The following is a 56553-nucleotide window of genomic DNA, read 5'->3' as shown; positions in this document are numbered from 1 at the left end:
TCGCTGTTCATTGTCCGGATCTATGAGCACTTCTGCCGGAACGTATCGAGCCGGGACATCGCGGCTCCGCACTGGCCGAATTTCGTCAGAAGATGCGTGTACTATCGAGTAAGCCTGGATAGACAGAGGTGTGCTGCTCCGGCCTTGGACGTCGGATATGAATAAGACCGGATGGCCGACTTGCCATCCGGCTTGTTGACGACTGCCGGGGCTCACCGACTGCCCGGCAAGCTCTGCCTTTGGCGGAGGTCATCGATCGACTGACTTTGCGCCATGCCGTCCTCAGTAGGTCGGTCGCCTTCGGAAATGTCGCGCTGATGACCCGTCGGAAGAACGTCGTCAACGATATCGCGCGGCAATTCCTTCGCCATCTCGTATGCGCGAACCCGTGCCGATGTCGGTTCTCGGCTCCGAGTATACCGGCCGAACCCGGTCGCAGGCCCGGCCGACACGTCCGGTTGGAAGACGTCGTCCTGCGATGCGGTCGACTGCTGGTCGCGGGCGGCTGTCCAACCGTCCGTCCGCCAGACGTCGGCACGCTCATCCATATCGATTGCTCCTTCGTCGTCTAGGATCGCGTGCGCACTCTCGTAGGTCGCGTCGTCCACGCCGGCGGAAACCAGGAAACCGCCGCGACGCAGACCTTCGGCATAAACTGTCCGGTCGTCGTCCGGGAATAGCCAGTCTTCGAGCTTCGACCAGAAGCCCGCGCTTTGGGCTGCGGATTGCGAGCCTTCGCCATCGGCTTCGTAGCCGGGCATCAAACGGACGTCCTCGACCCCAACATGCTTCAGCTTGTCGATGGCCTTCTCGGCGTCGCCGCGGCTGTCAAAGAACGCGGTCAGCGTACTCTTGGCGCGGCTGCCGGAAAAGCCGGACGCGCCATCATTATAGAGATTGGTCATGGGATTCTCCTCCAGGTTCTTGTGGTCAGCCAACGAACAGAAGAGAGGATTGTTCCGGGACATGATTATCAACGAGGGGGCGGTTACAATCTAGGTCAATTAATTGGTCAGCCAGCTACCGCAACAGGCCGTCGCGATCAAATTCCTCCCAGCCGGTCAGCTCGGCGTAGTCCTTTCGCACCTTCGGTTTACGCGAAGCTTTTCAACCTTTCTTAAGCGCTGTGGGTGAGATACCGGACGATGTGACCGTAGCGGCCCGCGAGGCGATGAACCACACTCTCGAAATCACAGCGCGGTTGGTGCTATCTCCTACGCCATCCTGGCGGAGCGCAAGCGATGAGCAGAACTCGCAGACAAAGGAGGCGGAAGTCTACAAGTCCAACGGCTTTCCGCAAGCTGCGCTCGGGTGCGTCACGACCCGGAAGGCGATACTGGATGGACGGAACAGTTAGCCAGCCACCACGTTTCCCATTCAGAGCAACAGAGGAGTACCAGCAATGGATTGGAATCGCGTTGAAGGGAACTGGAAGCAGGTTAAAGGCAAGGTCAAGGAGCAGTGGGGAAAACTCACCGACGACGACCTCGATCAGATCGCCGGAAGGCGGGACCAGCTCGAAGGAAAAATCCAAGAGCGCTATGGTCTTGAAAAGGATCGCGCCAGGCAAGACATTGACGATTGGTATGGAGGCCAGACCTGGCATTAAGGGAAATAGCCGGCCAATTTCACTTCAGCCGCCGACGGACCTATTTGCTGGCTGAGTAGTTTTGGATTGGCAACGCACGCCGCAAAAGTCGTTGCGCGGGCGAACCTCTCAGGTCGCCATAAAGCCCGGTGCGCACTCGCACCGGGCGCGATGTTGCAGCGTTCTGACTAGGAGATCAAAGAGTTATACGATCACCCGCGATATCGGGAAATTTGCTCGGCTACCTCCGTTCGACCGATCAAGTTTGCTGGCGCTGCATGTGCGGCGTAAGTTGAAACGATCGTCGGGGGAGGTGCGGATGAAGACGCTGGTATGCTTTGCGCTAATTGTCCTAATGTCACAATCGCTCGTCTCGCCATCCTTTGCCGCGAATGTAAGCGGGAGCACCGCTGCGCCCAACAAAGACAATGCCACGAGGTGCCGGAAGCTTACCGGAAGTTGGAGGCAAGCCGGGGAAACAAGCCATATGCGGGCCGTCTTGAACAAACGCAGCAAAGTCGAGAAGAAGATGAAAAGGCTCGGCTGTCCTATACCGACCGCTTCGATGTCACTGCCCCGTGCCCCGGGAACGGTATTGAACAGCGCGGGGGTAGCCTACCGAGATAGTGTATAGTGTCTGGACGGATGACGGGAAGCTGCGGCACGCGTCGTACAAGGGTTTGCGTGGATCCAGGACAATGCGGCGGGTTTATGTGATGGGAAACGGTCCAGCTAAGAGAGCTGATCGTCTCTAGTCGTCCGATGGAGCGTCTATGGTACCGTTGTGTTGGCTACGATCAACGCCATTTTCAAGCTCTGTTCTTCCATAGAGCAAGGCTGGGCTAGTTCCCCTAGTTCAAGTACTCCGAGGTTCTCGACGGCATCTATTCGCGCGCCTCGGCCTCCGCAAGGATGCCTTCCCACTTGGATCTCGGAACGCCTTCGAACCCCCGTGAGTGTCGCGCAAAGTCTTGCCGCCGCGCGTTGTGCACAGCTTCGCGGATGAGCCCACGTTAGTCGGGACGTGGCGAGCGGCCCACGGGGTATCGCTTTGCCGTCATTCCCCAGAGAAGACACCCCGGCGCGGCGATCAGAACGGTCCATAGCCAGCCGGCCGGCCTTATAACCGCTACGGCATCTGCCGCGAACATGTTGTCGGAGAACCATTGAAGTGCGGCGAGGGCGAAGAAGCTTATCGCTGTCGTGCGAAGAAGAGCTTTTCGTACAGTCATTCGTTGCCACTCCGAATCTGTAGACTATGAGCGGAGATGAGAACACACTGCACGGATTTTGCACGGAGTATCTGCGCAATTCCCGTTCTGTTCCGCGCCTTCTTGTGGTTTCGCGCGTGGATTAGTTCCCTCGGCAGGCGATGAGCGCGTGCTATGCCTCCTGCAGCGGGGGCATCATCTGATGGCAAAGCTCCCAATACTCATCGACTTTCTACCGCTCGTGGCGGATATTGTTGAAAAGTCTGAAATCACGGTTGGCCGAAAAGTCCGCTATTTGACCTTCTATGCGATCATCGCCGAACCGCTACTCAGACGTCGCGTTTGGGGCCGCGAGCACTGCCTTTTTCTTGAGCAATGCGCAACAACACCACATCCCACAATGTCAAATACTGAGCGAGGCTGTCCTTGTCGATCAGCCGTATCCCACGGTCAAACTGTTAGCCGAATACAAGCTCCGGCAAAACCGCTTCCCAGACATCGCGGTGAAGGTGCACCCGGTACTCTTCCTGGTTGTCGGACTTGCGCCAGCACACGATGGCGCCGACCTCGCCGCGCAGGAAGCTGAGATCTTCGGGAGGCGACCAACTCCTGGCCATCCGTCCGAGTGTTTGTCCCAGCTTATCCAGAATCATCCAGGACGGGCCATTGCGCGAAATATAAATCGGATCTCCTACTTTCGCCGCCGAGATTGCGGCAAGTGAGAGATGACCCGTCCTGAGACGCCCCGCCCATGACAGGTCCACGGTCTTGAGGTTCGGCACCTGGTACAGCGCAGTCGGAAGAGCGACGGCATCGGTCACGGTTGGTGCGGCTCGCCGCAGCATATACTCTGCGGCCTCCGGGACGAATGGATGGTTCCCGTCGGCAATAATGGCGAGGCTGCGTCGCGCTCGGGTCATGGCGACATAGAACAGGCGGCGCGGCGCATTGGGGTCCTCGCCTTTGGAGGGCCTGTCCCACCCGCCATTCAGGATGACGACGTCATCGAATTCCATACCTTTCGAGCGATGCGCCGTCAGCAGCAGCAGCGCGCGCTGATCGCTGCGGGCATCATTTGCCCATTCAGCGAACCACTCGACAAGGTCCGGCACGGGCATGGTCTTGCTCGCGAGCTCTTTCGCCAGCACTGCGATGCCCTCTGCGATCAGGTCCGTCCAGCGGTTAGACCGTATCGCGTTGAGCACGTCCACCAGATCGCAGACGGACAGCAGACGGGTAGTATCGCGGCGCAGGTCGTCGATGAATTGCTGCATCTCCCGCAGACGCCAGATGCTGGGCAAGCTCTCGTTTGCCATCTCCACCGGAATGCCAAGCATTTCAGCATAGCCCCGCACCGGAGCCAGCCGCCGCCAGTCACGTGCGATGATCGCCGCACGTGACCAACTCCACTCCGGATCAAGGCGCGACAGCCGGACGAGTTCATCAATTGCGGTCATTGCCTGAGCCACATCGCCGGATGGGCAGTCCAGCACTTGCACCCGCCCGTGGGCAACCGGATCGAGCGCTGCCATCTCTCCGCCAGGCGGCGTCTTGCTGCGCTTGCGATCGATGGCAATGTCGTGACCGGCTTTCATGCGGGCAGCGGCTGGCGCAATGACGGCGTTGGCGGCCGCAATGATATGTCGCGTCGAGCGGTAGTTCTCGATCAGAAACTCCGGTCGTGCACTGTAGTCGGCTTCAAACTGGCGGATGAAGCGGATGGACGCCCCGGCGAAGGCGTAGATGTTCTGGTCGTCATCGCCCACCGCAAACAGGCTGAGCCGAAGCTCCTTATCGTCCATTGAGCGGCCTGCAACGGCGGAGATCAGTGCGTATTCCTCAGGGCCGATGTCCTGATACTCGTCTACCAGAATCCAGCGATAACCCTGGATCAGCGTTTCGCGTTGCGCCTCTGCCTCAGGCTTGCTGAGGCCTTCGCCGTGCAGTTGGCGGACTGCCTCCAAGACGATGCCGTCGAAGTCGTGCTTCGTCTCGTTATCTGCTCCAGCAAAGCTGGCTCCCACCAGTCGCATCGCGAGGGCGTGGCACGTGGAAATGGTCACCGAATTCGCCTCATCGCCAATTAGGTGCCGTAGCCGGATGCCTATCTCGGCGGCAGCATGACGGTTGTAGGTTAGCACGAGGATGCCGCGCGGGTCCTCGCGGCGGACACGGATCAGGTAAGCGATACGGTGCACGAGAACGCGCGTCTTGCCCGAACCCGGTCCTGCCAGGACCAACACGCTCGTCTCTTCACGATGATCCGAGACGATCTTCTGTTGGACTGGATTGTCCAGCGACTCGACGATGGCCTTCCACGAGGCTCCTGTCGTCTGACGCCGGAGCTCGACGCCCTTCCCAGGCATCCAGCGACGCAGGAAGGCGTCACGCTCCAGCACGAAATAGTCCTCGGATAGCCGCACCGCCTGATCCATCGTGGCAAGGCCCCTTTCGGCATACGCGGCCATCACATGGGTCTGGATGGTCTGTTCGGCGTAGTGTTCCTCGAGCGGAACAAAATCCTTCATGGTGAACTGGCCACCTGAGGGGTCTAGATGGATAGTCATCGCCGGCCGGAACACCGTCAGCCCTTTGCCGAGCGTGACCACCTCCTGCTCGTGCAGCCACAGAAGTGCGCGGTCCATCAGCTTCGTCATATCCTGGATGCCGCTGCTGCGAAGCAAGGCGTCTCCGGTCAGGGCGGCGAGCAGATCGCCCATTGTGGTTTCGACCTGGATGTCCTTGCCGCGGCTGCCCTTCGGCAGTCTGCCCAGGAGATGTGCTAACAACAGCGCGGCGCCCTGCTGCCGCAGGCTTGCCGTCTGTTCCAGCGCCTGCCAGGACCTTTGCAGAGTTACCATCAACGTGTTGCGTGAGGCCTTGCGCAGCCGCAGGTTGCTCATGCCGCCGTCTTGGTCGCGCCCGTCTCTGCCCATGCTGCGCAGCAGCTTTTCCACGATGTCGGGGCGAACTGCGCTATGCCCCTCATTGCGGAGCGCCTGGCAGGTCTCGGCCAGATGCAGGGGCACGCCCCCGGCACCATCAGAATCGGGGGCGGCTTCGCGCATCAGGGCGATTAGCGCGCGCTCAAGCTGCGCGGTCTGCGCCAGCCTCTGCTGCGAATGACCATCGGTGACGACATGGACAAAGACCGTGACCGCGACGTTGTTGTTGGCGACGCCGAGCGCCTCGAGATCGGCCATTGCCTTGATCAGCATACCCCCCGTCAAGCTGCTAATCCCGGCAAGCTCATCAGTGGAAATACCCTGGTCTGGGGGTGCGTTCATCAGATGGCGCACGATATCCAGAAGCTGTTTGCGGCGGGTGCCGGTGATCGCTGCCCTAGCCAGGATCGCCTCGGCTTCTTGTACGGTGCGGATCCTCAGCGAGGAGGGGAAGACCTGTACGCGGTTCTCCTCGCGGTTTAGCAACGTGGCCTCTTCTAGCCAAGACACCGCAGTTTTCACCCTGGTGTCATCCGTGGCACTGTCGCGCTCAAATTGCTGATCGCGTTCGGCTCGCATGATCTCGCCAGACGTGGCCACCACGGTGCCGGTCTTTTTCATTCGCTCGTCCAGCCGCCGCAGTGCCTTTAGAATGGCCCCGATTTCATGCCGGGCAAGGCGCGAGCGCGCCGATAGCGAGAACTGCCGCTCGACATCCTCGGCTGCAAATAGCAGGACGCAATTGGCATGCGCGCGGTCTCGGCCCGCTCTCCCGGCTTCCTGCAGGTAGTTCTCCAATGATCCGGGAATGTCGCCATGCACCACCAGCCGGATATCGGGTTTGTCGATTCCCATGCCGAAAGCGTTGGTCGCGGCGATGATCCGCAACTCGCCGATGCGAAATCGTTCCTGGATATCGCGCTTTTCCTCAGGCGTTAGCCCGGCGTGGAACCTTTCCGCCGCCAGACCGTGCTGCTTGAGGAAATCGGCGACTCGTTGCGTCTCGCTGCGGGTGGCGCAGTATACTACGGCACCCGAAGCGCCGTCCTGTGGCAGTTTGGCTTCGATCACGTCGAGGATATCGACCAGCTTGGTGCCCCGCTGCGTGGGCTGGACCTCAAAGCTGAGGTTAGTGCGCACCGCCCCACCGTCCAGCAACATCAGTTCGCGCTCCAGACGTGATTGGAAATGGTCGCGGATGTCGCGCACTACCTCGGGTTTGGCGGTAGCGGTCAGGCAGAGCACCGGGGCAGGCGCTTCACCGCCCGAGGATTCCTTGATGAAACGGCTGACATATCGGTAGTCGGGCCGGAAATCGTGCCCCCATTTCGACACGCAATGCGCCTCGTCCAGCACCCAGAGCCCTATCTCACGCTGTGCCAGCACCGACCGGACCGAGTTGCTGCGCAATTGCTCGGGCGAGATCAGAAGCATCGCCGCCTCTCCCAGGCGCACCCGGTCCAGCGCATCCTGCCGCTCAGGCATCGAGAGCATTCCATTAATGGTGACGGCCGAGGAAATTCCTGCCCGTGCCATACCCTGCACCTGATCGGCCATCAGCGCGACCAGCGGCGAGATCACCACAGTCAGTGCCCCGGTCTTGTCGAACTTCGACAGGGCGGGGATCTGGTAGCAGACCGATTTCCCGGTGCCGGTCGGCAGAATTCCGAGGACGCTCGCCCCACGCATCGCCTCATCGACGATCCGCTCCTGTAGGGGGCGGCCCATATCGTCCACCGGCTGCGCGCGGAAAGCATCAAACCCGAACCAGCGCGACAGCGCGCGGACCGGGTCGTTCTTCTCGCTGCACCAGTCGCAATCCGAGCTTTCGCAATTGTTGTCGCGCAAGTGCCGTACGATCAGTGCCGTCTCGCGGAACTGCGCCCGCACCCAGGGGGGCATAACCGAATCCCCGCCCGCGACGAGGATCCAGGACAAAGCGTAGGCCACAGGCCATCCGAGCTGCGGGCTCGAAAGGCGGCTCAGCGTCTGCTCGACCCGCCTTGCGCAGGCGCGCCCCGACAGTAGCCGGGAAATCGCTTCTCTCGCCGCAAGAGGACTGGGCGCAGGAGCTCCGCGAATCTCCTCAAACACTGCGTCGAACCCGCCTGAGTTTTCCATTGTAGTGGTTAGGAAATGAAAGGCTGCCACGGAATCTGGCTGGTCAGCGTTCTGCTGCGTCAAAGCCGTTAGTTGATTGCGCAGCACCTGAAACACCAGTCGCGCATCCATTTCCGCATCGTTGACATGGCCCGCTTGCAGGCGCCCGTCATGGTAATGCTTGACCAGGTGGTGGTAGGGATTGCGTGGAAATGCGAGCGGATTGAGCCATAGGGTGTCAATCGGCGATCGAAAAATATTCGTTAGCTTTGGCCGCACCGCAACCAGATGAGGCAAGTCATGCCGAATGATGTTGTGGCCAAGTAGATGCTCGGCCCCGGCTGATTCCGCTTCCAAGCGGTCGAGGGCCGCCATGAGATCGCGTTTCTTTGCCAAGATCGGGGGACAAGCATTATCGCGCACCGCCGCAAAAGCGAAGATGGTAGCGGTTGCAGGATCCACTTCCAGGTCGACAGAAACGCAACGCTGCAGGATGGGTTGGAAGGGCTCAGTCATACTGCATTGATGTCATTCACCTCATGAAAACGGTCAGCGATTATGTTCGCGCGCTCGACGGAAGGTCAACGTTCATTTGAGCCACAAGGACTTTGCCCATCTGCCACCTACCTGCTCGGTCTATAAGGGATCACTATACCCGCAGAAGGTTATTGAACTGATCATACGTCGCGCCGGAGTTCGTTGCGCGGCGGCAAAGCAATATCTCCAATGCCGAAACTACGGCCTACAGCAAACGGCACTTCGATGGTGCCGCAAGGGAGCTGAGGTTGGCGCTAATTCTCGTTTCGATCTCCGTGGCGGTTTTGCTGCTTGCGCTTGCCGCGTCTTATCTTCTTCCTTCGAAGGAGGGTGGCGAAATCCCCTCTGAGGCGATCGGAGGGGAATAGTTTGGAGTGTATTCAGTGGCGGGCTAATCAGTGCGGCTTCTAGGGAAATCCCGTCGTCCGGCCTTGATCCTGACCCAACGAGACGTCCTTAGCGCACATAGCCATGTTTTGACGAGAAGCCATACGGCGAGGTCGCAAATGGCGACCGACGAACCGTTGTCGTGCTATCCAGAAACTGGCACCTCTGACGGCTTGCTCGATGGTTGCCTTCGTCGGGCAATCCCGCCACCTCACGCAACCCCTTTGTCGGAGGCGTGGCGCAGTGCAGGACGTGCAGCGGTGAATGAGATCGCCTCGCGGTTACTGCGTTCCGCTGATGTGTACCTAGGCTCGATTGGCGTCTTGCGGCACGTCCGCTTCGTCTTGCGGGCTCAGCGCGGGATATCCGTTTATTTCCCGGCGGCCGGCAAGCGATCTGATGGAGAAAAGCGCATAGACGATCAGCGGCAGACAGACGAGATAGGCCATTCGAATGCCGGCGTGCTCGGCGATGAAGCCAAGCAGTGGTGGGGCCAGAAAGAAGACCACGAACGACATCTGGCCGAGGGCCGCGACATTGACGTGCGCCGGCCTGTCGGTGCGCTGGGCGGCGGCGGACACCGCCAGCGGGTATACGGCGCTGCAACCGGCGCCCATCAGCGCGAAACCGAATAGCGCGACATAGGGGTAGGGGGCTGCCCAGATCGCACACAGACCGGCGGCGGAAAGTATGAGGAGGACCGTCGCGACGGCGCGGGCGCCATAGCGATCCACTTGCGGATCGACGAACAGACGGGCGACTGCCATGAAGAAAGTGAAGAGAGTCAGGCCGAGCCCGCCAACGAAGGGCTCGGAGGAAAAGACATCGCGCATGTAGATCGCAGACCAGTCGATGCCCGCGCCTTCGACGAGGAAGGCCGCTATGCCGATGACGCAGAGCGGCATCAGGCCCCAGGTCGGAAGCGCGATCAGGGGCGTTTTTGTTTCCTCCTGCACCGTTCTCTCCGGTGCGTTTCGCATGCCTGATATCACCCAGGTGCCGATGCTGGCGACAAGGGTAAACGTCAGAGCAAGGTGAACCTCCATGGAGATGCCCGCCTGGCGGATCGCCGAAGCGACGAGTGCCGTCAGGAAGAACCCAAGGCTCCAGAAGCCGTGGGCGCGGTTCATGACCCCTCGACCCAGCTGCGCCTCGATGCGATCGATCTCGACATTGAGATTGATCTCCAATGCGCCTGCGAGAAGGCCCTCGCCGATCAGGATGAGGAACACCAGCGGAGCGCTTGCCATCCACGGAACCGTGGCGAGAAGGGCCGACGTTCCAAGCACGGTGACGAATGCCGTCGTGCGGGCGCCGAGACGAGTAATAATCGGGGAGGCGAACGTCAGCGACGTGAGGGCACCGATCGCAGCACCGATCAGCGTCAGTCCAAGTTCGGATCGGTCGACCCCGAGCGCCACCTGCAGGTCCGGCATGCGCGCCAGCAACGCGCCCATCGACACTGCGAAAAGGAAAAAACAGATGTAAATTCGGTGCTGCGGCGCAAGCTGCATGAAACGGGCTCCGGGGGTGCATGCGCGGGAAGTGCTGATAATGTTCTAGGTTTGCGATCCCGTGCGCACAACCCAGAATCGACACAACCGACGTCGGGACAGTGCCAGCTATCGCGGTGGTTTGTATTCAGTCGTGGAACCGTGCGTGCGGCGACCGACACTGGACGCGTTTCAGGAATACGCTTGCAATCTGGCGGCGATTGCTGATCGATTGCAGTCAGCTACCTGCGGAGAGGAAAACGAGAGCGCCATGAGACTGTCTGCCTGCATCGAGTGGCTGTTTGCAGCCGAAGCTGAGAATTTCGCCGATCGCATCCGGTTGGCGCACCGACATGGTGTGGAAGCTGTCGAGTTCTGGAGATGGACGGACAAGGATGTCGGCAGCATCGAGTGGGCACTCAACGAGACGGGCGTCGAACTGACGAGCTTTGTCGCCGAACCGATGATCGCCCTCACGGATGTTGCCAACAGGAGAGCCTTCATTGAGGGGCTGAAGCGATCGGTCGAGGTGGCGAGACGCCTTGGCACGCATACTCTGATTGCGCAGGCCGGCAACGACCTCGCGGGCAAGTCGCGCGAAGAACAAAAGGCAGCACTGATCGAGACGCTGACGAGGGCCGGCGAGGTGCTGGATGGCAGTGGAGTTCGCGTCGGGATCGAACCATTGAACACCCTGATCGACCACATCGGCTATTTCCTGCATTCGACCACCGAGGGTATCGAGATCGCCAGGGCGACGGGACGTGCCGAGATCGGCATCATCTACGACGTCTACCATTCAGCCGTCATGGGCGAAGATACGGCGGCGGTGATCGGCAGGGATATCGACCGGGTGTTCCATATTCATATCGCTGACCATCCGGGCCGCAACGAGCCGGGAACCGGTGCGATCGACCTGAAGAAGCGCGTAGATTGGCTCGTTTCGAATGGTTATGCAGGGGCGGTCGGACTGGAATATCGGCCACGCGTGGGAAGTGCTGAGACGATCGAGGCAACACGGCGGCTGCTTGGCTGATTTCGCCGATCGCCGGAAACTATCGGTCGCAGGCATTTCATTCCACGCAAAGGCTCCCCATCTAGCTGTGGTAGGAATGCTTTTCCATTCGGTGATAGAGGTCGCCATGACCTTTGTGGAGTGATGCCCATGCAATCGTTATCGAACCCGGCTTTGAGCGTACGTGATCAAAGCGCGGGAACCTGGCCGATACAGAGGAGAAGTATCCTCGACTGGCTGGTGAACGAAACGCGCGGCGAGCGCTTTATCGACAACATTCTGGTGCAGATGTGCGCGAAGCTGCGGGAGGAGGGGGTTCCGGTTGCGCGGGCTACGATGCATTTCCGGACGCACCATCCCCAATGGCTTGGCGCACGCATTCTCTGGAGCACAGGGATGGCGGAGGCCAGAATCGCGACGTTCGGCTACGGTATCGAAAGTACGCCGCAGTTTCTCAAGAGCCCGGTAAATGAGATCTTCAGCGGTGCGACGGAAGTACGCCAGAACCTCGAGACGATGCGGGAGGGCGACGGCCACTACGAGTTTTACGACGAGCTGCGGCACGAGGGCCTGACCGAGTATGTGGCATGGCCGATGGACCATACGCTGGGCAAGCGCCACATCGTGACATTTTCGAGCGATCGGCCGGGTGGCTTCTCTGAAGACCACATCGCGTTTCTTCAGGACCTGTTGCCGGCTCTGACGCTTGTGACCGAGATCCGCCTCAAGAATATTTTAGCGCGCACGCTGCTTCAGACCTATGTCGGCCCGCATGCCAGTGAACAGATACTCGCCGGAGCAACGACACGCGGCAGCGGTGCGACCGTGGGCGCGGCGATTTTGATCTGCGATCTCAGGGACTTCACGACCATATCGGACCACTGGCCGCGTGATAACGTGATCGAGCTCCTGAATGACTATTTCGACGCCATGTCGGAGCCGATCGAGAAGCATGGCGGCGAAATCCTGAAGTTCATGGGCGACGGGATGCTGGCGATCTTCCCGCTGAGCGATCCAAAGGCCTGCAGCAACCTGCTGGCGGCAATTCAGGAGGCCGGGGTTGCGATGGAGGCGCTAAATGCACAGAACGAGCGGGATGGTCGCGAGGTGCTTCGGTACGGCATTGGCGTGCACGTCGGTGATGTCATGTATGGCAATATCGGCTCACGCAGACGGCTCGACTTTACGGTGATCGGACCGGCCGTCAACGTCGCATCGCGTCTGGAGAGCCTGACCAAGGAGATCAAACGCCCGGTGCTTTTCTCGAAGGCATTTGTGGACATGGCGGAATGCAAAGCGGGAATGGACAGCCTTGGATCGTTTCCGTTGCGAGGGCTCGGCGAGCCGGTGGACGTTTTCGCGTTTCCCTTGGGCCAAGTCTGATGCGCTGTCGAGGTCGATCATACGCGACGCATCGCCGAGCATTGGGCTGACGTTTGACCACCGGTGAACTCCGGCGGTTGCCCCTCGTGCCGACAGGTCATCAATCTGCCGCAGCGAAATGTGCCATCTGGTCCGCGCGCGCTTGTTCTCCCAGGTGAAGCAGGATTGCGCCGCTTTCAAAAATCGAGATGTCACCGTCCGTCACATCGCTGAAAGGCTGGTGCGCGAAATGCTCGGCCCTCGGTCACGGACCGAGGTGCTTTCGACGCGATGGGCCAAACCCGCCTCTTCGAGAGCCCCCCGCACGCCTAGGTCACGCACGTATCCTCGTGGCGTCTCCGAATCCAATCGTAGGTCGTCAGGATCAAGTCTCCCGTTCGGCAAATCCCTTTGCGTCGTTTGCCTCAGAGGACGTCCCATGGGTTTCCTTCAGACAACTCTAAATATGGAGCCCCGATAGTCCTTCACCCCAGTTCGAAACGGAACGGCTTGCCGTGGAGAGCGTGGATAAGGAACGCTTAAAGAAATCCATCATGTCGGTAGCCCTTCTTACTCCGGCATGTCGCCAAGGCGACGTGACGCAGACAAGTCGAAATTAGAGTCGGGGCCTACTGTGACAGTGGACCGCAAAAGCCCAGCGTTAAAACCTGACTATAATCTCCTGCGTGTGACCGGACTCTCTTACGCGAACCGGATCGCCATTCTCGCGCGCGCCTTTGCGGCTACGTCCTCACGGTCGCGAGGGGGTTGAGAAGTCTCCAGCGAATCAAGCAGCTCGCGGGCGCATGTTGCGACCGACCTGACCGCACGCTCGAACGCGGCCTCATTGCGTTTTGATGGTTTTGTCGTCCCGCTCAGTTTGCGCACGAACTGAAGCGCCGCATCATGAACCTCCTCGTCTGTCGCCGGGGGATCAAAATTGAACAGGGGTTTAATATTTCGGCACATGACTTGCTCCCGGTCATCGTTCCCTGCCAAAGCGGAGGGTGGCGTAAGATAAAAAGTAGTCGTGCGGGGGCTGATTGCAACCGGGCCAGTCCGGCAGAATGACGCGGCCAAAGTTGCGTCCAGGGTTTTCACTGCCCTTCGATGGCAAGGCGCGCTAGCGGGTACGAAACGCTCTTTTTATAGGAACGCGCCGTTCTGTGGAAAGCTCTCCGGCGTCGATAGCAATCGCCTTGCAGACATGAAGTGCTCGCGCTCGTTCCAAATTTTGTCTGACACCATCCATGCGCCGCAGCCAATCCACGGACGGACGATTATTCCCTTATCGTACATCGACACGATGCTTTCCGACGTTTCCGCGAAGCGTTGTTTGCCCTGCCGCATGAGCCATAACAACGTTGCTACTTCATTTGCTGTCAACACAAGGCAAACGGTGGCTGCGTTCAAATGCAAGCAAACGTTGGAAAGCTCGTCGTCCGGCGCCTTCCCAAGCGTGATAAGCATCAAAGTAGCCACGAGTGTCGCGAGCGCAAGAACTGTTGCCGCTTCGTGCGATAAGTTGGAGTGAAAAAGAACAAGCCCGACTGTGCCGCAAAGAATTACGACAAGCAGCGAAACTCGAATATTACCGTTAATGTAATGCATGATGCTTACACCCCACATGACGACATGGTCGCTCACGAGAAACATAAGTCGAGAAACTTAATACATGGTATTAGTCATACCTAAATTAATAGATGCTTGTAGGATTCCGAGGTGGGGTAAGCCGTACGCACCAACAGCTGCACTCGCCGTCGAGCGCTTCGCCCGAGGCTATGCCTTCGAACCCCTTTTTGCCATTCGTGCCTCCGGCTGAAATACGATCGACCAAAGATAGGTCCGGGTCCAGCGAGGCGCCGACGCTTATGTCGAATGGAAGAAATCGGACGAATGAAAAGGCCCTGAGGGCAAGACGCTCGCAGGCATATCCGCCATGTGAAAGCGTTCCTTGAAGCGAGGTCGCAAAAGGATCACGCGCCACGGTTGCCGACGCCGAGATCGCCGTGGACCTGTTCGCTGCTCAGAAGGCAACGCGACACGAGAACCCTGAATGACCTGAACGCCGAGCCCGCAACGCGGCGCCGCTGCAAAGAAACGTTTTCATCGCAGATCAAGAAACCCGTCGGATCGCGAAAGAGCGGACCTCGCTTATTCCCTCAGATGTAAATTGGCGCCGCCGCCGCGCGCGTTGCTCTCACCCTCCCACGGTGAGCCTTATTCGGCCCGGAGCATTGGCGAGCGACGGCGGCTATCCCGACAAGCGCAGATGATCGCTCGCCGGGTGACTTCATGACCGATAGACGCCTTCGACCTCGAATTCATCCTTAGCGGTGCGTAGCCTCCGGTTTGTTTGCAGCGGCAGCGTTCGCGACGGCGGCCTGCCTCGACGTGACAAATAGCTTTCATTCCCACTTCGCCGCTTGTTCTTCCCAGCCAATTAGTTGCGGTTAGACGCCAGTTGGACCCGAGCAAACGCAGACCCTGACGCCAGCAATCGCGGAACAAGCTCGCCGGTTGGCACCGTCGCCAGTCACCGGCGCCATGTGGGCGACTATCACGTACCTTGCTACTTGCCAGTAGGTGACCGGCAAGCCGTGCGCCGACTACCCTGACGATATCGGTACGGATGTTGGCTATTCGACCTTGGTCGTGTGAAGCGGCAAAAGCGCTGTGCCGGCCGCTGGCTTCACTCGGTCACGATTGCGTCTGAGCTGGTCGCCGAAGCGGAAGCTGATTGGAACCGCAATCGTGCGGTTGGAGTGGATGCTCGCGTGGGTGAGAAAATACGCCAATAGGTCAACAATGCTGGCTTGATTGGCGGTTTCTTTAGTAGCAATATAACAGAAGGTCACTCGCGCTTTTTAGGCTCAAAGCCAAACGTCCAGTGAAAACGCGACCGAGGCGAAAGTCAAAACACGGGTGACCCCAACGATAGGCTCCGGGAAGTGAAATCCCTTGGAGCCTTTCGTTTGCGTCATGGCGCGAAAGTTTCTTAAGCCTTGTCCCCATGCGCTCCAGCGGGAGACCGATTGCGCGTCGACCACGTCCCAACTTCCGTCCGGGTTATCTCGAATGCTGAACTTTGGCGCTTGAGTCATGTTGGCCTGAACGTGCGGCCGGAAGGATTAGCTACGTTAAACGCCGAATCGGCGAAAAGTGTTTCGTTGCCCCATAAACGGGGGGTGGGGTGGGCTTAGGTCACTGTCGGAAACCACAGTGGAAACAATGAAGGCGAACGCTGTGTGTCGCCAAGGGATATCTCTAGTGACGGGCGGTTGTCCGGTATCCGCGACGCTTCCTATCACAGGCTAGGCGTGACCCTGGTCGGACGGGTTGTCCGGTATTCATGGCCGCAAATCACACAACGCGCGCCGTTGGCCGACTGTGGCCGAATGAAGGCGCATGGTCTCCTAGACAACTCTTGTCGATCTTCGGAGCTATTTAGCTTTGCATAGATCGTTCGCGCCTGGTTGTGTGCTTTCGAGAGTGAAAGAGGGATGCACGGGGTAGTTGTGCTCGGGCGGGGAGTCACTAAAGTCGGGCTGGGGTCGGTGTCGTGCGCCCCCTCCATATCGCGCAAACTTCCGCGAATAGAAAAGGGGTCCAAACTCCAAAAGGGCAGGAATCACTGGCCTTTCATCGTCTGTAACCGCAAGTTATCGCCAATTTAATTCAGGGGGAGGCATGATCAAATGCATGCCTCCTGCAATCCTTCGGAGCCGACACGTGCGACCGAAGCCAATCCAGACCCTCGAATGCCTCTTGCGAGACGTGGCGACCGAGTGCCGCGCCGATCCCGACCGGGGAAGGGCAAAAGCGCTCTTGGAAACGCTGCCTTTGGCGCTCTGACGGCGCTGAAAGGTCACTACGTCGGGACGTTCCCCAAAAGCGAAAGGCTCCGGACTGTGTGTTCCGAAGCCTTTCTGAGAAACACAGAGAGCAGTGGTCGGCCGACCTTCTTTGGTGTTGCACTTGGTCATTAAGCCCCAGAGCTTTGACCCTTTGGCGCTTTGCCGCTGGTGAAGGAAACCGGCTTGCGGCCGACCTGAAACGATATTGCCCTCTACATTGGCGCCGATCAAGCCAGCACCGTTGACCTATTCGCAAAGTTTGGCGACACTAAACGTTTTTTTTCAACGACTTGCTGTTATTTCGGAAAGGGCTAATAAACTGGCTTCACGGGGTGCGCTGTTTCGATACAGCACGGAGACTAAGCGGCGTTTCCCCATAATAAACCGGGGAACCATAATGGCCGACGACAGCCCTTCACTCGTCGACATCAGCCGGAAATTGACTTCGTCAAAAACCGCCTCGAAGGCACCAACCGGATGCTTTCCGCCAGCCGACCCCCGAAACCCAACCGCGGCGACGAACTGCACTGCCACGCCTACAGAAGGGGTAACGGCCAATGGAAAGGGATAAGCACGACGTTGTTGCCGGAATGCTGCAGCAGACTAGGGCGAAGTATCGGCAAGAGCAGGATGAGCAGGATTTAGCCAAGCTTCAAGCGCGTATCGGACGGATGGAGTGGCTCGATTTGACACGACGGAACCGCGGATGTCGCCGCATGAGGCGTCATTGAATTTGACGAAGTGATAAATGCCCCGCTCAAAGTACCGGCGTCTGCTGTCGGGCCCGAAGCATGCGTAATCGGGCGGTCCCACAAGAGGCGAGTGTCGATGGCCTTGGCGGATGACCCCCTCGATTTTCCGTTTATAGTAACCTGCGAATACAGGGGCCTTCACCACGCCTATTACCTGTCCAGCGTCGGAGCGGACGGCGTGGCGACCTACCATCACGCCGGACCGGCTTGCCGGAAAAATCACGATCGAGGGCCAGGCAAAGGCGCGTGGGGAAGACCAGGTTGGCACTTGTCTCGGCAAGACATTGACGGAACTGCGGGCGTTCGGCCAGGCGTTCGACGTCAAGCGATAGGAACGCGACCTCCTTCGGGTGGAACACATTGGGAGAGGTCCTTCGCAGAAGCGGTGTTGCCGTTCCACCTGCCGATTGTCGATGTGACACCCGACGCAGAGTTCGAGCTATAATGGGACGTTGCAGGTGAGGGGATCCGCGCACTGCTCTGCGCAGTTTAAACGATATCATGGTTCATAACCGCGGTCTCGGACGAGCCGGTATGATCGGAGCTCGACTTTTCATCGAACTCGGCATGGAGCCGGCGACCGCGACAAGGCAAGTGCGCGCCGTTCGTCCGGGGCAATCGAGACGCCGGATCAAGAAGACGACGTCTAGCGGCGCGGCTATCACGTCATCCACGGTGACCTGGAGTTGTCATATCAAGGCGATCCTGAGACCGGTGAACCGCTGGATGACGCACAAGCCGGGGCTTGGCGACTATCACAGACAATGCGTTCGCCTTCCTTTGCGCACGAGCACCACATTTGGGATGTAGACAACGTCAAATCCTGGCCGCCGATCAACGAAACCTGATCTCCTTCTTCTGCGGCGGTTCTCGAAATTTCTTCCACTTCATCGATCTGTTTGACGAGGTGTTCGTTCTCGACGTCGATGTGGTCACTTTGAAAATGCGGCTTGCGGAGCGACGAAAAGGTGACGTGCCGCCCGCCACATGCGTTGTGGTAATGTTGGGCAAAGTCATCCAGAAGATCTGCAAGGAGACGAGACAACCGCTGCGCCGCCGTCGTCGCGAGCGCGTGGTTATTCAGATGGTGAGATCAGGATCGAGCGGGTAAATTGGGCGAGGGACATTCCTGTAGGGACGTTTGTGTGCCTGCGGTGTCGAAAGCGCGCCGGAATCGCAGACGATAACTCGACCCGCGATCGGCTCAAAGGCAGCGCGGAAATGCTGCATCGACTTCAACGCCACGACGAATTTCTCTTCTGGAGTGATGCCGAATGCCTTGAACTGCTGCAGGTCCAGCATCTGGCCCCGCTCGGTCGTGACGAGAATGTCGATGTCGCCCACGCGAAAAACCACGGATTGGCCGAAGGAGAAATGCAGGCCACCGATCATCGGTCCGTCGCCGACGATGCTTCCGTCTGAAATCAGTCGGATCTCTCCAGTCAGCACGAGAGGGCCGCCGCCGAGCACTGGATCGCTTTTGCCGCCGATCGGCGCTGTGACGACGGACCCGACCGGATGGGCTGAAAGCGCATGAGCCGCCTCCGGATCGATGACCGGGCCGAACGTGGCGTTCTCCAGCGCCGCGTCGATCATCGCCTTGAGCAGGTTGGTCGCGTCGCCATAGGCTCCCGAACCCGGATTGTCTGCATAGTCGGCAATGATGAGCGGGCCGTTCGACGTATCGAAATCCTGTGCGATTTTTACCGCGTCTGCCACGTCCAGATAAACGTTTTCGGTCTGCATACGGACGTCCCAGATGACGTCGGCGATTCGTTCCGCAATCTCCCTTGCCCTCGTGGCCGCGCTGGGCTCGTCGGTATCGTAGGTAACGAGAACGGTCGGCCCGACGTCCCGAATGTCCGCTTCGCCGAAACCGGAATTGATCGATACAGCCAGAATGCCCGGCTCCGTTTCGTATTTCCGCGCCGCCTCGTAGAGCGGGACGATCGGCCCGGAATCGGAGCGTCCGCCGTTGACTTCATCCAGCATCGGTCGATGCGCGCGAAGTGTCGCCGGCCGAGTATTTCCGGCCATGGCGTTTTCCAAATGCCTTGCCGCCTGTTGGCCGGCGAGGCGCATATCGACATGCGGATAAGTTTTGTAGGAAACGATGATGTCCGCGTCGCGAACCATGTCGGGGGTCGCGTTGGCGTGCAGATCGAGCGTGATCGCGATAGGAATCTTGTCACCGACGAGGACACGGATACGCTTGAGCAGTTCGCCTTCGCCATCCTCGCAGAATTCGGTGACCATCGCGCCGTGCAGGCCCAGCAGGATGCCGTCGAGTGTGTCCCTCTTGGCTTCGACGGCTGCGCAGATGCGGTTCGCCACATAGTCGAAAGCCTCGCGGGAAACCTTGGAACCGGGCTCCGCATGCGCTGAGATCACGTGGCTGACTTGCCAGCCTGCCTCTCGTGCACCGTCGAGAAACCCAGCGAGTTCCGTGGGGGCGTCGCCTCGCTCGGCAATGGCGACATCACCTTCCTTGAGAAGATCCACCTCGAAGGCGCGAAGGTGCGTGAGGCCCTTCTTGAAGGTGTTGCTCTCATGGATGAATTCGGCGGTGAGAACGTGATGGCTCATGACGACCTCAAGGATCAAAGGGGATGAAAACAGGCGACACGGTGCCCATCCGGCCCGGTCTCCAACGTAGGGATTTCGCCGCCGCACCGTTCGGATGAACGGGGGCACCGCAAGGCGAACGCGCAGCCCTTCGGCAGGTTGAAGGGCGAGGCAATTTCGCCAACCAGGGGCACCACCTCCTTACGACGCACTGGATCGGGCACGAAATTGCTGTCCAGCAGGGCGCGGGTGTAGGGATGCCGCGGCTCGCTGGCTGGATCGGGCAGTTCTTCTACAATTGAGCCGAGATACATCACGACGATACGGTCGCAAAAATAGCGGACCAGCCCGAGGTCATGCGAAATGAAGATGTATGTGAGCCCGAACTCGGCCTTCAGGGCTTCCAGCAGCGAAATGATTTGCGCTTGGATTGAGACGTCCAGCGAGGCGGTCGGCTCGTCGAGAATGATCATCTGCGGGCTGAGCGCTAGCGCCCGGGCAATTCCAACCCGCTGGCGCTGTCCGCCGGATAGGTGGTGCGGATAGGCGTTCATCATTTGTAGTGGCAGGCCCACTTGCTGCAGCAGGGCTTCGATACGCCCTTCCGGCACCGCCAGCCCTTGTACTGCAAAGGGCTCGCGCAGGCATTCGGCGATGGTGAAACGTGGATCGAGGGAAGAATACGGATCCTGGAAAACCATCGCCATCCGCCGGCGCATCAGTCGCATTTCGCGGCGCGAAAGTTTGGGAAGTGCGGTACCGTCGAACCGTACCAAGCCACCGGTCGGTTCGATGAGGCGCAGCAGCAAGCGCGCAAGCGTGGATTTACCGCAGCCGCTTTCACCAACAATGCCGGTAACCGAGCCGCGCCTGACACTGAGATCGACCTCGCGGACGGCCATCATCCGGCTCGGTTTGGAAAACAGCCCGCCGCCTAGCTCGAAACTTTTGGAAAGCCCTTCCGTCGAGAGCAGGATTTCATCCATGGGCCGGTTCCTCCAGCGGATAGTGGCAGGCGACCGTTCCCCCTCCAGCAAGCAGAGACTGAACGGGCACGACGGTAGCGCAGCCCTTGCCCGCCCGTGCGCAGCGGGGATGGTAACGGCACCCGGCAGGATACTGGGCAACGCTAGGGACCGTTCCGGGTATACCGGTCAGACTGCCACGTGCCATGCCGGCTCGCGGAATGCAGTCAATCAGCGCCGCCGTATAGGGATGGGCCGGATGGGCGAAAAGCGGACCGACGGCGCGGGTTTCGGCCTGCCGCCCGGCATATAGCACTGCAACCCGATCGCAGACCTGCGCCACCACGCCCATGTCATGGGTGATCAGCATCAGCGCGACGTTCCGTTCTTTCACCAGCCGCGAAAGTATCGCGACGATCTGCGCCTGCACTGTGACGTCGAGCGCTGTGGTCGGCTCGTCGGCGACGATCAGATCGGGCTCGCCGGAAAGCGCCATGGCAATGACGATCCGCTGCTTCATGCCTCCCGAGAGCTGGTGCGGATAGGCATCGCAAAGCGCTGCGGCTTCCGGAATACGCAGTTGCGACAGTATGTCGATGGTGCGCCGCCGTGCATCCGCCGCCGAAAGCTTCAGGTGTAGCTTTGCCACGATGTCGATCTGGTTGCCGATCGTGTCGATGGGGTCCAGGGCAGTCATCGGATTCTGGGTGATGAACGCGATACGTTTGCCGCGTAGCGCCCGGAGCGACGGCTCCGGCATGCGGGCAAGATCGACGCCATCAAAGCGGATCGCGCCGCCCGACACCGTCCCGCCGATCCGAGCGAGAAGGCCCGTGACGGCCAGAGCTGTCAGGGACTTCCCGGAACCGCTTTCACCAACAAGGCCGAGGATTTCACCACGATCAACCGAAAAGCTCAGATCGGCGACCGGCGTGACTGCCGCAATGCGAATGGATAAGTTGTTTACTTCAAGCAGCATCGTCACACGTCCCGTATCCGGCTTCGGATATCGAGCGCGCGAACCAGCGCATCGCCGAAAAGGTTCACCGCGATAACGGTGCTGGCGACGGCAAGGCCTGGGAAGAGGATGATCCATGGCGCGCGGAAAAGTTGGGCAGTACCGGAGGACATCATCGCACCCCAACTCGGAGTTGGGGGCTGGGCACCGAGCCCGAAGAAGCCGAGCGTCGCTTCGAGAATGATGCCGTCTCCCGTGGCGAGCATGCCGGAAACGAGAACCGGCGCCAGCGAATTCGGCAGCAGATGGCGGAAGACGATGTGGCTGTCGCGCGCCCCCAGGCTGCGGGCTGCCTCGATATAGGTTTCGTTGCGGATGGCCATGATCTGTGCCCGGGTAAGCCGGGTGAACTGGGCGAGATAGGCGACGCCGATAGCTGCCATCGTGCCGGTTACCCCCGGTCCGATGATTGCGACCAGGAATAGGGCTACGAGGATCTCGGGAAACGACCAGGTGAGATCGACGACGACGGAGACGGCGCGATCCAGCCAGCCGCCGAAATATCCTGCCGTCGCGCCGAGAACCATGCCGGTGATCACTGAAATGCCGATGGCGATTGCCGAGACCGTCAGTGAAGTGCGGGCTCCGTAGAGGATGCGGGTTAGTAGGTCGCGGCCGAATTCATCGGTGCCGAGAAGGTGCGTACCGTCCGGCGCCCGAAATGCATCGGTGAGATTCTGGATGTCGTAGTGATAGCCGGTGAGCCATGGCGCGAGCACTGCCCCGGAGATGACCAGCAGCAGCCAGCCTCCCGATAGCGCGCCCTTCCGCGACCGAAGTGCGCGTTCGATTGCGCCCTGTTGCCGCGGTGCGGCCTGCGTTTGTGTGAAAAGGGTCATCTGAGGGCAGCTCTTACGCGAGGATCCATCATTGCCTGCAGCAAGTCGCCAATCAGCGTACCGAGCATGACGGCCATGGCCAGCATCAACAGGCAGGCCTGAACGACTGGATAATCATGTTGATTGATTGATTTGATCAGTAGTGTGCCGAGTCCAGGTCTTGCAAAGACCACCTCTACCGTGACTGCGCCGCCGAGGATCCAGCCGATGCGAAGCGCTAGAATAGTGATGACGGGCATCAGCGCGTGACGAAGCACGTGGCGGATCTGGATGCGCCACGGATGAAGACCCTTGGCATGCAGCAGGGTGATAAAATCCTTCTGCATCACGTCCAGCATCGCGACCCGGGTTACGCGGGCGACCAGCGCCGTTCCGCCGAGACCGACCGTCAGCACCGGCAGCACCAGCGAGCTCCAGCCGCGGGCTCCCGAAACGGGGAACCAACCAAGCTCCACCGAGAAGGCGAGGATCAGCAACAGCCCGAGCCAGAAACTCGGAAGCGTAGAGCCAAGCAGCACGCCGCCCATGATTGCCTGATCGACCACGGTGTCCCGCTTACTCGCGGCGATGAACCCAAGCGAGACGCCAACGATGGTAGAGAACGCGAGGGCCAGCGCGCCAAGCAGCAAGGAGTAGGGCAGGGCCTGCCCCACGAGATCGGAAACCGGCCGCCGGGCAACGATGGCGTCGCCGAGATCTCCGGTAAGGAGACGACCCAGCCATAGCGCGTACTGCTCGAAGAGCGGCTTATCGAGGCCATAGCGTTCCGCTATGACCTCTTTCTGGGCTGGGCTCGATCCCACCTTGACGAGATTGTCGATCGGGTCCCCCGGGATCAGATGGATGATCAGGAAGACCACCACCGACACCGCGAGAAACACGGGCACCAGCATAGCCAGCCGTTTGATGACGTAACCGAGCATAGTGCCCATTCCCCTAGCCTGCCGAAGCCTAGTTGATGACTTCGGTGTCCATGATCGCCGCTGCCTGATACTGCGGCGAATTGATGGTTTCTGGAACCTTCAGGCGGTCCTTGTTGTATCCGACATTCTGCACCGGCTGGTAGATTGGTGCCATCGGGAACTGTGACAGGACGTATTCATGGTAGGCCGTGAAGTTCTTCACGCGTTCTTCCATGTTTGCGGAGCCGGATATTGCCTTCTTGCGCAATTCCTCAGCCTTTGGGTCGTTGAACATCGAGACATTCGGGTAACCAAGGCGATCGCCGCCGAAGAACCAGTCGATGATATCGGCATTGTCCCAGAGATAGCCGCGAACAGCGATCTGCTGCTTGCCGCTCTTGTACTGGTCACGGATCGCCGAGCTGTCGAACGTGGTAATTTCGGCGTCCATTCCGACCGCCTTGAGTTGTGCCTGCACAACCTCGGTCAGGCGGCGGAAGCCGGTGTCGCTCTGGGTCCATAGAGTGACCTTGAGGGGCTTGCCGTCCTTGACGCGAATACCATCAGGGCCCATCTTCCAGCCGGCTTCATCGAGCGCCGCCTTGGCGCGATCCGGATTGTAGCTGATCTTGTACTGGTCAGCGACCTTCGATTCCGCCAGCGAGGAGATCAGGAACGTATCGGCCGCAGCGCCCTCGCCGCTATAGATCGATGCCAGGATTTCCTTCTGGTTGATCGCCTTCGCAGCGCCCTCGCGTACCTTGATATCATTGAAGGGCTCGGCCTTAACGTTCATCGGCATGTAGAGCACTTCCTGGCCCGGCAGGGTCAGAACGCCGACATTCTTCTCCTTGGCGAGTTCGCCGAGATAATCGGTGGGAACGCTGAGTAGCATATCGACGCCGCCGGTCTTCAATTCGAGGAATGCAGTGGAATCCTCTGCAATTTCACGGAAGGTGATCCTCGCGATCTTGCCTGGGCCGGTATTTTTCGAGAGTTCGGAGCCCCACTTATAGTCGTCGTTGCGGACGAGAACGGTTTCCTGGCCGACGGTGAAGCTTTCAAGCTTGTAGGGGCCGGTGCCGATGGCTTCGGTGACGCCGAATTTGTCGCCGAGAGCCGCGTAGGCCTTCGCCTCGACGACGCCCATGAACAGGCTCGACAAGTTGTAGAGAATGTTCGGATCCGGATGCTTCATCTCAAACTTGACGGTGTTCTCGTCCACCACATCGACCTTGTCGATCGCCTCGGTCAAATAGGCGTTGTCGGTGCCGGCAAAGAGCGCCAGCCAAGCCTTTACGGCTTCGGCGTTAAAGGGCTCGCCATTGTGGAACTTGACGTCCTTCCTTAGGTGGAACACCCAGGATTTGCCATCAGCGGCTTCTTCCCAGCTTTCTGCCAGGTGCGGATGGTATTTCGACTGGTTGTCCCGCTCGACCAAGCGGTCATAGATCAGCGATGTCGCGCCATTGAGGTTCGATGCCTTGGGCGGGTTGTATGTGGGAGCGCCGACATCCGCCGCCTTGATGACGAAAGTTGCCTCCTGCGCTTCGGCTTCGGCCCCGAAACCGGCGGCGAAAGGCGCCATAGTACACAGGCATACCCCGGCAGCCAGCAGGGCGGTACGAAAATTCAGTATCATTGCTGTTCCTCCTAGAGATTGTTTGTAGTCAGCTTTCAGGCCCGCTCCGGTCACCGGCATGACCGATCATGCGGTGATAAAGCGACGATACTTTCATCAGGCGATCCTCGACCTCGGCGCCAAGCGCCTGGAAAACGCCGTTGACCATCAGGGAAATCAGGCTCGACATGGCTGGGGTCGTGTCCCAGAACTGGTTGAGGTTGGTCTGGACGGTGAGCATCTCGTTCACGAGGCCTCGACCCCAGTCGCAATAGGGATCGGTAATCAACGTCACAGGTATGCCTATCTCGCTCGCCTCGACCGCGAGCCGCCATGTAAGCCGCGAGTAGCGGCGTCCATCAATCAAGACAAGGCAGGTGCTGGCTGGGTCGGACAGCAGGATTTCAGCGAAGTGTCCGCCTGCGAGATCAGCCATATGGACGCCATCGCGAAGATACTGCAAGTTATGCGCGAGGTCATAGGCGTGATGACGCTCGGTTTGGAAGCCCGCGACATAAACGTTTTTGCAATGGGCAATCCGCGCGACTGCACGCTCGAATTCTTCGGTGCCGGCGAGCTCGTAGACCGCCACAAGAGCCGCGATCTCGAGCTCGAGAGCCTTTGCAAGTTCCGCCTTGCCCATGGAGGATCTCTGGTGGAAGTCGCGAAGCCGGTCACCGATCAGCCAGGCGCGGTCGCCAAGATCAGACTGCAACAGGCTCTTCAGTTCGCGGAAGTGCGCAAGACCTATCGACTTGCAATAGCGGCCAATGCTGGCCTCGCTGACGCCAATTTTTTGGGCGATGGACGAAGCGGTCTCAAACGGCAAGCTATTGATATTGCTTAGGATATAGTTGGCGATGGCGTTTTCTGTGCGTGTTGCGCCCTCCAGGCTTGCAGAAACCTTGCGGTGCAATTCGCTTTCTGAAATCCCGGGTTCTTCCACGCCGCCCCTCCCTGAGCTGCGCCCCTTGCTGGGGGTCACCAAACACATCTGACATATATATTTCATTTAAGCAATAATGTAAAAAAAGTTTCATTTCTTGCTGGCCGGGGGTTGCGTTTGCTTTCCAACGGACATCAGATACGGCAAAAGGTAGCCATTCCGGGAGAACCGAATGCCATCAGTGGCCCAACACGCGCTCAAGATAGACGGTGCCGAGCTTCGCCTAGTGCGGCTCGAATTGCTGACGCCCTTCACAATCTCCACGGGAACAATGCACGAAAAGATCATTCCGCTGCTGATCCTGCGATCGGGAGGGCTTGAGGGTTATTCGGAAGGGGTGATGGATCCGCTGCCCGACTATCTCGATGAGCAGATCCCCGGCGCGATGGCGCTCCTGCGAGAGGTGCTGCTGCCGCAGGTGACCGGCGCGACATTTGAAAACCCGCAAGCGTTGGAGCCGTTGCTAGCACCGTGGCGCGGCCACCAGATGACCAAGGCGATGGTGGAGATGGCGTTCTGGGACCTCTGGGCGAAGTCACTTGGCCTGCCGATAAAGATCCTTCTCGGCGGATCCGGCGATGCCATTGATGTCGGCGTTTCCCTCGGGATCGGCCCCGTTGCCGAAACCCTCAGCCGGGTCGCCTCCCATGTCGAGCAGGGCTACAAGCGCATCAAGCTGAAGATCAAGCCGGGCCATGACGCAGCCTTGGTCGCTGCCGTCAGAGGCGAATTTCCCGATGTTGCGCTGAGCGTCGATGCCAACAGTGCCTATACGCTCGCCGATACCGGCAAGCTACAAAAGCTTGACGGCTACGGTCTCGACTATATCGAACAGCCGCTGGCCTGGAACGACATTCAGGATCATGCGACCCTGCAGCAGCGGATTTCGACGCCAGTTTGCCTTGATGAAAGCATTCGCAGTGTAAAGGATGCCCGCAAGGCGCTGCAGATCGATGCGGGACGAGTCATCAATATCAAGGTCGGCCGCCTCGGCGGCTATCTCGAAAGCCTGCGCGCCCATGATCTGTGCGCTGCCTTCGAGGTACCGGTCTGGTGTGGTGGGATGCTGGAATCCGGGATTGGCCGCGCCCACAACATTCACTTGTCGACGCTTCCAAATTTCACGAAACCGGGCGACACGTCCTCCGCCAGCCGCTATTTCGCTCGCGACCTTATTCAAGAAAAGCTCGAGGCGGTCGGGGGCCGCATGCCCGTTCCCGAAGGGCATGGCATAGGTGTGACCCCGGACTGGACCTTCATCGATAGCATCACCTTGTCCACGGAGAGCTTTTCGGGATGACGACAATTGAATATCGCCCTCTCGGAGGCCTTGTCGAATTCAAGGCGGCCGAAGCTTTGCAACGGGCAGTTTGGGGTGAAGGCGACAAGGAAGATCCCTTTGATCTGCTAATGGTCGTTCAGGGGCAGGGCGGGCTAGTCGGCGGGGCATTCGTCCATGGCCGTCTCATGGGCTTCGTATTCGGGTTCCCGACCCGTCATTCGGATGTTCAGTATTCCCATCGGCTCGCCGTGCTGCCGGAAGCGCGCGGCCTCGGTCTTGGGCTTGGGCTCAAGCGGTTTCAGAGGCAGTGGTGCATAGATAACGGCATCCGCTGCGTTCGCTGGACCTACGATCCACTGCGGGTCGCCAATGCCGCCCTGAACATTCGTGCGCTAGGCGCGGAGGCTTCGACCTATCACTGCGATTTCTACGGGGAGATGGAAGGCATTAACAAAGGCGCACCATCCGATCGCCTACAGGTGGACTGGATCCTTGACAATCCCGTCGCAGTTCGCCGTGTGGAGGGCGACCGCACTCCGCTTGAATACGCGCCCGACAACGCGCGGATGATTGAAATACCGGAGCATTTCGAACGCCTGCTTTCGAGCGATCCTGATCGGGCGACAGAGATCCGACTTGAAACTCGGTCCATCTTTTTACGAGCACTGTCCGATGGTTACGTGGTGAGGGATTTCGACCCGTCGAGGCGCTGCTATCTTCTCACGCCTACTGCATAACCACGAAAAAAGAGAATCTTGGGATCGCTTTCTTCGCCAGGCCTGCTTCTACTGGGTAATCCTAGACACGACGCCAGAAGATCCGTCGAGTCCTGCAATCGGCTGCCGTTGCAAAACTGCATTATATTTAAATTAAGTGAGCAATTTCAATATGGTGCGGACGACGGGGGTCGAACCCGTATGACAGAAGTCGAGGGATTTTAAGTCACAAGGCCGCACTGACCCAGTTATCCAATCCTGACTACGTTCTCATTTCGAAATATTGTCATTGCCCAAGAGAAAATGCCCGTCCGTTTCATCTGAAATGGGCTTATTTTCGGAATTAATTTAAAAGACGCTATAAATCAGATGGTTGAAGTGGCACGCCCTAGGGGAGTCGAACCCCTCTTCCCAGAATGAAAATCTGTTTTCAGCCATTGTCAGCGCGTGCCGCAGCAAGACAATACTGCCCCCGCTATTGATTTCATTAAAAAATTGGCTGACATCTTCTGTTAAGACGCGCAAGAACCTGCCGCGTTGAGTTGCCCCCGGCTTGCCCCCGAAAGCCCCCGCTTTGCCCGGAACAAGGAACTGGCCTCCGTGAAATTGACCCCCGACTTTTTGAAAACCGTTCAGCCACAACAAGGAAAGCGTCTTGAATTCCGCGACGACGAAGAGCGCGGGCTTATCTTCCGGGTGACGGAGAAGGGGTCTAAATCCTGGTCCATCCGTTACGCCGCTGCGACCGGCGAACAGCGCCGGGAAACCTATCAGTATCCCGAAATCGGCTTGTCCCGCGCCCGCGAGCTATGCCGCAAGTTGAAAGGGCAGGTGACTGAGGGTCGCGACGTTGCGGGCGAACGCCAGAAAGCGAAAGCCGAAGTCGAGCGGGCTCAGAAGGACCGGCTTACCCTTGTCGCTGAATCGTATTTCGCCGCTTGCCTGCTTGGTACCCAACGCATCGGTTCGAAGGTCAAGCCGAAGTCAGAAACGACGATGGCCGAAGAGAAGCGCGTATGGGCGACCGACCTTGAACCGAAATTCGGCAAGCGGCCGGTCACGTCTTTGACCAACCGAGAGATCGGCGACTATATCGGGGAGTTGACTGCCGCTGCGCCATCGAAGGGCCGCAACGCCCATAGGCTGCTTCGGCAACTTCTCAACTATGCGATCATTCGCGGGATCATTCAAAATAACCCCGCCGACCGGGTGGCAGTTGTTGCCATTGGCGAGAGAAAGCGGTTCCTTTCGGACCCCGAAATCAAGGCCATGTGGGATTTGCTTGGCGATATCGAGGCGCGCGAGGAAATTCAGATCGGCGACGAAATGGGGTTACTGCTGCAATTCCTCATGCTTTGCCCGCTGAGGGTGAAAGAGATTGCCGGGATGCGTTGGGAGGAAATCGACCGGGGGCAGAAAACCTTGACGGTTCCCGCCGCGAGAATGAAAGGCAAGCGCATTCATGTAGCGCCGCTGTCGCCCGGCGCCCTTGCCCTGTTGGACCGCGCCAAGCAGGTTATTGGCTGTGACACCTACGTATTCGCTTCCCCGATTACTGGCGCGCCCTTGGCGCGCCAAAGCATCGCCCATGCGTTCGCGCGAGCGGTAAAGCATTTGAAGTTTGCCGAGCGGGCAACCCCTCACGACCTAAGGCGGACAGCGACGACGAACTTGACGATGAAGGAGCGTATCGGCGTTCCCCGCGATATCGCCAAGCTTCTTTTGGCGCACGCCGATCACGACATGACGGGCAAGCACTATGACATGAACGACTACCTGCCGGAGAAACGCCATGCGGCAGACGCGTGGGGGAGGCTGGTCGCAACGATTGTTACGGGCGGCAAGATCATAAGATTTCCCGCCAGTAAGAGATTTTAGTAGCGCTCTAATTCTCGGGCCAGCTTATTGTAGCAGTACTATAACTTACTGAATTTGAACGGAAATATCTGAAGTTTTATAATTATTTCTCTTTACACAATCTACCGCCAAAGCCATCATTGGCGCTCCCTGACTTTACAAGACAATGTAAGGAGCAAGTGATGGTAGGCGAAAGAATACTCCGTCCCGTGGTAGCCGCCGAACGGCTTGGAATCAGCATTCGTACGCTCTACCGCGAGGTCGCAGCCGGAAACATTCCGCGCGGTATTCCCATTACAGACCATGCGCAAGGCTGGCGAGAGAGTGTCATCGATCGTGTCATTGCTGACCGGGAGGCGGGTCGTAGAGTGACGGCCGCCGAAGACATTGCCGACCCAACGGCAAGGCGCGGACCGGGAAGACCCCGCAAAATTCCGCATTCACAAGCCGCAGAATAGCAAATGCCGCCGGGGGAAACCGACAGCACCGAGCGTACGAAGTCTGATGAAACACTAAGCTGAACTCTAGCGGCGCTTAAAAAATAGCAGGCGATATTTATAGCGCAGCTTTAAGTTACTGATATATATCATAAAGTTGGAATGACGCTGTTGCGCTTATTGTAGCGCGGCGTAAATTGTCATGAGCGAATGGCAACGCGGCCCGCTGAAAGGAAAACCGGGCTTGCGTGAACAAACCCGGCCGGGAGAAAAATAGAAAACTTGCGTGAACAGCAAGGAAAATAAGCCCCCCGGCCGCGAAGCGCAAGCCCACTTTTTGTGAGGCTATTGCGCCATGCCGCTTTCGATTTCCAAACTGCCAGCGTTTCTGAGTCCCCCTTTCGAAGGGGAGGGGGCGCTATGAGCCGCCATCTTGGATTTCTAAGAGACTGGAATCCGCAACGGAAAACGCGGGCGCTGCTCGATCAGGTCAAAGACGTTATTGCCGAATACGAAACGTTCGGCCCGCTCACCATTCGGCAAATCTTCTATCGCCTGGTAGCAACATGCGACTTTCCGAAAACAGAACAGGGCTATGAGCGGCTGGTTTCCCTGCTTGGAAACGCCCGGCGGGCCGAGGTAATCCCTTTTTCGGCAATCCGCGACGACGGTAACGCGGAAGCTGGCGGCGGCGGCTATTGGTCGCTTCAAGGCTTCATTGGCAGCTTGTCCAGCAAGGTTGACTGCTTTCGATTGGCCCGCGATAGCGGCCAGCCTTTCCGGGTTATCGTTCAGTGCGAATCCGCCGGAATGGTTCCCATGGTTGCCGATATGGTCGCGCCGTTCGGGGCGCGGGTTCGCAGCGCCAGCGGCTTTGACAGCATTACATTCAAGCATGACTTGGCCCGCGAACTGGCCGATTGGCATATTTTCCGGCATGGCGTGATTTTGCATATTGGCGATTACGACCCATCCGGCGAACATATCTTTTCGTCGCTAAAAGCCGACGTTCTGGCATTCCTTGCCGACATGATAGACGGCGACCCGGCCAAGCTGGTGACAATCAATCGCATCGGAATAACGCCCGACCAGATACGCATTTTGAACCTGATAACTGCCCCGGCGAAAGCCAAGGACAACCGCGCCTTTAATGGCGTTGACGGCGACCCAACGGCAACCGTTCAGGCGGAATCCCTCTCACCCGACATTCTCGCCGCAATCGTGACTCAGGCGGTTCGCCGCTATTGGGACGACAGCCTGGGCGACAGCCTGGACAAACGCCAAGCGGCCGAACGCGCGCAACTGAAAAGCTGGTGGGCGTCTTGCCCGTTCTTGACGTTAGAGGAGTCCGATAATGGCAATGACTGAAACCACCCTTTGCCGGAGCCGCGACGAGATCAAGAAGGCGAGGCGGGTAGCCAAGCGGCGGTTCCCGCGCAAGGGCGATTCCACCGTCAAAGTGTTTGACGCCATAATTGGCCATCTGAATTACCAGACGTTCAATTGCTTTCCATCGGGCAAAACGCTGGCCGACGAAATCGGGGTTTCCGAAAAGACAGTAAAGCGGGCGCGGCTGAAACTGGCCGACGCCGAGCTACTGGAAACCGAATACCGGCATCTCAGGAATGGCAATCGAACGTCGTCAATGTATCGGATTCATAACCCGGAACGGAAAATAGAGGCGGTAGAGGCGGCAAGGGCGGAGCCGAAAACAACCGACGATACCCAATATCGGGCCGCCGATTGGTTCGCGGACGAAGCCCCGAAACAGCCCGAAAACGAAGCGAATTTGTCCCTTGGTCAAACGCGAATTTGTCCCTTGGTGACCCCCGATTTTGTCCCTTGGCGTCTCTATACAGCCTGTAACCCAGACTCTAACCAAGAGAAGATTAACCTTTCCCCCAAACCCCAAAAAGGTTCGGGACGCCGCAAGCGGCGCGGGGGGAGAGATGATTTCCGGCTTTCCAACGATTTTCAGATTTTCGAAAAACAGGTTGCAGCGGTTGCAGACGATATCGACGCCGAGGATATCGCGGCCGTCTTCCGGCATAGGCTTCGACAGCGCCGAAGCGTTTGCGAGGAAGCGGCGGGCCGGTTCGTTCGTTGCCTGGAATCGTGGCCAGACCCGGCGGGGCGACTTACCGACATGGCCGATAGGGGCTTTGGCGAACCGGGATTGCCGCCAGTTGCCCGGCCGCTTTCGGAATTCCGCCAGCGCCAGAACTACATGAAAGCCCAACTAGACGCCGAACTGAAAGGCCGGCCTCCTGGAACGCCCGGAACCTTCCACTGGCTCGAAGATTTTGGCGCCGACGACGATTTCATTTCTGACCCCGTCGCTGAACTTGAGGCGAGGGAGGCGCGCAAGTTCGCCCGCGACAACGGATTGCCCCCGCCGCCGCCAGCGCGGCGCGAACGGGTTTTCAATACCGGCGCCCGGCAGAGCTTTGACATCGAGATTCGCGCCGAAGCCGGCGCACTCGATCTCGATCGAACCGAATGGGGGAGGGCGTCATGAAGCCGTTGACCCTTCATTGCCGGATTACCGACGCCACCGGCGAGGCGTCATGCGGGCCTTGGCAAATCGGCCCCGGCGCCGAATGGCAGAGCGTTGACGGCAAGGAACTTGCCGGAGCTCTCAGGGCGGCGGCCGACCGGCTGGAATCGGTAATCGCTTACATCGAGGGGGAAGCGGCGGGCCATGCCGGTTTCAGCGCGGCGTCGGCTTCGCCAGCGTTTCGCGCAAAGTCTCAAGCGCCTTGACGGTTTGATAGGCCGGTTGCCGGCCGTCGCCTACCGCCAGCCGCCAGACTGTCATGCGCGATATTCCGGCCCGCTGCGCGATTTCGCTTCGCGTCAAGCCGGCGCTCTCGAGCCCGGTAATCAATGCCTGGTACATTTCGGGGTCGCTCATGGCGCCGAATATAGCAAATCCGCCGAGGAGGGCGACCAATGAGCAAGGGGCCGGGACGGATAGACCAACGCATTGCCGAGCTTTTCGCGGCAACCCGCGACCGCGCGCTTTCCATCGATGAAATCACTGATAACGCCTCTTGCGATTGGCCGAAGATCAGGGCTAACTTTAGAAGCCCTTCAAAAGGTCCGCTCCCGGCCGCGAACCAGAGGGTTTGGCACGGTATGGCATGGCGAGGCGAGGTTTCCGACCGGGGAAACTTCAACTCAAATCCCCTTCAAAGGAGGATAAGCCATGAAACAGAACGTTATTGATCTGAACCGAGTGTTTAACCAGTCGGTTTCCGCATTGCAGCAAAGGGCCAAAGCATTGGGTTATTCGATCCGACGCGCCCACCCTCAAAACTACTTGCGGAATGGACAACAGGCAGTTTGGATTGTGGTTGGCGATCAAGGCTTGCGCACAATATCTCCCCATCGTTCACTTGTGGACGTTGCGGAGTATCTGGCGCTAGTCGAGCGTCGTGACCTTCAATAGCGCGAATAAGGAAGCCGCTGGGAAACTGGCGGCTTTCCTTTTGGTGGGCGTCGATCACCTTCGTCCTCGAACGTGAGATGGGGGGCGGGTCAGGGCTAGATCCAGCCTTCGCCCATATCCGCAAGGCGTGACAGCAAGCGACCAAGGAATGGGCATCGATACCCGCAACAGCGCCCGCGCGCGCCTACGGCCCGCTATGGCCCGATACGAAACCATGCTTCCCAAACCCTACCCAACATGTCGAAGCCGTTGCGAATGGGTTGCAACGCGCAGACCGCCGCGCAAGGGAAATAAAACAGATATTCCGCCCGTTCCGAGGTGGGCCATGACGCTATGCGGAGACCGCATGCATTTGGTTCGAACGCCGGAAATCTCGCGTCGCCGCGAGGTTTTGATTTCATCGATGCGCGGGAGGGTTGCACCCTCCGGGGCGGGGAGGTCCAAAACCCGGACCCCGCCCTCGCTCTGACCGCCCCCTCTACCTCGCGCGCAATTTCGCGATAAATTTTTTGCCGGTCCATCGCCAAAAATGGCCCCTTTTTAAGGGGATGCAACCGCCAGTTAATCGGCTTTCTCAGGACATAAATCGGCGCGACCTATGCGTAAAATCATAGCTACGCTACAAGTTGCCCCTCTATTGCATATCTTCCAAGGCAAGCGCATGATTCCCAAGCCGTGGGTAAGTGGAAAGCGCGCTGACAGGCCAGCGACAGGTTGCAAGCCACTTGCCCCTAAAAATTTAGGGGAATTCTATGAGCGACTTGGCAAAAATCAGCGCCCAACTTCATTCCGTCAAAGAACTTTGCATCGGCCTATCCCGCGCCTTTCGCGACAGCAAGCAGCAACAGCGCCGCCCGCCAGACATGGGCAGCCGCGTTATTCGCGCCATGGCCGCCGAGGCTAGAGCCGTCGCGTTCCAGCAAGACCTCCAAACCTACGTTTTCAACGTCTACCCGGAAGCCCAAGCCGAACGCATTCTGGAAACCAGACGCGACCCGGCGGGCGCCATGAAGGCGGCGACAAACCCGGCAATGACGACCGTAGCCGGTTGGGCGTCCGAACTGGTTTCAATAGCAACCGTCGCCCCGCCGGTGGTTCTGGCGCCAACCGCCGCGCTTTCCCAAATTGCCGTTCGGCCGGCTGTCCTGGCTATCGATTTGGCGGCCGGCATTATCCGCCTTCCCGGCTTGACGCCCGGCGATTTCGCCGGCGGCTTCGTTGGCGAAAACGAGCCGATACCGGTTGCCAAAGGCGCAATCAGCGGCGCGACAATCACGCCGCACAAAGCGGCGGTAATCTCCACCTACAGCCGCGAACTGGCGAAATCGTCCAGCTTTGAAATGATCCTTCGCGCCGGTATCAACGCCGACCTTGGCCAGACAATCGACAAGGCGTTTCTAGGTTCGGGCGCCGCGACAGCCGCGCAACCGGCCGGCCTTCTGTTCGGGGTTGCTCCCTTGGCCGCAAGTACCGAAACCGGCGCCGCCGGGGTTGGCGAAGACCTGTCAGCGTTGGCAAGCGCCATTCCTGCGAGCGCCGATTTGATATTTATTTCCCGGCCGGAAACCCGGTTCCGGGCGCAACTATTTGCGCCTGGCGCGCTTGCCGGCAACTGGATTGATAGCGCCGCCGTAGCAGCCAACCAGATTATCGCGGTTGACGTCGCAAGCTTGGCGGTTGGCTTCGACGGCTTCGAATTTTCCGTTGTTGAATCGGCCGTCGAAGTCTTGGAGGATGGGACGGTTCCGGCCTTCGCGACCCAGCAGACCTATTCGTCTTGGCAAATGGCCCTAATCGGCATGCGTTGCCTTTGCGACGTAACTTGGGGGCTTCGGGCCGCCGGCCGCGTCGCGCATATCGACGCGATTGCATGGTAAACGCGCCATGGATCAGAAACACCCCGTCATCATGGTTCCGAAGGGCTTCAATGAAGCGCTGGAAGCGGTGTTGCCGCTGATCCTGCAGGACGAACGCGAAAAGACGGAAGCCAGAATCAAGAAGGTGGTTGCCGATATTAATATTTCCCTCAGACAGGCGGCCGAAATGTTTGACGAACAAGACGCGGCAATAAGCGAGCTTCGCGCCGAACTGGCGGCGGCGAAACCGAAGACAAAGAAGGTTTCAAAGGAGGCCGGGCAATGAGCCTTGCACGCTACTATCGCGACCTTGCCACGCTGGCGGCCGAAGCTTGCGACAAATTCGAAGCCAGCCAGCCAAAACCGAACGCTGACGTTCTCCTGGATTTCTACGACGAGGTGGCAACCTCGATGATTAACAGCCTTCGGCATGTGCTTGAGACTACCAGCGCCACCCGCAAGAAAATGGCGGCCGGGGACGTCGCCGCCGACCCGTTGCGCCTACACTGATGTAGTTCATGTGAATCTGCCATGCTGAGCGTCGCGGCAGGGCAATGGCAGATAGGCGGGCGGCGGCGCTGCTTGGGGCGGTGTCGCCCGTCGCCAATCATGCGGAGATTGAGAACCAGAGCGCAAGAAGCTGTTCGAAAGGGTGAGTGCGCGGTCGCAAGCCATGATCACCATTTTACGAGATAGGCGCTGATTGGCGGCCAGCCACCAGCGCTTTCCGGCCGAGGCGTTGTCGCCTATCGGCCCAAAAGCGGCAGATTCCTATTGGACCAATTCTATCTCGCTGGGCCGCCACTCTTTCGTGAAGAACGTCTCCAACGGGCTGTAGAGCCGCAGGATCGTGAACCAGCCCTTTGCGGGATCGGTCTGAATCCAGTTTCCCTCGCTGACCCCTTCCGGCTTCTTCGGGCCAAAATACACCACCGTCGAGCCGTCTGAGGCTGATACGGCGGCGGGTGTCGGGTAGCTCTGGCTGCCCGCGCGGGGATACCGCTGCGGCGTATCGAGCATCGAGCGCGACTGGTTGTCGTAGACGGTAAAGGACCAGAATTTCCCGGCAGGAATGTTTGCGGGCAAGGAGACCTTGTAGGTCTTGTTGCCGTCAAAGTACTCGCCCTTGGAATCCACGGTCTGGATAAGATACTGCGAGCCGATGTCGGTGAGCCGCATAATCATGGCTGGCGTGATGAAGGTGTATCCGAAGAACATGGCCGTGCGCACGTTCAATGTGCGAGCCCCGGTTGGTGGATTGACGGAAATCGCTCCTTCCGGGCTGACCTCTGGCGGCGGGGTCTCCATGTCATAGCCGCCAAGGAAAAGCGGGTTGAACCATGTCGAGTTCGGGTAATAGTAGCCGCCATCCGACGGACGCCACTTGAAGTTCAGGGTCCGCGCCGCAGCGTTTCCGATGGCCGCCGCATCGGTCAGGATTTTCTTCATCCGCGCGTCCGGAGCAAACGGCTTTCCCTTGACGATACCAATGGCCGCAAGCGACCCCATGATTTCCGGATCGAGCGCTCCCACCGGTTCCTTCTGAACAACGTCGTTCAGCATCTCGAAGTAGCTGAAGTCGCTTGGCGGTATCGTGTTGATGACCTTGCCCGTCCCTTCGGTGAACTTGACCGGCTCCTTGGGGCGAAGAAACTCCCAGTCGAGCTTGTAGTCCGGCGTTCGGGCCAGCGTCGCCTTTCCCTGCAGAGCCGAGCCGATGCTGGTGCCGTAGCCGCCAGGAAGATAGGGGTAGACCTTGAGGGTCTTCTTGATCTGCGCCGCAACTGGCTTTGGGTCGTCCTTTTCAAGGAACGACCGCCCAAGCAACGTGGCCCGGGTCGTGCGCATTTTCTGCACGAAGTAGCCGCTTTCAGGCAGCTCGCCCTTGTAGCCGGGCGGCACGAACAAATACCTGCCTCCCTCGCCACGGTCGGGACCGGGCAGACCGAAGTCGGTGATCCACTGGAACCACATGTCGTCGACCACGCCAAGCGAGAGCGGCGGCGTCTCAACGACAATCGGCCCGTCGGTGACATCAAGGTTTACCCAGAAGTAGATGGTGTCTGCGTTCGCCGTCAGGAAGCGGGACTTGGCATCCATCAACTCGGAGAAGATCAGGGCGGTGTTGTTGGCGACACCCACATCCTGCACACCCTTGAAGATGGCAGCCACGGAAGCGCCCTGGTAGGCATTCACGAAGGCTTCGACGCCGTGCATGAGGTCGAGGTAATCATAGGCCTTCTGCACCGTCTCCTTGCTCGGCGCACCGTCCTTGTAATTCAAGGTACCGATGCTGCTTTCAACGGTGTCGGGGGTCACGACTTCTTTCGGCAGCTTGCCGCCGTCTTGAGCGTACGAACTTGACACGGCAGTCGCACACAGCAGAGCCATGGCGATGAGGTTCTGTCGTCGGGCGATCTTCATGATATTCCCTCTCCATGCCAACTCAGTGGCTAATCTTCGCAATCGCACTCTCAGTGGATGGCAGCGACGCCACACCGGATCGCTAGTTCACCTTCTTGATCTCTGGCGGCTGCCATTTCCCATTGAGGACAGCAGCCTCGGGCCAATAAAGCCGAAGAATCAGGGAGAAGTGCCCATTGGGGGCCGGTAACCAGTTTGCCTCCATCTCCGCCCCCGGCGACTTCGCCCCGAGGTAGAGGGTCAACGATCCGTCGTCTGCGTATTTCAGGTCCTTGTTCTTAGTGCCGAGCGAGAAGCGGTCTAACGGATTGGCAAAGAAGAACTTCTCCTGATCGTATAGAGTTAGGGACCAGAACCCTTTTACCGGTGGAACCTGGCCCTTAGGGAAGGTAATGCTGTACTGCTTGGCGCCATCGAACGCGTTCCCGTCGCTGTCGAATTCACGCAGATTGTATTGCGTTTCCGCCGCGGTGTTCTGGTACATGCTCGATTTGCTGATGGCAGTGCGATTGAGGTAGTCCGTTCCCCATTCCGCCGCATTTGCCGGGACCGTCCAGCCTGTGTCAATTCGCTTGCCATTGTACTGGAACTGAAAAAGCGGGTCGATAAGTTCTTTCTCAGCGGCAACGAACGAGGCGTTCAATGCGTTCTTCGTCTCCGGGTTCTTCGATGCTGCATCCCAGATCGAGGCGATCCATTTGTACAGTGATTCCTCACCGGGAAGCGGCGGCACTTCCTTCATGACCACCGGCAGTTCGTCGTAGTAGGTTTCCGGATTCACCCACTTGCTCTCGCCCTTAGGAGCGTTTGATGCTGCTGCCGGAACGGGGAAATCTGGGGATTTGGCGTAATCCTTGATCTTCATCTTGCCGTCAAACTTGCTGAGCGGATACATGACGACTTGATTGATAACCGGTTGAACGGCTGCGCTATCTTCGGGCGTGGAATCCTTGAAAATGCGCGGAACAATGAAGACGAGATCTGTGGAGGACCGGATGACCCCGGCAATGCCCTTCGGCACCTTTCCCTTCCAGTTGCGTCCGACGATCATGTAGAAGCCGGGCTTGGTGCCGTATTGCTGGCCGATCCGCCCGATTTCGTCCGTGCGCTGATCGTACATAGCATAGACATAGAAACGCTTGCCGAAGTCGGGAACCTGGATGACGGTCGGCTCCTTGTCGAGCTCGGTGAAGCCCGCACCGTAGGCGACGTCCTGGTTGGGGCAGACGATGAAGGTCTGGTCCGGGTTTACGTAGCCGGTCAGCATCTGGTTGAAGCCGACGGGGGCAACAGGCACGACTCCTCCAAGAAGGCCGGGTTCAGGTGCTTCTCGAAATGCTTGGCGGCGGTTATGAGCGTTGACCAGCGGGTAGCCCCAGAAATAGGCCATACGACCAACGAGTTGGACATAGTCGTTGGTCATCGTGTTGCCGGGAACGGGCCCCGGAACATCTGCCGCAGTCTTCGGTATCGGCACTTGCAGGGACTCGGCGAAGACGGCGGTAGGCATGACGAATGCGGCGGTGGTGAGCATTGCGGCTGCGAATAGGCTAAGGTTCTTCATCATTCCCCCGTCGATTATCTAGCGATCCGTTCAAAAGAGCCGAGACGGTAACATGTAGGCGGTGACGCTGATATTGACCTAAAGGTCAACTGGCAGGAAGAAAATATACGACTTCAGATGGTCGATCCGTCCAGCCCGCACGACAGAGGTTACGCGAGACTACGACCACCAAATCCATCAAGGGTTTTTTCGAGGGACTGCTGCACAACGTCTGCTCATGGCGCAAAGCCGTCGTCTGCCAGGTCGTTCAATAGATCCCGCTGCGCGACGGTTGCTTCCGATAGCAATCGGTCCGCTTGCCGCTGCTATAGCAACGCGGCGACGGATAGCCGCCAAGGCGCGGGGAATAATGGTGAACGACCTTGCGGCCGTTCTTCTCCGAAGCAAAACCGTCCAGTGTCGGCCGCGTGCGGTAGTTGGACGACGCCGCGATTGCCGAAGTTGCCGCCAATGACAATGCGACCGCAGCAAGCGCAAGTTTCGTGGCGCTAAAGGTTCCGACCGCGGTCAATTCGTTTAAGGCTCCCAAGCGGTATTTTAGACGAAGCGCAAATAACAACGGTAAGCGCTTGTTACAACAGCCGGAATGCCCCCGTTAAAAATAATTATTCCGTTGCCCCCGGCTTGCCCCCGAAACTCAAATAATTAACGAATATTCGCCGACGGCGCATAAGATATTGATTATAAATGGGAAAAATGGCACGCCCTAGGGGAGTCGAACCCCTCTTCCCAGAATGAAAATCTGGTGTCCTAACCGATAGACGAAGGGCGCTTCCTTCGTGGTGGCGCCCTTATAATCAGGCCCTCCGAATCCCGCAAGCGGCAAATTCGATTTTATTACAAAAAAAGCGACAGGAATTTTTCTTGCTCGCAAGATCGCGATTATCACTAATGAATCAATTGGCTACGCGCAAATTCTCGCACGTCAAGGGTATTGCTGACGTTGCGTTGCTTCGGCGCAGTGGAGGACGTCAAGGCGCCCGCGCGGTCTCGGCAGCAGATGCCCTGTCACCGCAGCCCCAGTTCCAATCCCGGTTCTTTCCGGTATCGAGGTGAACGGAGTCGGTGTGGCAGTAGGTGCCGACACCACCGCGGTCCGGCAGCGATCGGATATAGCTGGCAATGTCCAACTTGGAGATGCCGTCGACCTGAATGTCGGCTGCATCGCAGCTCTTGTGCATCGATTCTTCGGCGCCGCCGACCATGCGATTGTGTTCCGGATCGCGATAGCCCGAGGTGACGACGACCGGCTTGCCGAAATGCCCCTCGACGGCCTTGATGACGTTCATCAGGTCGGGCTTGAAGCAGCCGACCTCGACCTTGTCGTTCTGCACATGCAATCCATTCGGCGCGATGCGTGTCATGCCAGGCATCGATGCTTTCTGAAGCAGGCCGGACAGGCTGCCGAGAAGGTTTTGCTTCGGCGCGCTGTAAAGCGCGTTCATCGTCTGCCCTGGAAGCGCGCCTGTTGCCAGCGATGCCGCCTTCACGGGCGCTGTTTGAGTGATGGTGTTGTGCGACGATTGCTGCGGGAGAACGACCTGGCCGTGGGGTGTTTGTTCAGGCGGCAACTGGCTACTGTAGACGCTGGATCGGGCAGGGCTCACGCCGACCGGCGCGTAGGCATTGCCGCCGGAATCGAGTAGGGTCGAGGTCGGGTTGTTCTGCGGCATCGTGCGGACCGAGAAGATGCTCATTGCCTGCGCGTTGATTCCCGTCGATTGCATCGCCAGACCGCCGATATTGGCTGGAGCCGAGGTGGCCGAACCGGCGCTCATCGGCTGTGCGCTCGACGGTTGGTCCGAACCGGCGGCCTGTGCGCCGGAGACGTTGGATATCATGGGATCCCGATATCCTGGCTTTGCGGCCGCATTTGAGGCAGCAGCTTTTTGTCCCAAGGCAGGATCGACCGGTCCCGCCAATGGTGCCGCGTCTGCTGTCTTCTTGTCAGACACGCAGCCGCTCAGCATCAGGGTCGATGTGGCGAGCAGAAGGGCAGCCCCAATGAGCGTGCGCTTTTCAACAGCGAGCAAGCGAGCATTCTCCAAAAGTGAAGACGAGCGGCGCTGACATCACACCATTCGTCTAGAGTCGGCTGGAGATTGCCCGCAGCTCCCGCGTGCGGCAAGCGCGATCCGGGCGCAGTTTCCCGAAATCGCAAAAGCCGCAAGCCTCGCAAAAGCCTCGACCTACCAGGCGCCCGTGTTGCCCATCGATGCCCAGGGTTCGGCTGCCGGCAGGCTGCCGCCCTTCTGCAGAATCTCGATCGAGATTCCATCCGGCGAGCGCACAAAGGCCATGTGGCCGTCGCGGGGCGGACGATTGATGGCGACGCCGCTGTCCATCAGTTTCTGGCAGGTTGCGTAGATATCGTCGACCTCGTAGGCGAGGTGGCCGAAGTTGCGGCCGCCCGTGTAGTCTTCTGTATCCCAATTATAGGTGAGTTCCAGGCACGGGGCGCCCTTGGCGCCAGCGTCGCCCTTGTCGCCGGGGGCAGCGAGAAAGACAAGGGTGAAGCGGCCTTTTTCGTTCTCCGAGCGGCGGATTTCCTCCAGGCCGAACAGGGTTGTGTAAAAGCGAAGGGAGGCATCCAGATCCTTCACGCGGACCATGGTGTGGAGATAACGCATACTGTTTCCTCTCTAAATGCGGCGACATTTGTTATGTGGCGGAACGTCAGCTTCGGGCAAGACACTGGGGTATGATTGGCACTTGGAAATAATCGAAAAGTAGGGCTTGCGCTAATCCGTTACCAACATGTTAATCTTGATCTCAAGAATCAGTTAACCGTAACAGTGTGACGCGTATTGAGGGGCTGGCGAAATGGCTGACAGAATTTCATCAAAGGAATTCACCGACCTCGATCAACTCGCGGGAGAAGCGGTCGAACTCATTGAAATTACTGGTATTGTCAAGTGGTTCGACGTCGCCAAGGGGTTTGGCTTCATCGTCCCTGACAATGGCATGCAGGATGTTCTCCTCCATGTGACCTGCCTGCGCCGCGACGGTTACCAGACCATCCTGGAGGGGACACGCATCGTCGCTCTCATCCAGCGCCGGGACCGTGGCTATCAGGCGTTCAAGATACTTTCGATGGATCAGTCAACAGCGGTACATCCCTCGCAGTTGCCCCCCGTTCGCACGCATGTGCAGGTCACGGCGACGAGCGGGCTGGAACGCGCTCTGGTCAAGTGGTTCAACCGGACGAAGGGGTTCGGTTTCCTGACGCGAGGCGAGGGGACCGAGGACATCTTCGTTCACATGGAAACGCTGCGTCGATTCGGTCTGACCGAGCTGCGCCCGGGACAAGTTGTTCTGGTGCGTTACGGCGATGGCGACAAGGGCCTGATGGCGGCGGAGATCCATCCGGACGTTCCAAGCCCGGTCAGCCGTGCGCACTGATGCGCGTGTTGTTCTCCCATAAGATCATAAGCGCCCTCGCGGCGCTTTTTTTCATCGTCGCGCTTCCGGTTGCTGCGCAGCAGCCCATGAAGTTCGACCGGGAGCCGCTGATCATCCAGACCGCGACCGGCAAGAAGCTGAATTTTACGGTCGAGATCGCCGATACCAACGAGTTACGCCAGCGCGGTCTGATGTATCGGAAGGAGATGGCGGAAGACGCCGGAATGATCTTCGATTTCGGTAGTTCGCGGCGCGTGCAGATGTGGATGGAAAACACCGTTCTACCGCTCGATATGCTTTTCGTCGATTCGACGGGGACAATCCGCGGCATCAAAGAGAACGCCGTGCCCTATTCCGAGGACATCATCGATTCGGTCGTAGAGGTAAAGTACGTCATCGAGCTCAATGCCGGCGCGACAGCGAAACTCGGCATCAAACCCGGTGACAAGGTCATGAGCGCGACGACCACGAAAAAGAGATAGCCACCGTTCAGAAATGGCCGCCCGAATGAGGGGCGGTGCCATCCACTGCTGCAGGTATTCAGAATTTGACGCCGATGCCGGCGGAAACGACGCTCTGGTCGAGATCGACCTCCGTTCCCCGAATGGTTTTGCTGCCGTAGTCGTTGTAGCGATATTCTCCGCGACCAAAGACGGTGTCGGTGAACGCGTAATCCAGTCCCGCGCCGACAGTCCAGCCGTTGATTGTATCGCTGTCCTTGTCATCGCCTGCAATCTCGGTATAGGCGCGCGTTGCCGTCCAGCCTGCGGTTGCAAACAGCAAGGCGCGATCCAGCGCATAACCGACGCGGCCGACCACCGATCCCGACATATCCGTCCCAACCCTGGAGCCGGTGCCGAGGAAATCCGAATCTCTCTCGTTCCAGTCGTAGGAGAGATCACCTTCGATACCGACGACGATGCTGTCCATCTGGTAGTTGGCACCGAGGAAGCCGCCTATCTGGCCCCCATCATAGTGTGCAGAAGCGTCATATAGTCCCTGGACTTTGAAATCGGCATTGGCAAAGCCTATCCCACCGCGCAGACCGCCGTAGCCGCCCGTCCAGCTAAAAAGCGGAGCGGGGGCGGCCAGTTCCACCGGCACTTCCGTCAGGTCGGCGCCATGGGCCGGAAGAGTGAACGCGAGCGCCGTCAGCGCGGCATATGCATGCAAGGACTTCATTGGCACTCCCAATAGGGTTAATCAAATGCGATCTGATATGGTAAATATAAGGTTGCATCCTTAATAAGTTGTTTCTACTGCACCTCGTTTTTACTGGAGATATCTCAGGCGAGATTGACCGGACGACCAGATGGCAGCCGTGAACGAAAAATGACCTGTCAGGCGCTTGGGAGGCGTCTGACAGGTCGATACAGTGCGGCGAGATGAATAGCTGGCGGCGCTGCGCCTAAGCCTTCTTGAGAAACTCGGTCTTCAGCACCAAGCCCTTGACCTGTTTGGTGTTGCATTCGATCTCGCCCGGATTTCCGGTGAGCCGTATATTTTTCACCATGGTGCCCCGTTTGATCGTTTCGGAGGTGCCCTTGACCTTCAGATCCTTGATCAGAGTGACGGAATCGCCATCGCTCAGTTGTGCACCGTTACTGTCTTTTACGATGGTGTCGTCGGTCATTGTTTTCCTCGTTGTGGGCTTTCAGCCAGGCAGTTGGGCGGCCCTCCTAAACTTCGCGGGCCCCGGATGCGCATTCTCCGCGCCGGGCCACAGCATCAACCCGGAGTCCGTTGCAGGCAAGGCTGAAATCTAATGCACGGCCACCCGTCCAGTTTTTGAAGGTCCAGCCTACAAATTCATGATCGTGTCGATTCGGGTCGCTTTGTCACCACGGCACAAGGGGAACCCGCGATTATCGGCAGCGGCAAAACCGCTTGCGTCTCCAAAGACTGCCGATGGGTGGTCGATCATCCTCGTAATCGCTGCCTTGGTCGGGATCTCGGCTACGGTGCAATTTTTGCTCTGACGGCAGAGCACGTAGGTCGGGCAGACGCCGATGAGACTGGTTCGCCGCGCTCTCACGCGGGCGTTCTCTACGATGTTTTGTGTGGGGTTTTTCTAGCTTTTTCAACTAGATGTCGGTGGTCGGAGTGGAGAGATTCGAACTCCCGACCCTCTGGTCCCAAACCAGATGCGCTACCAGACTGCGCTACACTCCGTGGCCGATGGATGAGGGCAATACACGGTTCGTTCCTAACCCGCAATAACAAAAATCGTCTGTCCACGCTTGGCGGTCCGCTTGGTGCTTCAGGTGCCTGTCAGGAAAGGATGACATTGCCGTCATGATTAATGTCGTTGTCCTTTCTGGACGCGCTCAGCTTTCACGTGGAGAGCATATTGGAAGATATCGTCGTATCGGCTCCTCGCCGGAGCCTGCGGCCGCGCATGGGTAGTGTTACCCTGTCGGTACTAACTGCGGTTTACATCCTCGTTGTCGCGAACCAAACCTTCTGGCTCCGGGCGTACGGATATCTCTCGTTGACGCCTGCCGCTTTTGTGGCATTTGTCATCGCTATCGCTGCGATCACGATCGCTGCGATGATAACATTCTCGGCAAAATACGTCATCAAGCCTGCCTTGATCTTCTTTATAATGGCTGCGGTTGTCTCATCGTGGTTCACCGATCAGTTCGGTGTGATCATCGACAAGGAGATGATTCGTAATGCTTCGGTGACCACGCAGGCCGAGTCGGCGCATCTGATGACGCCGGCGTTCCTGCTTCATATGTTTCTGTCGGGCATATTGCCGTCGCTTTTCATCCTCTGGGTAAAGGTGGCTCATAAACCGTTGGTCAAGAAATTCGTCTGGAACACTGCCGTCGTCATTCCGTGTCTTGCAGTCTTTGTTGCTGCGGGGCTCGGCTTTTCGCAGACCTATGCGTCGGTTGGCCGACTGCATAAGGACATCATGCTGACGCTCAATCCATTCCTTCCGATCAGCAGTGCCGCTCGTTTTGTCTTTGCGTCCGAGGAAGATCGCAACATCGTCCGCCGGCCACTAGGTACCGATGCCCACCAGCGCTCTGCAAGCGCGAACGGCAAGCCGCGGGTGACTGTCATCGTTGCCGGTGAGACCGGCCGCGCGCAGAACTTTTCCCTCGGCGGCTATCCACGCGAGACCAACCCGGAAATGAAGGCGAGGGGCGTCGTCTATTTCTCGAATGCGACGAGTTGCGGCACCGCGACCGCCGTATCGCTGCCGTGCATGTATTCCGTCTATCCCAGGCGCGAATACACCCATCGCAAGGGTCTGGAGACAGACAATCTCACGGATATTCTGGGTCATGCCAAGGTGCAGATCGAGTGGTGGGACAACGACACCGGCAGCTACGGTGTTGCCAACCGCATTCCCTATCGCTTCCTGCCCGATGCCGCCGATCCCCGCTTCTGCACCGACGGCGAGTGCCTGGATACTGTACTGCTCGACAAACTCGATGACTGGCTTTCGAACGTGAAGAGCGACAGCGTGCTTGTTCTGCATCAGCTCGGGAGCCATGGACCGGCATACTACCGGCGCTATCCCGATGACTACCGTCGCTTTACGCCGGATTGCCGGACAGCCGAATTCGGAGCCTGCGAGCCGGAGGAGATCGTCAATGCCTACGACAATACAATCCTCTTTACCGATCACGTCGTTGCAAAGGTCATCGACACGCTAAAGCAGCACGAAGGTGCGATTTCCGCAAGCATGCTCTACATATCGGATCACGGCGAATCGCTTGGCGAGAACGGCCTCTATCTTCACGGGGCGCCCTATATCATCGCCCCTGCCGAGCAGACGCGCATTCCGATTATCGCCTGGATTTCTCCCGATTTCAGCGCTGCCTCGGGCATCGACACGGCCTGCCTTGCCGCCAATGCCGCGGAGCCCGCCTCGCACGACAACTTCTTCCACAGCGTTCTCGGGCTGATGGACATCGCGACATCGGTCTACGATCCGAAACTCGATCTCTTCGCGCGGTGCCGGAAGCCAGGAGACACGGTCGCTCAGGCGACGCCGAGGGGCTGAAGCAAGCAGCATGACGGCCTCGGCTTTTTTCTTGAAAAGAAAGGGATTCGAGGCTAAGCAAAATTCATCTCCTGGTGCGAACATGCGCTGGAGACGCCCCCTGAGACGGGGCAAGATGAAATTGAATGCGAAAGCCCTAATTCGGAGGCGTTGCAGCAATGTCTGCCAAGATCTACCGTCCAGCCAAGACCGCCATGCAGTCCGGCAAGGCAAAGACCCATGTTTGGGTGCTCGAGTTCGATCAGGAGACGCCTCGTACGATCGATCCGATCATGGGCTACACCTCATCGTCGGACATGCGTCAGCAGGTGAAGCTGGCCTTCGAAACGCAGGAGCTCGCCGAAGCCTATGCCAAGCGCAACGGCGTCGAATACCGCGTGATCGCGCCGAAGGATCCGCAGCGACAGACGGTGGCCTATCCCGATAATTTCCGCTATACGCGGACCCAGCCTTGGACGCACTGATCCGCGTTCAGGCGAGATAGCTTATCCGATGTGCAAATTCGCATCGGTTATGCGGCCCCTTAGCTCAGCTGGATAGAGCACCTGCCTTCTAAGCAGGTTGTCGCAGGTTCGATTCCTGCAGGGGTCGCCAACAATTTCAAGCACTTATGTGGTGTTTTCGTCGCTGCTTTTGACTCCGCTTACAGCTTTTTTCTTGGCCGTTTACAAATCCATTCCCTCAGTGTTCTTTTCCATCCGCAGAATGACCGCATCCCAGGGGATCAGTGAGACAACATGCTCGATCTCCCATTTGTCACTAGGTCGGATCTCGCGGCCGGTTAGGTAGCACTTGTTCCCGTGGCGCTCGAAGACGCGAATGCGCACTCTGTCCGGTACTTTGGACTTGTCGGTGCGGCCGATCCATTCGATGACAGAGCGGCTCATGGCTCCCCTCCCAACTCCTCGACCGTGCATTCCAGCACATGGGCGTGGTGGTGCTCAAGGACCGTTCCAGCTTTCCCGGCGTGTTGGCAACTGCACGCATTGAAGCGCTGATCGCCCGAGCCTTCTTGATCCCGTCGTCGCTCAGCTTCTTGAACTCGTCCGCCGCGTACTGCTTCTCGATCGCGGCAAGCGATGCCGGCGGTGTGTGGGTATCAGCAGCCATCGGCAGCACATCGCGCGAGCACTGGATCAGAATTTCGCGCTCGGTGAGTGAGGAGGGATCAGAGGGGGACGGCTCTGATCCCTCGACAGACGAAGCAGCAGATGGCCGCGCCTCGTCTACGTCCGGCGGGAGAGATACGCCGGATTCGGCTGTCTCATGTTCGTTGATCTTGCTACTGTACGGATCAATCGTTCCTTCGTCTACGACTTGAGCGGTTTCCTTGCGGAGCGTGGCGACGTCTACGCCGGTCACATGGCTGACGAGCTCGGTCATCTGTTCGAGCGCTTCCTGGAGTTCAGGATCTCTGCCAGGGTTTTCGATAGGACATGAAGTGGCCGCCGACCGTCTCGGACAGATTGACAATGCCGAGTGCGAGCTTGATTGCCTCGTGCGCTTGATCCTGGTTCTTCCAAGGCGTGTCGCAGTTCTTCAGGACTAGACCGATGATCGCGAACCACTTGCGGACAAGCAGGCGGTCTTTCTGTTCGGTGTACCGCGGCGATAGCTGTCGAGGCGCTCGGCTTCGAATGGGCCGACCGCCAGATCCGCAACATCCCTTAGTGCACCATCGCCGCCACCTCTTGGCGTCCTGTCTATTTCGGCAAGGGCATCAAGCCACCTGAAGGCAACGACTGGAAAGACCTAGCCATCGAGTACGCCCAACGCGAGAACATCGTTCTTCCGAACACCAAGGCGGAGCACAGGGATGCGGCCGAGGCGATCGGCGCTGCTGGCACAACTGCGCAATCCCCGAAATGAAATGGATGCAGCAACGGTTCATCGACCCGCGCACTGGCGCCAATGAGCAAAAGAGGAGCGCGGCGGGACCTCAGTCCAGTATCGGAATTTCGGCTTCTATTGCCGCCTCAACGAAGGCTTGTCGCGCTTCGTCTGGTGTGCGCTTACCGGTCAAAACGCTGGCGCACACGAGGCAAGCGCGTTTGAGAGCCGGTCCCTCGTTTTGTGGCCACTCTTCGACCAGCGCCAATGTGGCGGCATGAGTGTTGTGAATTACAACCCACTCTCTAGGTTCTCCCAAGGCGATAGTTACGGGCTTTCCCCAAATTCTCTGCATACCGATAATCTTTCAGCCCCAAACTCGCCTACACGACGGTCAGTCTATTCCAAGCGGAACAGCAAATATGACAGGTTCTCGGCGTGGGTGCGTTGGACCAAAGTCCTAGACAAGTGGAAATCCCGCTCGATTGCTGAATCGGACATTTCCGGCAGCTTCGTTGCGGCGGAGCGGTCACACGAGGCTCTTCAAGTGGCCATGGGGCGATCTGCAGCTTCACTCCTACGATTGCATCATCTCCGACTTCGCGTGGAGCTTCTCGCTGTTCTCTAGCAAGGGCGAGGGCAAGTCGGCTCAGGCTCGCTACTCGGTGATGTCGCTCGACGAGATCAAGGCGTTCCCGGTTCTAGATCTCTGCAAGGAGCACTGCATCCACTGGATGTGGGCGACGAACCCAATGCTGGCGCAGGGCAGTGGCTGAAGACAACCGTTCACGGGAAGATTGCCTTCCGGACTGGCTATGTCCTTCGTTCGAGCAATGAGCCTTTGTTGATCGGACGCACCGCAAGCCGAAGACCTCAAAGTCTGTCCGATCCGGGTTCGCCGGTCTCGCTCTCGAGCATTCCCGGTAGCCAGAGGAAGCATACACGCAGCGGAGAAGCTCATGCCGAAGGCGCGCCGCCTCGAACGTCTCCCACACCAATCGCCCAGGCTGGGACCACTTCGGAAACGAAGCCGGGAAATTCGGAGAAGCCGCTTGAACAACCACCGTGAACAATCCCGCGGCCATGGAGCCAGAGCAGGGCACCGAGGACTACGGGATCTGGGAAGCGGCGATGAACGAGGTGACAGGCAAGGCCGAGCATATCCTCGCCCTATCCCGCGAGAACGAATTCCCGCGCCGTCGAGCGGTCCGCTTGACCGGCGCGACGACCGGCTACGGACCTGATTTCAAGCAGCAATTCGACGTGAGAGGATTCCTCTGGCGGCGTTTTTACTTCAACACATGGGCTTCTGCGGCCGCAGCTATAAAGGCCTCTCGTGCATTTTCGATATGCGCCATATGGTTCATCGCCTCAACGCAACGCCGTTTAGCGGCGTCAAGGTGAGGGCCGTCATGCAATGGCCACCTGTGCTCCAGATAGTCTATGGCCTCTGCGGGGCCGTGAATGAACTCAGATGGGCGTTTGCCGATGCGTATGGCCACAGGTGCAGCCCATCGGACCTCGGCGGTGCTGTTTGTGTGCATGGCACACCTCCATGTTTGCAACGAGCCGTTCTTAGAGATGTAAGATGTGAGCCTCCTTGTTCAACACCTCGATTGTCGATTGAGGTGACGGCAATGAGGCACATTTCTTTCAATTAAGCTTCTCGGTGCAGCTCCACACGATCGCTACGCATTCTCGTCGCCTGCGAGTTCTCCGGCACGGTCCGCAACGCCTCCCTCGAGCGCGGCCATGATACCTGGTCCTGCGATCTCCTCCCGACCGAAGACGGCAGTAACCGCCATATCCGTGGCGATGCACGCGACTACCAATGACGGCTGGGACATGCTCATGGTCGCGCACCCACCATGCAGCAGGCTCTGCAACAGCGGCGTCCGCTGGCTGTCGGTCCCGCCGCCCGGCCGCTCGATCGAGGAGATGTGGGCAGAGCTACACGAAAGCGCCGAGCTCTTCTCCACTTTTTGGAACGCTCCGATCGATCGCGTCTGCATCGAGAATTCCGTCATGCACACGCACGCCAAGGAGCGGATCCAGAACTATGAGGAGTTCGGGCAGAGCGTCCAGCCTTGGCAGTTCGGTCATCCTGAAGTGAAGCGCACCTGCCTGTGGCTCCGAAACCTGCCATCGCTGCAGCCGACCAACGTAATCAATGGCCGACAGGCTTGCGTTCACCGGATGCCACCCGGGCCAGAGATGTGCTTCGCGGCCCTCGCATCAGTGGTTCATTCCGTGATATCTGGCAGAAGACAGGGCGGTTCGTACGACCGCAGAGCGCATGCTTCAAAATGAATTTCAAAGCATTTCGAGCGTGCTGATTAAATTTCCTCAATCGTTACAATAGCCTGACTGGAGTAGGGTGTCGCCAATTATGCCGAATTCAGCTACTGATTTGGATAAGGTTAGAACACCTGCAGCCAAGCACGACATGCACTGGCTGGAGGCGGACGCCAAGCCCTTCCATGACCCCGATAGCCCGGACCTCGAGGCGTTGATCAAGCGTCTTGAAAAGGGCAATAGGAGGCGTCGAGGAAGGCAGGCGGAAGAAGGCTTGAGGCTCTCCCCACATCCTGATCGGAAGGGAAGCCAAAGGTTGTTGCCTCCGGGGAGCCTTTTGACTTCCCTTCCTGTGGCATCGAAATTCGTCCTATCAGGTCGGTCCCCGTTACGCCTTAAGTAAGCCGCACCGTTCGGATGCCATGATAGGCACATTAACGAATTCAGAAATAAATGCCACTATGTCCGCCAAAGGCGGAGGCTGCGACGGCATGAAACACTTTGCTCGCCTTCTCGATAGAAATGCAATCCTGGTCTGCTTGCTCGCCGGCTTGTTGGCAGGTGCGCTTGGCGTTGCCGGACCGGCATGTGCTCCATATCGCGGGACCGCTGCTGCGCGACCATCGTGAATTGGTCATCACGGTGAACATCGTTGCCGCCGATTTGAGCGATCCAAACTTCTGCGCAGTTCTTGAGCAGACGTTCGATGCTTCGGGTATCGCCAGGGAACAGATTGGCCTCGAACTGACCGAGCGGCCCGGCCTGATATCGCTGTCTCTGCGATTGCCAGGCTGCGCGCATTGTGCCATCCGGTGTATCTCGATGATTTTGGCACGGGCTACTCGAGTCGGGCGTATCTCCAAGACTTGACAAGCTGCACAGGGCGTTCACTAACAGCGTTGGTACGGGTTCCGTAACGGTGTCGATTGTGCCACAGATTTTGGAAATGGCGACCGCACTCGGCCTTCGGGTTGTCGTCGAGAGTATCGAGACCGATACCCAATATTCCTATTTCGCTTCCGCGCCTAACCACTGCCATGGACAGGGCTGGGTAATTTCCCGGCCGCTCTCATATGACAGGCTCGTCTCTTTCAAAGCTGAGCATTAGTCGCCCACAAGGTCGACAGGCTGGCCTGCCATTTCAATTCGGGGCAACGCCTCGAGATTGACCTAGTAGAAGTTGTTGTTGCCGCCGCGAACTGGGCCTATCCCTGCTGGGGTTGCGTAGGTTGTGTTGCCTGCAGCACCGGTGGTTGCGCACCCCGAAAGGGTCAACAGCGCTATAGCGATGGCGGCCAAAAGATATTTCTGAGGCATGGCATTGTCCTATCATTGGCGGGCCAGAGCCCGAATACTCGTTTAAATCCTACGCAATGGCAAGCTGATGTGTGTAACCAGATCGAGGCGTTGCCTCACCGAGAAGGCTGGATGACTTCGTCCTTCAAGTGCGCGACAGGATGGTCCCCGCGGGAGGAGCTCGATCGCAACTTCGTCAAGAGCGGTGGCGACAGAACCCACAAGATCGGCTCGACCGCATCGAAAAGGACCGCTCTGGTCAGTAGTAAACCACAATCACGCCTGCGATTGCGAATATCATAACCGAAAGACCAATCGATAAGACGACCATTGTTTCCTCCTCCGTACTCCCTTAGCGTTGTTTTTACGATCTGAATGCCAGCTAGTATGGCGTAAACGGACAACGACGGCAGGGGTTCCGAGGAGCGGGCATGGGTCGATCCTCCTTGACTAGAGTTCATTAGGGCTCTCTAATGAGATTGCAACAAAACTCAGCTGCGGAACATGCGAGTACGGCATCAGCGAAACGGAACTGAATTGCCCTGTACGTTTCCGTCGGAAGGAGGAAGCCTCATGACATCTCACATACCCGAATCCGAAAAGACGTCGGAAAGCGACTCTCAGCCGCGCCAAGCCCCGCCGGCTACGATGTATCTCCCCCCGTTGACGAATGAACAGAGACGTCTCCTGGAAGCCTACCGACTAGGACGACTGGACGAGTGGAGGTTTCAAGAGTGCCTAGCTGACGACCCTATCTTGTCGGACTACGTTCACAAGGTATGCCGCCCGACCGACCCCTCGGCTAGAACACACTGAACGCTAATGTCCAAAGAAAGCCCCGCAGTGTTGGCGGGTCAGTTGGCATGCGGCATGCGCTCAAAAAGCGCTTATGCCGCAGCCTTGGTTCCTGGTTTTTGAATGAGGCCACGCGCTGCAGCCACCAGTGCGCGCAGCTGTTTTTCATCTCTGACGCAATGTTGAGAGAGCTCGATGATGATCGCCGCGACACGGTTGGGTTCCTCCAACGCCAACACGACGTCATTCTCCCGACAATAGGCTTCAAGGACCCGCTGACATTTCGCCAAGTCATCTAGTCATCTGATGTCGGCGGCTCGTCGTGCCGATGAAATCGCCCCGGTCATTTTTGCTCAACCTCCTCTAGCGAGTGTGGGAACGCTAGTTATTTTGGATTTTGCAGTGGTGGAATCAGAGGACGATCCGTCGTCATTCCTTGGCTCAGATTTGGCAGCAGAGGCCTGAGCTGCCAAACGCTCGGTCGCTGAAGGGTGGCGGACCGAAGTCCTAACATCCGCTGGCAAGCAGGCTCTTCTTGATCGGGAGGAGGCTATTTTCTTCGAAGATGGTGGATCGCATCGGCAACATGCTGCGGGTTGCAATGGAGTGAATAGGAGTTTCCAATCGACACGATCCAAAAATATAACTTCTTTGGGCGTTGTTAGTTCCGTAGGCAGTGGACTCGAATAATTAGCAAAAACTAATATCCGTGACTTGACTGGTGAGAATGAGTCCTCATCTGATTCGGGCTGGAGGATTCCGATGTCCGTAAACATATCAATCCGGGAAGTTTTGGTTGCGGTTGAACGACGAAGAGGTATCACCCTGCGTAGGCATTCCACGCTTGAAGACCTTTTGACAAGCCTGCTTTACCGCTGGCCAGAAGACGACCGCGGCAAGGAATGGCTGGTTGGACAAAAGATGTGCCTTGAGGCAATGGAAGGCGTCCGCGATCCACAACAGGCGAGGGCAGCCTTTGTCGCTGCAGCCAAGGCAGCAGAAATGCTCATGGTTAGGGAAGAGTATGTTCAGGAGCGGAAAGAACGCCGTCCACGGGGTCAATTGCCTGCGCATTAGCGAACAGCGATGGTAGTTCTCCCAGCACCACCAGCGCGTTTCGACGCTGGCCGCCGACGAAAAGCCGAACCAGCCCCACTTGGAGCAGGCCTCGATTGACCAGTAGTGGACCACAGGGCCGGCCCATCCTCCGGGTGGAGGTTTCTATCCCTCTAATCCCGCGAGCGTCAGCCTCCATCTCGGATACGAGCACTCTATGTAAGCGCTCGGCGGGATTGGCAGTCCGATGCCTGCCGCCCGAAAGGGATGACCTGGTCTATGTTGGATCGGTCGGAACCGGCTTCAACAAGCGCGACGCGCTCCAGCTCCGGAACTCTCTCGATCGCCTGAAGCGGAAGACGCCGCGTATGCGACGTCCACGCCCCATAGATTTTTCGGTTGCAGCGATCTGAGGTTGATCTACGGGCCGTCAAATGAGCTCACCGAAGAGTATCTGACGAGCTCATTGTGCGGCCTTGATGCGGGCGGCATAGGCCCAAGGCATCAGGGCATCGATGTCTTTGACGAGGTGGCCGTTTGCGAGACGGGTGAAGAGGTCGCACAGATAGGCGTAAGGTTCAACGCCGTTCATTTTACAAGTGCCTATCAGGCTGGCAAACCGGGCCCAGTTGCGGCCTCCTTCATCGTGGCCCGCAAAGAGCGCATTGCGGCGGTTCATAGCCGGGCGACGGATGGCGTTCTCCACCAGGTTGGAATCGATATCGACGCAGCCGTCATCAAGGAACAGCCGAAAGCCATCCTGTCGTTTCAGCATATAGGCCAGGGCAATGCCGAGATCGGACTTGCGTGAGACACGCGCAGCCTGGGCCGCGAGCCAGGTGAAGAACTCGTCCACCAGCGGAAGGGACAGGTCCTGTCGAACTGCCCGGCGATGTTCGGGATCTGAGCCTCGGATACTGTCCTCGATCTTGTAGAGCGCGGCGATGCGCACCAGCGCCTCGTCGACGATGGGCGAGCCGCTCTTCGGCGCGGCCTTGATCAGCTTTCTGCGCCCATGTCCCCAACAGAAAGCCAGCTTCAAGGGATCGCCACCGTTACGATCCGACGTGGCGAGGTGAGAGTAACCACCGTAGGCATCGACCTGGATCGTACCGTTGAAGACATCGAGGATTTCAGCGGCATATTCGCCTTTACGCCCGGGCCGATAATGGAACACCACGCCTGACGGAGCAGAGCCATTCCAGCCGCGGTCGTCGCGCAACACGGCCCAGAGATAACCGGTCTTCGTCTTGCCTCGCCCCGGATCCAGTATCGGAGCTGTTGTCTCGTCGACATAGAGCCGCGTGCTTTCCAAAAGCAGCCGCTTGGCCATATGGTCCACCACCGGTGCAATCGCAGCACCCGTGCGCCCCATCCAGTCGGCAAGGACCGTGCGGTCGATCGGCACCCCGTGTCGCGCCATGACCTCGGCCTGGCGGTTGAGCGGCATATGTTCGGAATGCTTGGAGACGGCAATCTCAGCCAGAAGGGCTTCGGTCGGCCAGCTTCCTTCCAAAAGATGCGCCGGCGCTCTGGCCTGGACGACGCCCGTTCGACCCTTGGGGCAGGCGTATTTCGGGCGGATCGTGACGATCACCTCGTAGCGCGCCGGGACCCGGTCGAGCCGTTCCGTCCGGTCCTCGCCGATCCGGACCATGTTGCCGCAACCGCAGGGACAAGCGATGCTCTCGGGCTCGATCACGCGCTCGACCCGCGGCAGGTGTTCGGGCAGTGCACGGGCCTTCCGCTCCTTGTGAGGAGCGGCATTTTCCGGATCGGATGTGCTGGCTTCGATCTTTTTCTCGACGGCGGCGATCCGCGCCTGTGTTTCGGCGATCGCCGTTTCAAGGTCTTCCAGCGCCAGTTCCATCTGCGCCGGATCTAGCTTTTCCGATTTCGGCCCGAACTTCGTGCGCCTGTAGTCGTGAACCTGCCCCTCAAGCTTCTCGATCAGTTCCTTCAACTCGGAGATGAACGCGTCCTTTTCGGCCACCACAGCCTGCTCATGCTGACGTGCGGCACGCTCGACCGACAGCTCGAACTGCATCGCCGCAAAGGCTTTGACAACCTCTGGCGGAAGGTCCGGAAACAGGCTGAGATCAAGGGGCGATGACATGCGCCGTTATAGCAAGGCAGCACGAAAAAGCCAAACAAAACAATGCAAAGAC

The 56553-nt window shown here is 58.5% G+C and carries 50 protein-coding genes, 4 tRNA genes and 3 pseudogenes; 26 read left to right on the top strand and 31 right to left on the bottom strand.

What is annotated here, in order from left to right; genetic code table 11:
- Positions 1 to 212 precede the first annotated feature (212 nt).
- Positions 213 to 905 (bottom strand): hypothetical protein, encoded by a 693-nt coding sequence (locus AC1D2R_RS26800; RefSeq protein WP_477972121.1) that lies wholly within the window; start codon positions 903 to 905, stop codon positions 213 to 215.
- A 497-nt stretch (positions 906 to 1402) separates the two neighbouring features.
- On the opposite strand from AC1D2R_RS26800, the gene AC1D2R_RS26795 reads away from it, so the two are divergent.
- Positions 1403 to 1609, top strand: coding sequence for a CsbD family protein (locus AC1D2R_RS26795; protein WP_477972119.1), 207 nt, complete (start codon positions 1403 to 1405; stop codon positions 1607 to 1609).
- 992 nt (positions 1610 to 2601) lie between these two features.
- Here the strand turns inward: AC1D2R_RS26795 and AC1D2R_RS26790 are convergent.
- The 3 genes from AC1D2R_RS26790 to AC1D2R_RS26780 all read right to left on the bottom strand — a co-directional run bounded on the left by AC1D2R_RS26790 (position 2602) and on the right by AC1D2R_RS26780 (position 10282).
- Positions 2602 to 2820, bottom strand: a complete 219-nt coding sequence (locus AC1D2R_RS26790; protein WP_477972117.1) for a hypothetical protein — start codon at positions 2818 to 2820, stop codon at positions 2602 to 2604.
- Positions 2821 to 3257: 437 nt separating this feature from the next.
- The gene (locus AC1D2R_RS26785) at positions 3258 to 8360 is read right to left on the bottom strand and encodes a RecQ family ATP-dependent DNA helicase (protein WP_477972115.1); all 5103 of its coding nucleotides are present in this window, start codon (positions 8358 to 8360) and stop codon (positions 3258 to 3260) included.
- A gap of 713 nt (positions 8361 to 9073) precedes the next feature.
- Positions 9074 to 10282 carry an MFS transporter gene (locus AC1D2R_RS26780; RefSeq protein WP_477972113.1) on the bottom strand — a complete coding sequence of 403 codons (1209 nt, stop codon included), beginning with the start codon at positions 10280 to 10282 and terminating at the stop codon, positions 9074 to 9076.
- Between the two features lie 250 nt (positions 10283 to 10532).
- Here AC1D2R_RS26780 and AC1D2R_RS26775 point away from each other — a divergent pair, with 250 nt between their 5' ends.
- Both AC1D2R_RS26775 and AC1D2R_RS26770 read left to right on the top strand, forming a co-directional pair.
- Positions 10533 to 11297: a TIM barrel protein gene (locus tag AC1D2R_RS26775; RefSeq protein ID WP_477972111.1), complete on the top strand. Its 765-nt coding sequence runs from the start codon at positions 10533 to 10535 to the stop codon at positions 11295 to 11297.
- 129 nt (positions 11298 to 11426) lie between these two features.
- Positions 11427 to 12659, top strand: a complete 1233-nt coding sequence (locus AC1D2R_RS26770) for an adenylate/guanylate cyclase domain-containing protein (protein WP_477972109.1) — start codon at positions 11427 to 11429, stop codon at positions 12657 to 12659.
- 133 nt (positions 12660 to 12792) lie between these two features.
- Here AC1D2R_RS26770 and AC1D2R_RS26765 read toward each other — a convergent pair.
- From AC1D2R_RS26765 to AC1D2R_RS26755, 3 genes and pseudogenes are all read right to left on the bottom strand, one after another.
- A pseudogene (locus tag AC1D2R_RS26765) lies at positions 12793 to 13045 on the bottom strand (thioredoxin domain-containing protein); the annotation flags it as partial.
- Positions 13046 to 13340: 295 nt separating this feature from the next.
- Positions 13341 to 13607 carry a DUF2277 domain-containing protein gene (locus AC1D2R_RS26760; RefSeq protein ID WP_477972167.1) on the bottom strand — a complete coding sequence of 89 codons (267 nt, stop codon included), beginning with the start codon at positions 13605 to 13607 and terminating at the stop codon, positions 13341 to 13343.
- Between the two features lie 177 nt (positions 13608 to 13784).
- Positions 13785 to 14249, bottom strand: a complete 465-nt coding sequence (locus AC1D2R_RS26755; protein WP_477972107.1) for a hypothetical protein — start codon at positions 14247 to 14249, stop codon at positions 13785 to 13787.
- 3648 nt (positions 14250 to 17897) lie between these two features.
- Between AC1D2R_RS26755 and AC1D2R_RS26750 the strand changes: the two are divergent.
- A pseudogene (locus AC1D2R_RS26750) lies at positions 17898 to 18208 on the top strand (nucleoside kinase); the annotation flags it as partial.
- Between the two features lie 119 nt (positions 18209 to 18327).
- On the opposite strand, the gene AC1D2R_RS26745 reads toward AC1D2R_RS26750, so the two are convergent.
- Genes AC1D2R_RS26745 through AC1D2R_RS26715 form a run of 7 tightly spaced genes read right to left on the bottom strand, consistent with a single transcriptional unit; the run spans position 18328 to position 26103 of the window.
- A complete protein-coding gene (locus AC1D2R_RS26745; RefSeq protein ID WP_477972105.1) occupies positions 18328 to 19833 on the bottom strand; it encodes a M81 family metallopeptidase in 1506 nt (501 codons plus the stop codon).
- A gap of 14 nt (positions 19834 to 19847) precedes the next feature.
- A complete protein-coding gene (locus AC1D2R_RS26740; protein WP_477972103.1) occupies positions 19848 to 20798 on the bottom strand; it encodes an ABC transporter ATP-binding protein in 951 nt (316 codons plus the stop codon).
- Positions 20791 to 21756 (bottom strand): ABC transporter ATP-binding protein, encoded by a 966-nt coding sequence (locus tag AC1D2R_RS26735; protein ID WP_477972101.1) that lies wholly within the window; start codon positions 21754 to 21756, stop codon positions 20791 to 20793. The genes AC1D2R_RS26740 and AC1D2R_RS26735 overlap by 8 nt, the downstream gene beginning before the upstream one ends.
- A gap of 2 nt (positions 21757 to 21758) precedes the next feature.
- Entirely contained in the window at positions 21759 to 22634 is an 876-nt protein-coding gene (locus tag AC1D2R_RS26730) for an ABC transporter permease (RefSeq protein ID WP_477972099.1), read from the bottom strand.
- Positions 22631 to 23566, bottom strand: coding sequence for an ABC transporter permease (locus tag AC1D2R_RS26725; RefSeq protein WP_477972097.1), 936 nt, complete (start codon positions 23564 to 23566; stop codon positions 22631 to 22633). The genes AC1D2R_RS26730 and AC1D2R_RS26725 overlap by 4 nt, the downstream gene beginning before the upstream one ends.
- Positions 23567 to 23585: 19 nt before the next feature.
- On the bottom strand, positions 23586 to 25178 hold the full coding sequence (locus AC1D2R_RS26720) for an ABC transporter substrate-binding protein (RefSeq protein WP_477972095.1): 1593 nt from the start codon (positions 25176 to 25178) through the stop codon (positions 23586 to 23588).
- A 28-nt stretch (positions 25179 to 25206) separates the two neighbouring features.
- On the bottom strand, positions 25207 to 26103 hold the full coding sequence (locus AC1D2R_RS26715) for a MurR/RpiR family transcriptional regulator (RefSeq protein WP_477972093.1): 897 nt from the start codon (positions 26101 to 26103) through the stop codon (positions 25207 to 25209).
- 172 nt (positions 26104 to 26275) lie between these two features.
- On the opposite strand from AC1D2R_RS26715, the gene menC reads away from it, so the two are divergent.
- Positions 26276 to 27403 (top strand): o-succinylbenzoate synthase, encoded by a 1128-nt coding sequence (gene menC / locus AC1D2R_RS26710; RefSeq protein ID WP_477972091.1) that lies wholly within the window; start codon positions 26276 to 26278, stop codon positions 27401 to 27403.
- Complete coding sequence (locus AC1D2R_RS26705) at positions 27400 to 28122, top strand: GNAT family N-acetyltransferase (protein ID WP_477972089.1); 723 nt, start codon at positions 27400 to 27402, stop codon at positions 28120 to 28122. Before menC ends, AC1D2R_RS26705 begins: the two co-directional genes overlap by 4 nt.
- Positions 28123 to 28480: 358 nt before the next feature.
- On the opposite strand, the gene AC1D2R_RS26700 is transcribed toward AC1D2R_RS26705, so the two are convergent.
- Positions 28481 to 28550: transfer RNA gene (locus AC1D2R_RS26700), tRNA-Ser, on the bottom strand.
- A 151-nt stretch (positions 28551 to 28701) separates the two neighbouring features.
- Between AC1D2R_RS26700 and AC1D2R_RS26695 the strand changes: the two genes are divergently transcribed.
- The 4 genes from AC1D2R_RS26695 to AC1D2R_RS26680 all read left to right on the top strand — a co-directional run bounded on the left by AC1D2R_RS26695 (position 28702) and on the right by AC1D2R_RS26680 (position 32913).
- A complete protein-coding gene (locus AC1D2R_RS26695) occupies positions 28702 to 29979 on the top strand; it encodes a tyrosine-type recombinase/integrase (RefSeq protein WP_477972087.1) in 1278 nt (425 codons plus the stop codon).
- Between the two features lie 161 nt (positions 29980 to 30140).
- A complete protein-coding gene (locus AC1D2R_RS26690) occupies positions 30141 to 30416 on the top strand; it encodes a helix-turn-helix transcriptional regulator (protein WP_477972085.1) in 276 nt (91 codons plus the stop codon).
- Positions 30417 to 30815: 399 nt separating this feature from the next.
- The gene (locus tag AC1D2R_RS26685; RefSeq protein WP_477972083.1) at positions 30816 to 31763 is read left to right on the top strand and encodes a hypothetical protein; all 948 of its coding nucleotides are present in this window, start codon (positions 30816 to 30818) and stop codon (positions 31761 to 31763) included.
- Positions 31750 to 32913, top strand: coding sequence for a helix-turn-helix domain-containing protein (locus AC1D2R_RS26680; protein WP_477972081.1), 1164 nt, complete (start codon positions 31750 to 31752; stop codon positions 32911 to 32913). The genes AC1D2R_RS26685 and AC1D2R_RS26680 overlap by 14 nt, the downstream gene beginning before the upstream one ends.
- A 192-nt stretch (positions 32914 to 33105) precedes the next feature.
- On the opposite strand, the gene AC1D2R_RS26675 is transcribed toward AC1D2R_RS26680, so the two are convergent.
- Complete coding sequence (locus AC1D2R_RS26675; protein WP_477972079.1) at positions 33106 to 33309, bottom strand: helix-turn-helix domain-containing protein; 204 nt, start codon at positions 33307 to 33309, stop codon at positions 33106 to 33108.
- Between the two features lie 294 nt (positions 33310 to 33603).
- On the opposite strand from AC1D2R_RS26675, the gene AC1D2R_RS26670 reads away from it, so the two are divergent.
- From AC1D2R_RS26670 to AC1D2R_RS26655, 4 genes are all read left to right on the top strand, one after another.
- A complete protein-coding gene (locus AC1D2R_RS26670; RefSeq protein WP_477972077.1) occupies positions 33604 to 33846 on the top strand; it encodes a hypothetical protein in 243 nt (80 codons plus the stop codon).
- 752 nt (positions 33847 to 34598) lie between these two features.
- Complete coding sequence (locus AC1D2R_RS26665; RefSeq protein ID WP_057472037.1) at positions 34599 to 35723, top strand: phage major capsid family protein; 1125 nt, start codon at positions 34599 to 34601, stop codon at positions 35721 to 35723.
- Between the two features lie 7 nt (positions 35724 to 35730).
- Positions 35731 to 35988 carry a hypothetical protein gene (locus tag AC1D2R_RS26660; protein WP_477972074.1) on the top strand — a complete coding sequence of 86 codons (258 nt, stop codon included), beginning with the start codon at positions 35731 to 35733 and terminating at the stop codon, positions 35986 to 35988.
- A complete protein-coding gene (locus AC1D2R_RS26655) occupies positions 35985 to 36212 on the top strand; it encodes a hypothetical protein (RefSeq protein WP_057472035.1) in 228 nt (75 codons plus the stop codon). The genes AC1D2R_RS26660 and AC1D2R_RS26655 overlap by 4 nt, the downstream gene beginning before the upstream one ends.
- A 261-nt stretch (positions 36213 to 36473) precedes the next feature.
- On the opposite strand, the gene AC1D2R_RS26650 is transcribed toward AC1D2R_RS26655, so the two are convergent.
- From AC1D2R_RS26650 to gloA, 6 genes are all read right to left on the bottom strand, one after another.
- Entirely contained in the window at positions 36474 to 38126 is a 1653-nt protein-coding gene (locus AC1D2R_RS26650) for a DUF1254 domain-containing protein (protein WP_477972072.1), read from the bottom strand.
- A gap of 82 nt (positions 38127 to 38208) precedes the next feature.
- On the bottom strand, positions 38209 to 39690 hold the full coding sequence (locus AC1D2R_RS26645) for a DUF1254 domain-containing protein (protein WP_477972070.1): 1482 nt from the start codon (positions 39688 to 39690) through the stop codon (positions 38209 to 38211).
- Between the two features lie 247 nt (positions 39691 to 39937).
- Positions 39938 to 40201 carry a hypothetical protein gene (locus AC1D2R_RS26640; RefSeq protein ID WP_477972068.1) on the bottom strand — a complete coding sequence of 88 codons (264 nt, stop codon included), beginning with the start codon at positions 40199 to 40201 and terminating at the stop codon, positions 39938 to 39940.
- 186 nt (positions 40202 to 40387) lie between these two features.
- Positions 40388 to 40462, bottom strand: a tRNA-Glu gene (locus AC1D2R_RS26635).
- Positions 40463 to 40661: 199 nt separating this feature from the next.
- Entirely contained in the window at positions 40662 to 41723 is a 1062-nt protein-coding gene (locus tag AC1D2R_RS26630) for a YcbK family protein (protein WP_477972066.1), read from the bottom strand.
- 156 nt (positions 41724 to 41879) lie between these two features.
- Entirely contained in the window at positions 41880 to 42320 is a 441-nt protein-coding gene (gene gloA, locus AC1D2R_RS26625; RefSeq protein WP_477972064.1) for a lactoylglutathione lyase, read from the bottom strand.
- A 193-nt stretch (positions 42321 to 42513) separates the two neighbouring features.
- Here gloA and AC1D2R_RS26620 point away from each other — a divergent pair, with 193 nt between their 5' ends.
- Positions 42514 to 43092 (top strand): cold-shock protein, encoded by a 579-nt coding sequence (locus AC1D2R_RS26620; RefSeq protein WP_057469034.1) that lies wholly within the window; start codon positions 42514 to 42516, stop codon positions 43090 to 43092.
- Entirely contained in the window at positions 43092 to 43574 is a 483-nt protein-coding gene (locus tag AC1D2R_RS26615) for a DUF192 domain-containing protein (RefSeq protein ID WP_477972061.1), read from the top strand. The genes AC1D2R_RS26620 and AC1D2R_RS26615 overlap by 1 nt, the downstream gene beginning before the upstream one ends.
- Positions 43575 to 43632: 58 nt before the next feature.
- On the opposite strand, the gene AC1D2R_RS26610 is transcribed toward AC1D2R_RS26615, so the two are convergent.
- From AC1D2R_RS26610 to AC1D2R_RS26600, 3 genes are all read right to left on the bottom strand, one after another.
- Positions 43633 to 44274, bottom strand: coding sequence for an outer membrane protein (locus AC1D2R_RS26610; protein WP_477972059.1), 642 nt, complete (start codon positions 44272 to 44274; stop codon positions 43633 to 43635).
- A 226-nt stretch (positions 44275 to 44500) separates the two neighbouring features.
- Positions 44501 to 44725, bottom strand: coding sequence for an alkylphosphonate utilization protein (locus tag AC1D2R_RS26605; RefSeq protein ID WP_477972057.1), 225 nt, complete (start codon positions 44723 to 44725; stop codon positions 44501 to 44503).
- A 462-nt stretch (positions 44726 to 45187) separates the two neighbouring features.
- A tRNA-Pro gene (locus tag AC1D2R_RS26600) sits at positions 45188 to 45264 on the bottom strand.
- Between the two features lie 226 nt (positions 45265 to 45490).
- On the opposite strand from AC1D2R_RS26600, the gene AC1D2R_RS26595 reads away from it, so the two are divergent.
- The 3 genes from AC1D2R_RS26595 (at position 45491) to AC1D2R_RS26585 (ending at position 47707) form a co-directional block, all read left to right on the top strand.
- A complete protein-coding gene (locus AC1D2R_RS26595) occupies positions 45491 to 47113 on the top strand; it encodes a phosphoethanolamine transferase (protein WP_477972165.1) in 1623 nt (540 codons plus the stop codon).
- Positions 47114 to 47271: 158 nt separating this feature from the next.
- Positions 47272 to 47577: an ETC complex I subunit gene (locus tag AC1D2R_RS26590; RefSeq protein WP_477972055.1), complete on the top strand. Its 306-nt coding sequence runs from the start codon at positions 47272 to 47274 to the stop codon at positions 47575 to 47577.
- 53 nt (positions 47578 to 47630) lie between these two features.
- Positions 47631 to 47707, top strand: a tRNA-Arg gene (locus tag AC1D2R_RS26585).
- 71 nt (positions 47708 to 47778) lie between these two features.
- On the opposite strand, the gene AC1D2R_RS26580 is transcribed toward AC1D2R_RS26585, so the two are convergent.
- Positions 47779 to 48000: a hypothetical protein gene (locus tag AC1D2R_RS26580; RefSeq protein WP_477972053.1), complete on the bottom strand. Its 222-nt coding sequence runs from the start codon at positions 47998 to 48000 to the stop codon at positions 47779 to 47781.
- A gap of 379 nt (positions 48001 to 48379) precedes the next feature.
- On the opposite strand from AC1D2R_RS26580, the gene AC1D2R_RS26575 reads away from it, so the two are divergent.
- Positions 48380 to 48553, top strand: a complete 174-nt coding sequence (locus AC1D2R_RS26575; protein WP_477972052.1) for a hypothetical protein — start codon at positions 48380 to 48382, stop codon at positions 48551 to 48553.
- Positions 48554 to 49052: 499 nt separating this feature from the next.
- Here AC1D2R_RS26575 and AC1D2R_RS26570 read toward each other — a convergent pair whose 3' ends face one another.
- Positions 49053 to 49298, bottom strand: a complete 246-nt coding sequence (locus AC1D2R_RS26570; protein ID WP_477972050.1) for a DUF982 domain-containing protein — start codon at positions 49296 to 49298, stop codon at positions 49053 to 49055.
- Between the two features lie 130 nt (positions 49299 to 49428).
- Between AC1D2R_RS26570 and AC1D2R_RS26565 the strand changes: the two genes are divergently transcribed.
- Together AC1D2R_RS26565 and AC1D2R_RS26560 are read left to right on the top strand one after the other, a co-directional pair.
- A complete protein-coding gene (locus AC1D2R_RS26565) occupies positions 49429 to 49719 on the top strand; it encodes an MT-A70 family methyltransferase (RefSeq protein ID WP_477972048.1) in 291 nt (96 codons plus the stop codon).
- 289 nt (positions 49720 to 50008) lie between these two features.
- Positions 50009 to 50347, top strand: a complete 339-nt coding sequence (locus AC1D2R_RS26560) for a hypothetical protein (protein WP_477972169.1) — start codon at positions 50009 to 50011, stop codon at positions 50345 to 50347.
- Here AC1D2R_RS26560 and AC1D2R_RS26555 read toward each other — a convergent pair.
- Both AC1D2R_RS26555 and AC1D2R_RS26550 read right to left on the bottom strand, forming a co-directional pair.
- Positions 50233 to 50487: a DUF982 domain-containing protein gene (locus AC1D2R_RS26555; protein WP_477972046.1), complete on the bottom strand. Its 255-nt coding sequence runs from the start codon at positions 50485 to 50487 to the stop codon at positions 50233 to 50235. The two genes, AC1D2R_RS26560 and AC1D2R_RS26555, sit on opposite strands and share 115 nt — an antisense overlap.
- A gap of 144 nt (positions 50488 to 50631) precedes the next feature.
- A complete protein-coding gene (locus AC1D2R_RS26550) occupies positions 50632 to 50955 on the bottom strand; it encodes a hypothetical protein (protein ID WP_477972044.1) in 324 nt (107 codons plus the stop codon).
- Between the two features lie 784 nt (positions 50956 to 51739).
- Here AC1D2R_RS26550 and AC1D2R_RS26545 point away from each other — a divergent pair.
- Positions 51740 to 52108, top strand: coding sequence for a hypothetical protein (locus AC1D2R_RS26545; protein ID WP_477972042.1), 369 nt, complete (start codon positions 51740 to 51742; stop codon positions 52106 to 52108).
- 4 nt (positions 52109 to 52112) lie between these two features.
- A complete protein-coding gene (locus tag AC1D2R_RS26540) occupies positions 52113 to 52346 on the top strand; it encodes a hypothetical protein (RefSeq protein WP_477972163.1) in 234 nt (77 codons plus the stop codon).
- Positions 52347 to 52408: 62 nt separating this feature from the next.
- Here the strand turns inward: AC1D2R_RS26540 and AC1D2R_RS26535 are convergent, their stop codons facing one another.
- Positions 52409 to 52555 (bottom strand): hypothetical protein, encoded by a 147-nt coding sequence (locus tag AC1D2R_RS26535; protein WP_477972040.1) that lies wholly within the window; start codon positions 52553 to 52555, stop codon positions 52409 to 52411.
- A 1536-nt stretch (positions 52556 to 54091) separates the two neighbouring features.
- Here AC1D2R_RS26535 and AC1D2R_RS26530 point away from each other — a divergent pair.
- Positions 54092 to 54406: a DUF982 domain-containing protein gene (locus AC1D2R_RS26530; protein ID WP_477972038.1), complete on the top strand. Its 315-nt coding sequence runs from the start codon at positions 54092 to 54094 to the stop codon at positions 54404 to 54406.
- A 202-nt stretch (positions 54407 to 54608) separates the two neighbouring features.
- Positions 54609 to 54750, top strand: a pseudogene (locus AC1D2R_RS26525) (ATP dependent DNA ligase); the annotation flags it as partial.
- Positions 54751 to 54848: 98 nt separating this feature from the next.
- On the opposite strand, the gene tnpC reads toward AC1D2R_RS26525, so the two are convergent.
- A complete protein-coding gene (gene tnpC, locus AC1D2R_RS26520; protein ID WP_477972036.1) occupies positions 54849 to 56501 on the bottom strand; it encodes an IS66 family transposase in 1653 nt (550 codons plus the stop codon).
- Positions 56502 to 56553 lie beyond the last annotated feature (52 nt).

It is taken from the genome of Rhizobium sp. P1_C7 (assembly GCF_056406295.1).
This window is presented reverse-complemented; position numbering and strand designations above follow the sequence as displayed.

Excerpts from the sequence above, each read along its gene's own strand:
- AC1D2R_RS26615 (WP_477972061.1), top strand. The coding sequence starts at position 43,092 with ATGCGCGTGTTGTTCTCCCATAAGATCATAAGCGCCCTCGCGGCGCTT.
- AC1D2R_RS26620 (WP_057469034.1), top strand. The coding sequence starts at position 42,514 with ATGGCTGACAGAATTTCATCAAAGGAATTCACCGACCTCGATCAACTC.
- AC1D2R_RS26550 (WP_477972044.1), bottom strand. The coding sequence starts at position 50,955 with ATGCAGACGCGATCGATCGGAGCGTTCCAAAAAGTGGAGAAGAGCTCG.
- AC1D2R_RS26745 (WP_477972105.1), bottom strand. The coding sequence starts at position 19,833 with ATGAGCCATCACGTTCTCACCGCCGAATTCATCCATGAGAGCAACACC.
- AC1D2R_RS26775 (WP_477972111.1), top strand. The coding sequence starts at position 10,533 with ATGAGACTGTCTGCCTGCATCGAGTGGCTGTTTGCAGCCGAAGCTGAG.
- tnpC (WP_477972036.1), bottom strand. The coding sequence starts at position 56,501 with ATGTCATCGCCCCTTGATCTCAGCCTGTTTCCGGACCTTCCGCCAGAG.
- AC1D2R_RS26655 (WP_057472035.1), top strand. The coding sequence starts at position 35,985 with ATGAGCCTTGCACGCTACTATCGCGACCTTGCCACGCTGGCGGCCGAA.
- AC1D2R_RS26610 (WP_477972059.1), bottom strand. The coding sequence starts at position 44,274 with ATGAAGTCCTTGCATGCATATGCCGCGCTGACGGCGCTCGCGTTCACT.
- AC1D2R_RS26720 (WP_477972095.1), bottom strand. The coding sequence starts at position 25,178 with ATGATACTGAATTTTCGTACCGCCCTGCTGGCTGCCGGGGTATGCCTG.
- AC1D2R_RS26605 (WP_477972057.1), bottom strand. The coding sequence starts at position 44,725 with ATGACCGACGACACCATCGTAAAAGACAGTAACGGTGCACAACTGAGC.
- AC1D2R_RS26785 (WP_477972115.1), bottom strand. The coding sequence starts at position 8,360 with ATGACTGAGCCCTTCCAACCCATCCTGCAGCGTTGCGTTTCTGTCGAC.
- AC1D2R_RS26575 (WP_477972052.1), top strand. The coding sequence starts at position 48,380 with ATGTTCGTTGATCTTGCTACTGTACGGATCAATCGTTCCTTCGTCTAC.
- AC1D2R_RS26755 (WP_477972107.1), bottom strand. The coding sequence starts at position 14,249 with ATGCATTACATTAACGGTAATATTCGAGTTTCGCTGCTTGTCGTAATT.
- AC1D2R_RS26535 (WP_477972040.1), bottom strand. The coding sequence starts at position 52,555 with ATGCCTCAGAAATATCTTTTGGCCGCCATCGCTATAGCGCTGTTGACC.
- AC1D2R_RS26680 (WP_477972081.1), top strand. The coding sequence starts at position 31,750 with ATGGCAATGACTGAAACCACCCTTTGCCGGAGCCGCGACGAGATCAAG.
- AC1D2R_RS26530 (WP_477972038.1), top strand. The coding sequence starts at position 54,092 with ATGTCCGTAAACATATCAATCCGGGAAGTTTTGGTTGCGGTTGAACGA.
- AC1D2R_RS26725 (WP_477972097.1), bottom strand. The coding sequence starts at position 23,566 with ATGGGCACTATGCTCGGTTACGTCATCAAACGGCTGGCTATGCTGGTG.
- AC1D2R_RS26795 (WP_477972119.1), top strand. The coding sequence starts at position 1,403 with ATGGATTGGAATCGCGTTGAAGGGAACTGGAAGCAGGTTAAAGGCAAG.
- AC1D2R_RS26665 (WP_057472037.1), top strand. The coding sequence starts at position 34,599 with ATGAGCGACTTGGCAAAAATCAGCGCCCAACTTCATTCCGTCAAAGAA.
- AC1D2R_RS26770 (WP_477972109.1), top strand. The coding sequence starts at position 11,427 with ATGCAATCGTTATCGAACCCGGCTTTGAGCGTACGTGATCAAAGCGCG.
- AC1D2R_RS26790 (WP_477972117.1), bottom strand. The coding sequence starts at position 2,820 with ATGACTGTACGAAAAGCTCTTCTTCGCACGACAGCGATAAGCTTCTTC.
- AC1D2R_RS26760 (WP_477972167.1), bottom strand. The coding sequence starts at position 13,607 with ATGTGCCGAAATATTAAACCCCTGTTCAATTTTGATCCCCCGGCGACA.
- menC (WP_477972091.1), top strand. The coding sequence starts at position 26,276 with ATGCCATCAGTGGCCCAACACGCGCTCAAGATAGACGGTGCCGAGCTT.
- AC1D2R_RS26800 (WP_477972121.1), bottom strand. The coding sequence starts at position 905 with ATGACCAATCTCTATAATGATGGCGCGTCCGGCTTTTCCGGCAGCCGC.
- gloA (WP_477972064.1), bottom strand. The coding sequence starts at position 42,320 with ATGCGTTATCTCCACACCATGGTCCGCGTGAAGGATCTGGATGCCTCC.
- AC1D2R_RS26570 (WP_477972050.1), bottom strand. The coding sequence starts at position 49,298 with ATGCAGAGAATTTGGGGAAAGCCCGTAACTATCGCCTTGGGAGAACCT.
- AC1D2R_RS26740 (WP_477972103.1), bottom strand. The coding sequence starts at position 20,798 with ATGGATGAAATCCTGCTCTCGACGGAAGGGCTTTCCAAAAGTTTCGAG.
- AC1D2R_RS26670 (WP_477972077.1), top strand. The coding sequence starts at position 33,604 with ATGAAACAGAACGTTATTGATCTGAACCGAGTGTTTAACCAGTCGGTT.
- AC1D2R_RS26555 (WP_477972046.1), bottom strand. The coding sequence starts at position 50,487 with ATGCACACAAACAGCACCGCCGAGGTCCGATGGGCTGCACCTGTGGCC.
- AC1D2R_RS26735 (WP_477972101.1), bottom strand. The coding sequence starts at position 21,756 with ATGCTGCTTGAAGTAAACAACTTATCCATTCGCATTGCGGCAGTCACG.
- AC1D2R_RS26650 (WP_477972072.1), bottom strand. The coding sequence starts at position 38,126 with ATGAAGATCGCCCGACGACAGAACCTCATCGCCATGGCTCTGCTGTGT.
- AC1D2R_RS26580 (WP_477972053.1), bottom strand. The coding sequence starts at position 48,000 with ATGAGCCGCTCTGTCATCGAATGGATCGGCCGCACCGACAAGTCCAAA.
- AC1D2R_RS26685 (WP_477972083.1), top strand. The coding sequence starts at position 30,816 with ATGAGCCGCCATCTTGGATTTCTAAGAGACTGGAATCCGCAACGGAAA.
- AC1D2R_RS26645 (WP_477972070.1), bottom strand. The coding sequence starts at position 39,690 with ATGAAGAACCTTAGCCTATTCGCAGCCGCAATGCTCACCACCGCCGCA.
- AC1D2R_RS26780 (WP_477972113.1), bottom strand. The coding sequence starts at position 10,282 with ATGCAGCTTGCGCCGCAGCACCGAATTTACATCTGTTTTTTCCTTTTC.
- AC1D2R_RS26590 (WP_477972055.1), top strand. The coding sequence starts at position 47,272 with ATGTCTGCCAAGATCTACCGTCCAGCCAAGACCGCCATGCAGTCCGGC.
- AC1D2R_RS26705 (WP_477972089.1), top strand. The coding sequence starts at position 27,400 with ATGACGACAATTGAATATCGCCCTCTCGGAGGCCTTGTCGAATTCAAG.
- AC1D2R_RS26595 (WP_477972165.1), top strand. The coding sequence starts at position 45,491 with ATGGGTAGTGTTACCCTGTCGGTACTAACTGCGGTTTACATCCTCGTT.
- AC1D2R_RS26660 (WP_477972074.1), top strand. The coding sequence starts at position 35,731 with ATGGATCAGAAACACCCCGTCATCATGGTTCCGAAGGGCTTCAATGAA.
- AC1D2R_RS26730 (WP_477972099.1), bottom strand. The coding sequence starts at position 22,634 with ATGACCCTTTTCACACAAACGCAGGCCGCACCGCGGCAACAGGGCGCA.
- AC1D2R_RS26690 (WP_477972085.1), top strand. The coding sequence starts at position 30,141 with ATGGTAGGCGAAAGAATACTCCGTCCCGTGGTAGCCGCCGAACGGCTT.
- AC1D2R_RS26675 (WP_477972079.1), bottom strand. The coding sequence starts at position 33,309 with ATGAGCGACCCCGAAATGTACCAGGCATTGATTACCGGGCTCGAGAGC.